This window comes from Arthrobacter liuii (assembly GCF_014639275.1).
GTDB lineage: Bacteria > Actinomycetota > Actinomycetes > Actinomycetales > Micrococcaceae > Arthrobacter > Arthrobacter liuii.
This window is the reverse complement of the sequence record NZ_BMFW01000014.1, coordinates 57,672-103,641: the sequence shown is the minus strand read 5'-3', so window position 1 is coordinate 103,641 and position 45,970 is coordinate 57,672. Positions and strand designations below refer to the sequence as shown.

Sequence of the window (45,970 nt, the reverse complement as noted above, 5' to 3'; positions counted from 1 at the left end):
CCGCGAAACTCAACCGCCGTCCCCGGCCCACCCTGAACCTCGAGACCCCAGCCAACCGGCTGAACCAGCTGCTGCTGCAAACAGCGGCCTAAACCCCTGCGTTGCACTGACTAGTTGACTTTGCCTGCGTGGGACTGCTGTTAAGTGCCAACTCGCGGAAGAAAAAAGGAATCCCGGCCTGCAGGGTGCAGGCCGGGATTCCTTTTGTGCTTCGGGCGCTAGAGGACGTCCGAGAGGAAGCCCTTGAGCCGGTCAGTCCTCGGCTCAGTGAAGAGCTGCTCGGGCGGCCCCGACTCCACCACCACCCCGGCGTCCATGAAGGTCACGGCGTCGGACACGTTGCGGGAGAAGCCCATCTCGTGGGTCACCACCACCATGGTCATGCCTCCCTTGGCCAGGTCCGTCATCAGGGCCAGCACGCCCTTGACCAGCTCGGGGTCCAGTGCGGAGGTGGCCTCGTCGAAGAACATGACCTCGGGCTTCATGGCCAGCGCGCGGGCAATGGCCACGCGCTGCTGCTGGCCGCCGGAGAGGTTGGCCGGACGTGAATCGGCCTTGTGCCTCAGGCCCACCAGGTCCAGTTGTTCCAGTGCTTCGCTGCGCGCTTCCTCTTTGGAGAGCTTCCGCAGCTTCCGCAAGGCGAGCGAGACGTTCTCCTCGACCGTCTTGTGCGGGAACAGGTTGAACTGCTGGAACACCATGCCGATCCGGCGCCGGAGTTCGTCCGGGCTGTCCTTGAGGACCGAACGGCCGTCCAGCAGGATGTCTCCCTGGTCGGGTTCGATCAGCCGGTTCATGACCCGCAGCAGGGTGGACTTGCCCGAACCCGAGGGGCCGATCACGGACGCCGTGGTGCCCTGGGGAACGTGCAGGTCAATGCCCCGGAGGACGTGGTTGCTGCCGAAGGAAAGGTGGATGTTCTTGGCGCTCAGCGTTCCGGATGCGAATTCGCTCATGCCTGGGCTCCCTTTCCTACGACCGCTGCGGCCTCGTCCGGTTCTCTCTTTTCGGGCCGGCCGGTGCGCAGCCGGGTGTCGATGTAGTTGACCAAGTGCGTGAGCGGAATGGTCATGGCCAGGTAGAAAATGGCTGCTGCCACGTAGGGGGACAGGTTCCCGCTGCGGGCAGCCGCGTCCTGGCCGATCTGGAACAGCTCACGTTCCGTGGCCAGCAAGCCCAAGGTGAAGACCAACGAGGAATCCTTGATCAGGGCGATGAACTGGTTCATGAGGGCTGGGAGTACCCTGCGGATACCTTGGGGCACCACCACGAGACGCATTGAGGGACCGTAGCCGAATCCCAGGGCGCGCGATGCCTCAAGCTGCCCCTTGTCCACGCTCTGAATGCCGGAGCGGAAGATCTCGCCCGTGTAGGCGGCGGCCATGAGTGACAGCGCCGCAATGCCCATGGGGTAGGGGCTGTTGCTGCCCGTCACTTCGCGGAAGATTGGTCCGAATCCAAGGCCGATGACCAGGATGGTGAGGACCGCCGGGAGTCCACGAAACACGTCGGTGTACACCCGGGCGGCCCACCGTGCCACAGGATTTCGTGAGATTCCCATGAGAGCCAGGATCAGGCCGACAAAGGCCCCGATCAGTCCCGAGGTGATCGCCAGGACCAGCGTATTGGGCAGGCCCACCGCGAACATGCTTGGCAGAACCTCGGCAATCTGCTTCCAGTCAAGGAAGGTCTCTCCGAGTCGTGAAAGGGAATCCATATGGCGTCGCTATCTTTTCTGGGGGCCGGTTCTAGTTCGCGGGGACCTTGACGGCCTTGCTGCCCGGCTTCCAACCCTCGGGGGTCTGCTCGGCAGCGGTGGGGCGGTCCGTGTACCACTGGGCAGTCAGCTTGGTCCAGGTGCCATCTGCAACGATGGCATCAAGGGCAGAGTTCAGCGCTTCGAGCAGGGCAGGGTTGTCCTTGGCAACGGCGTAGGCGGTGAAGTTCTGGGTGTTGAGCTTCTTCTCGGCGATTTTCGTGCCGTCACCGGGCTTGACCTGGCCGGTGGCCTGCTGGGACGGGGCCACCCACGCGTCCACCTGCCCACTCTTCAGGCTGGCGAAAACGGTGTTGTAGTCAGGGAAGGAAACAGGCTCCAGGTTCAGGGTGTTCTTAACGTAGTCTTCCTGGACGCTGCCGCTGACGACGCCGATGCGCAGGCCGCTCTTCAGCTCAGCGAACGTCTGGACCTTGGCGTCTTCTTTGGTCACCAGGGCCATGTAACCGAAGTCGTATCCGTTGGTGAATGCCACAGTTTCACGGCGGGCGTCCGTGGTGGAGATCGAGGAGGATCCGACGTCGAACTGCTTGTTCTTGACCTGGCTGAGCAGCGCCTGGAACTTGGTGGAGGCAAATTCCACCTTGAGCCCCAGCTTGTCGGCCATCGCCCGCAGAAGCTCATTGTCGTAGCCGGTGAACTTGCCGGACGAATCAACGAAGATGTTGGGCGGGGCGTCTGACAACGTCCCCACGCGCAGCGTGCCGTCGGTGACGAGGCCGAGCTTGCTCTTGTCGATCTTGTCGATGGGCGTGACGTTGGCGGTGGTGTACTTGTCCAGCGTCTGCTGGTCGCTGCCCTTCAGAGCGTCCGTGGGGGTGCCGCTGGGCTGGGAGGATCCGCCGCCGCAGGCCGCGAGGGAAACCGCAAGGGCGAGGGCAACGGGAGCGGTGGTGAGCCACTTCAACGCTTTGATTTTCATCAGGTTGTCACTTTCATTGAGTCATAAGTCGACCGGGCCGCGAGGCTGCGCTGTGGCGCCTGGCACCTGTCCCGGCGCTGGTCCAGCTGGGCGGGGCACGGGTGACCGCAAAACTTTATTGTCTCACTACGGCGCTTGGCCGCGGTTAGGTGACGAATGCGCGGGCGGCGCGGTATCTATCCGAATTATCTTCGGAGGTCTTACTTTTCACCGGAGATCTGGCAGGAATCCGCTGCCGTGGCGAACGATAACGATGCGGCGGATCTTCCTTTTATGTACCCGCGTGACTGTGACATGCCTCGCAGGCCTCCCAAGCTGTACTGAACGCTAGAAGCCCCCAGCTGTGGCGTCCTGCGGCGGCAGGACCGGCCAGTCTCCCTCGATTACCGCGGCCGGCTTTGTCTTTCTCAGGTACCCCTGGAAGTCGGCCGCCTGGCTGACTGCCCAGTCCACCTGCAACTGGTGCAGCTGGCTGGCCGGCATCATCAGCTTGGGAAATTTTCCCGCCATCGCATCCAGGACCCTGAGCGTCGCCAGGGCATCAGCTGCAGATGTGTGGGCGTTGTCCAGGACCACGCCGTATTCTTCGCAGAGCGCCGTGAGTGTGCGCTTGCCTTTCCGGTAGCGGTCCACCTGTTTGTTCATGATGTAGGGGTCCAGGACGGGGAAGCGGGTGAGCTGGGGAATCCCGTAGCGGGCCGACTCGGCGGCGAGGACCGTAAAATCGTAGCTCGCGTTGAAGGCGATCACGGGGGTGCCGGAGTCAAAGAGCTCCTGGAGGACGGCTGCGACCTCGCGCGTGACCTCTTGTGCGGGCCTGCCGTCACGCCTGGCATGTTCGGTAGTGATGCCATGGACGTCACTTGCCTCCGTGGGAATCTCCACGCCCGGATCAGCCAGCCACTCGTGCTCCTTGATGACCTCGCCCTCGTGGTCCACCACGGTGATTGACGCCGTGACGATTCGCGCCGCCCGCGAATTGCGTCCGGTGGTTTCGAGGTCAAAGGCTGCGCGGGGGAGGGTGTTCCAGAAACTCATGCTTCAACGCTAAGCGGACCCACCGACAATTCCCGGGAACGCCACTGCGGCTAGATTGGATCAATGCGGAATGAGTACGTCCAAGCGGTCCTGGCCATCGTGAGGCAGGTGCCGGCAGGGTCCGCAGTCTCGTACGGGGACGTGGCGGAGCTCCTGGGTGCAGGCGGACCGCGCCAGGTCGGTTCCGTCATGAGCCACCATGGGGGCGGCGTGCCCTGGTGGCGCATCCTTAAAGCCAGCGGCCATGCCCCCGAAGGCCACGAAGCCGAGGCACTGCACCATTACCTTGACGAAGGCACCCCGCTCGTAGGTGCCTATGGTTCGTACCTCCGCACGGGGGAGGGCCGTTGGCGGGTCGATTTGACTGCCGCGCGCTGGGCCCCAACGGATAATGATTTTGACAGCATTGACGCGGTTGCCGATGAACTGGAGCGCCGGCTCCACAGATTGTCGGTGCCTGATGATGGAATGATTTTGTGACCGTAACAATTCCTTTGACCGGCCCCTGGGGCCCACACCGGCAAGAGCTGGGGACAAGCCAGGCGCCGGATTTCCCCGGCGCGGGGAACGCGGACAGCGGCAGTGCCCTTCCACGTGTGCCGGCCCTCCGGTTGCTGCCGCCGCGGCGGGTGCACGCGGAGGTGCCCCGGCTCACACCGGACCAGCAGGCAGCGGTTGACGTCGCCCAGGGCTCGGGACCTGTCCTGGTACCGGGCGCGCCGGGCACGGGAAAGACCACCGCCCTCGTTGAGGCCGCTGTCCAGAGGGTCTTCCGTGACGGCGTCGACCCCGAACACATGCTGATCCTGGCACCCACCCGCCTTGCAGCGGATTTCCTGCGGGACCGGTTCACCGCCCGGCTGGACAGAAGCCTCAGCACCACTCCGGCCAGGACATGGGCCTCGTACGCATTCGACCTGATCCGGCGGGCAAAGGCCGAAGGCGTCATCCCGCTCTCCCGGCCTCCGCGCCTGCTCTCAGGCCCGGAGCAGGACCTCATCATCAAGGAACTCCTCGACGGCCACAGGATCCCGGGGCTTGAACTGCCGTGGCCTGCTGACCTTGACGGTGCCCTGGAAACCCGCGGCTTCCGCCAGGAGGTGCGGCAGCTCTTTGACCGCATTATCGAATCCGGCCGGACAGCCGACGACCTTGCGCAGCTGGCGGACGACTGCCACCGCCCGGACTGGAAAGCTGCGGCAGCGCTGTATGCGGAATACCGGGACGTGCTTGACCTGCGGATGCCTGAGGCCTTTGACCCTGCCGGGATCATCACGGCCGCCCGCCAGATCTTCCAGGACGCCCCGGATTTCCTCGCCGGGGAACGCGCGCGGCTGCAGGTTGTCCTGGTGGATGATATCCAGGAAGCCAACCCCGCCATCTTCGAGCTGCTCGCAGATATCGCCGCCGGCAAGGACTGCTATGTCACGTCGTCCGCGGATACGGTCGTCCAGGGATTCCGGGGAGCCCGGCCCGATCTCGTGGCTGAGCTGCCACGGCTGTTGTCCGCCCAGGAGCCTGTCCTTGAGCGGCCGCTGTGGCACTCCCATGGACTGGCGCCCGCCGTGGCAGGGGCCTGGCTGAACGTCGCCGGCCGCATTTCCCAGCGTGCCGGCGGGCAACTGGCACGGCGCCTCGAGCAGCCTGCGTGGCCCGGGCAGCCAGTACGTGAAAGTGCGCCGGGCGCCGTCGAGGCCCACCTGGTCCCCACTCCGGTCCATGAGCTTCGCTATGTTGCCCATCGAATCCTGGACCAGCACATCAACCACGGCCGGGATCTGGCGGACATCGCGGTTATCGTTCGCAATGGCGGCCAAGTCAGCGAGCTGCAGCGCTACCTGTCCGGGCAGGGCATCCCCGTACGGGTGCCCGTGGCCGAATCCGCGGTCCGGGACGAAGTAGCTGTGCGTCCGCTCCTGGACGCTTTTGCCATCGTCTTGGATCCGGCGCTTCTAACTCCCGAAGCTGCGGTGTCGCTCCTCACATCGCGCATCGGGGGTGCCACCTCCATCGAGCTGCGCAGGCTCCGCCAATCGCTCAGGCGCGAGGAACTCCTGGGCGGCGGCGGCCGCGCCAGCGACGCACTGCTGGTCGAGGCGCTGCTTGACCCCGGTGCCCTGGGCGCTTTAGGCATCGAAGGCCGCTCCGCCCGACGCACGGCGCGGATGATTCACGCGGGGCGGGAGGCTGCCGCACTGCCCGGCGCCAATGCCGAGTCGGTGTTGTGGGCGCTCTGGAACTCAACGGGGCTATCTTCGGCCTGGACAGCGACGGCATTGTCAGGCGGACCCCACGGAGCCCGGGCCGACCGGGACCTTGATGCCATGATGGCGCTCTTCCATACGGCGGAACGCTACGTGGACCAGATGCCAGGCGCCGGCCCCGAACAGTTCCTGGAATACCTCCTGAACCAGGAACTCCCCATGGACACGCTCGCCGCCCGTGCCCAACTCGATGATGCCGTGGAGCTGATGACACCGGCCAGTGCGGCAGGCCGGGAATGGCCCATCGTGATCATTGCCGGGCTGCAGGAGGGAGTGTGGCCCAACACGCGGCTCCGCGGTGAACTGCTCGGCAGCACGCTGTATGCGGACGCTGTGGAGCATGGCCCGGAGTATGCCCTCCAGCGTGACCCCCTGAGCCGGTTGCGGGACATCCGCTATGACGAACTGCGCAGCTTCTCTACGGCGGTATCAAGGGCTCGGGAACTGCTGGTGTGCACTGCAGTCTCGTCGGAGGACGACCAGCCGTCGTCCTTCCTGGACTTCGTTTCACCTTTGGGACCGGGGGAGGAGGGCAGGGCCTTCACCCAGGTGGAACGGCCCATGACGCTGCGCGCCCTGGTCGCCGAGCTCCGGCAGCATGTCCAGCTCGAGGGGACAGCCCCTGCAGGGGAAGCCGCCAGGGTCCTGGCGCATCTCGCCGCGGCGGAACCCGCGGTGGCCGGAGCGCACCCGGACAGCTGGTGGGGACTCGCCCCGCTGACGTCCGTCGAGGCGGTGGTCCCGCCGGGGGGAACGGTTTCCGTTTCCCCGTCAAAGGTGGAGACAGTGCAAAAGTCGCCGCTGGACTGGTTCGTCCAGGCAGCAGGCGGGGAACCGGCCACCGACTTCGCGCGGAGCCTGGGCACCCTGGTGCACGCGATCGCCCAGGATATGCCGGACGCATCCGGATCCGAGTATGTCGCTGAACTCGTGCGGCGATGGCCGGCGCTGGGAATGAAGGACAACTGGGAGGGAAGGCTGGACTTCCAGCGCGCCGAGGCCATGGTGCGGAAGCTCGCGCAATATGTGCTTTCCATGCGGAGCGAAGGCCGCAGCCTGCTGGGCGTGGAGCAGGACTTCGAAGTGGCCCTCGGAACTGTGGCGGTGGATGAAGCTCCGCCGCGGGAAGCGGTACTCCGCGGCCAGGTGGACCGGCTGGAGATCGACGGCGACGGCCGCCTGGTGGTTGTCGACCTCAAGACCGGAAAGCGGCAGCCAGGCAAGGATGAGCTGTCCCGCCATCCACAGCTCGGCGCGTACCAGGCGGCAGTGCTCGCCGGCGGCTTCGGCGCTGGAACGGGCGGTGGCAGCGGCCTGCCTGGCGGGGCTGTGCTGGCGCAGCTCGGGACTGTGGCGAAAAATCCCGCCATTCAACAGCAGGAACCGATCGACCCGCAGGAGAATTGGGCATTGGACATGGTGCAGGACGCGGCCGCCGTGATGGGCGGCAGCGAATTCATCGCACGGCACGATCCTGCCAAGGGCAGCCACGGCGGTCACGGGTGCAGGCTCCCCGAAGTGTGCCCGCTCTGCGTGCGTGGACGGCAGGTGACCGAATGAGCGGGCCACTGACTGTGCTGCCCGCCGCGGATGCCGTCCCGGCCGCGCGCTTCAGCCCCGAAGAACTGTCTCGGCTGCTTGGCGAAGGAAATACCCCCACTCCCGAGCAATCGGCCATCATCTCTTCTCCGCTGGCGCCGCGGCTGGTCATCGCGGGAGCAGGATCCGGGAAAACCGCCACCATGGCGGACCGGGTGGTGTGGCTTGTGGCCAACGGATGGGTCACCCCTGAGGAAGTTTTGGGCGTGACCTTTACCCGCAAGGCTGCCGGTGAACTTGCCAGCCGGATCCGGTCCAAGCTACTGGCCCTGCAGCGTCTTGCCGTGAAGGACAACGGGCAGGGGCTATTTCCTGAAGGCCTGTTCAGCAGCGACGCCCTGGAGCCCAAGGTGTCCACCTACCATTCGTTCGCCAGCGGCATTGTCTCCGATTACGGGCTGCGGCTTGGCGTGGAGCGGGACGTCGTCCTGCTCGGCGGTGCGCAGGCCTGGCAGCTGGCCAGCGAGGTGGTTGAGGCCTATGACGGTGAGTACGCACACTTCCGGGCCGCCAAATCCACCTTGGTGAAAGCCGTCATCCAGTTGGCGGGCGAGTGCGCCGAGCACCTTCAGGAACCCGAGGATGTCGAAGCCTGGCTCATGGCGCGCCTTGCCGGGTTCGAGTCCCTGCCTTACCTGGCCGACAAGCCCAGGAACCCGCCCAAGGCGGCTGCGGACCTCGCAGGCATGCTGCGGACCCGGGCCAGTGTCGCTGACATGGTGGGCCGTTATGCCGAAGCAAAACGTGCCCGCGGTGCCCTGGATTTCGGCGACTTGGTGGCGCTTGCTGCCAAGGTGGCCCAGGATGTTCCGCTGGCGGGCCAAATGGAACGCCAGCGGTACAAGGTGGTTCTGCTCGACGAGTTCCAGGACACGTCCTATGCGCAGCTGGTCCTTTTTTCCCGCCTTTTCGGTGGCGGCCATGCGGTGACGGCCGTTGGTGACCCCAACCAGTCAATCTATGGCTTCCGCGGCGCTTCGGCAGGTCAGTTGTTCCACTTCGTTCGCGAGTTTCCAGTCCAGACTGGTGGTCCGGAAGGAGGAGGCTGGGCGCCCGCTCCAACTTCCTACCTGACTACAGCCTGGCGAAATGGGCGGTCGATCCTGGCAGCAGCCAATGTCATGTCGCAGTCCCTTGGCCGGGCGGCGGGGCACAGCGCCCCCGCAGGGGACAGGAAAGTCGCTTCCGAAGTGCCCCCGTTGCAGCCCAGCCCCCATGCCGTGGACGGGAGCGTGGTGCTGGGGCGCTTCGCCAGCGACGTGGAGGAAGCTGCCGCACTGGCCGACGACGTCCTGCGATACCAGGTGACCGACTTTGAGTTGAGGCCTGACGGCACAGCCGAGCCACCGGCCCTCGCCGTCCTGTGCCGCAGGCGCGCGCAAATGGAGGCTGTCCGGCGGCAGTTCGAGGCCCGCGGGATTCCCTACGAAATCGTGGGCCTTGGGGGGCTCCTGGACACACCGGAGATCGTCGACCTGGTGGCCACCCTGCGCGTCCTGGCAGACCCCGGCCGGTCCGATGCCCTCATGCGGCTGCTCGCAGGCGCCCGGTGGCGGATAGGTCCCGCTGATCTCATGGCATTGCGGGACTGGTCTGCCCAGCTGGCCAGGAGCCGGGGGAAGGCTGCAGAAGGGATTGATGTCCACGGTGATGACAGCGACAGCGACGAAGCAGATGCACCCATTCTCGAGGGTGACCTGACCGACAGTGCGAGCCTGGTCGAGGCACTGGATTTCCTGCCCCGCGAAGGGTGGACGTCGTCGAATGGCCGCGTCCTTAGTGCGGGGGCGCGCGGCCGGCTGGCCCGGTTGTCGGTCGAACTGCGGCAACTGCGCGGCTACCTGGGCGACGACCTCACCACGCTCCTGGGGGAGGTGGAGAGGGCCATGCTGCTCGACATCGAAGTGGCAGCCCGCCCGGGGATCAGCATCCACCAAGCGCGCCGCAACCTTGATGCCTTCCAGGATGCGGCCGCCGGGTTCCTCCGCACCTCCCAGCGAGTAGACATTCTCGCTTTCCTGTCCTGGTTGGAGGCTGCGTCGGCGGAGGAAAACGGGTTGGAAGCGCCTGCAAGCGACGTGAACCGGGAGGCAGTACAGCTGTTGACGGTCCATGCGTCCAAGGGATTGGAATGGGACGCCGTGTTTGTCCCGGGAATGAACGCCGGAGCTTTCCCCAGCGACAGGGACTCCCGCTGGAGCAGCGGTGCTGCCGCCCTGCCGTGGCCCCTGCGCGGGGACCGGGCCGACCTTCCGCAGTGGGACCTGGACCAGCCGGACCAGAAGGGGTGGCTGGATGCCGAGAAGGACTACAAAGCCGGCGTGCAGGTCCACGGCGAGTCGGAGGAACGGCGCCTGGCGTACGTGGCCTACACGAGGGCCAAGCATGTCCTGTGGGTGTCCAGTGCCGCCTGGGTGGGGTCACGGGCCGGGCGCGCGGAGATGTCTCCGTTCCTTGCGGAACTGGAAGCACTGACGCAACCGGCTGAGGGCGCGCAGCGGGCGGATGCTACGGTCCACCCGCTGTCGTCGGAGGAGGCTGCGCTTCCGCACCAGAGCCCGTTGACACTGGAAACGGAAGAGGCACGCTGGCCGTACGATCCGCTCGAAGGGCCGGTGGACCCGCGCACCGGCGAGCGTCTTCGACTGGCACGCGGGCGCAGGGCAGCCATGGAGGCGGCGGCCAGCCGTGTACTCGGCATCCTGGAGGCCGGCGGGTGCCAGCCGGTTCCGGCCGACGGGCCAGGGCTCGGAGGCAGTTCAGGGCAGGGGAGCAGCCTGACGGACACGCGGCAAGGCCTTACGGGGCCCGCGGCAGGCTGGGCACGCGAAGCCGCCCTGCTGCTGGAGCGCAGGACACGAAGGTCCAGCGGCCAGGACGTGCACCTGCCCACCCATATCTCCGCCTCCACGCTCGTCGACCTCGGAGAAGACCCTGAGGCGGTGGTGGGCCGGCTACGCCGGCCTGTGCCGCGCGAACCTGGAATGTCGGCGCGGAAGGGCACAGCCTTCCACGCCTGGGTGGAGGAATATTTCGGCACAGCCGGCATGCTGGACCTCGGCGAAGCCCCCGGTTCGGACGACCATATCGATGCTGCCTACGACCTGGATGCGATGGTGGCCACTTTCAAGGCCTCACCCTGGGCCGACAGGTCCCCGGCTTTCGTCGAAGTCCCGGTGGAAACCAGGGTGGGCGAGGTGGTGGTGCGCGGCCGGGTGGACGCCGTCTTCCAGGACGTCGACGGACGTTGGGACCTGGTGGACTGGAAGACGGGCCGCCGGCCGAACGCCGCGCAACTGAAGACCCGTTCGATCCAGCTGGCGGTGTATCGCCTAGCGTGGGCGCGGCTTATGGATGTCCCGCTGGAGGACGTGCGGGCAGCGTTCTTCTACGTTGCCGACAATGCCGTGGTGCGGCCACACGACCTGGGTTCTTCAGCAGAACTCGAAGACATCGTTGCCGCCGCGCTTAGCCGGTCTTGAGCTTGGTCCAACAGATGGACCGGAACAGGGCAGTGCTGTCCGGGCTCAGCCCTGTTTGGCGTTGATGACCGAAATCGCGGCTGTGGATGTGTCGTCCGGCCCCTTGGCTTCGGCCTTCGGGACCTCCGCGGGGTCTGCCCCCGCGGCAGATGGCTCCACCGGGATGGGGGCTACGTGCACGGCGGGTTGTACAGGTACTGCAGGCTGCGCAGCAACTGACGGTTGTGCCTGTATGCCGGGCTGCACGGGGACCGGGATGACCGTGACGGCGGGCGTCACAGCAGAACTGCCGCCACCGGTGGCCGAGCCCGCCCCGGAACGCCCAGCGGTGGCGGGTTCGGCCGTTCCGTGTCCGTCAGGGCTGCCCTTGGCCGGAAGGGGCTCAACGCTGATCGGCTGGCCGCCGTATTCGGCGATGTCGCTGGCCAGGCTCTCCAGCATTCCCTCCGCCTCGCTGACCATGTCACGGTCACCAGCCGCAAGGCCCTTGACCAGGTACTGCGCCAGTGCGAATTCTGCGGACAGGGCGGCCCGGCGCAGCAGGTGCTGGTCGGGAGCGTCCCGGCGGCTGGACGTGTAGGCCTTCAGTACGGCATCAATGAAATCCTGTTCATTGGAGGCCACCAGCCAGGCAAAGTCATCCGCGGGGTCGCCGATCCGCAGGTCCGTCCAGCCGGTCACTGCCGTCACCCGCCCCGACTCCACCAACAGGTTGTCCTCGTGCAGGTCGCCGTGGACCACGCAGGGGTTGAACCGCCAGAGGGACACGTCCTCCATGGCATGTTCCCAGCGGCGCAGCAGTGCGGCCGGAATCTTGCCTGTAGTCGCTGCCTGGTCCAGTTCGTTCAGCCTCCGTTGGCGGAACTCATTGGGTGTGTAGCTTGGCAGGTCGGCGTTGCTGACCAGGGCCCGCGGCAGGTCGTGGACTGCGGCCAATGCGGAACCGATTTCGCGGGCCACGCCGGCCGGTCCGGAAGTCAGCTCCTCGACGCTGCGCGTGCTGCCGGACAGGTGCGAGTAAACGAACGTGGTCAGGGTTCCCAGCCGGACGCTGCCTGCCACTGTCGGCATCAGGAACGGCAGTTCCGCCCGCACAGCGGGAGCAAACGCGCGCAGCACCAGGAACTCCGTTTCCAGCCGGGCGCTGGCCTCGGCGTGCCGCGGCGACCGGACCCGCCAGCGCTTGCCTTCGGAATCGAGGAGCAGGGCCGAGTCGAAGTCCGCGGGGTCGTCCGGAGCAGAGCTAACGGCCGTCGGGGTCAGTCCGGGGACTGCCGCGGTTGCAATTGCCGCCAGTTCAATCGGTTTTCTTCTCACCGTTCCACGGTAGATTGCCCGGCCTCCCACAAAGCGGTCCGGCCGCGGCGAGTCTTCAGATAGCTGCAAATCGTGGGGCACCCCCGCGGCGGCCGGACCCTTTCGGAAATGTGAAATGTCGGCGGCAGTCAGTACGGTGGAGGCATGAGCCAAGCGGAGTCCGTACTACCCATCCACCAGGCTGCGCAGGCAGGGTTGCCGGCGGACCATCTCGTGGATACCCTGCTCCCGGTGAAGCCGGCACTGGTGGACCGAGGATCTGTTGCCCGCGTGAGGGCCGGGATGATCGATGAGCTGCTCGCCGGGCCGGATGCCTTGGCCGCAGTCCTGTCAAAGCGCCAGGGGCTGGTCCAGGGCAACAACCTGGTCCTGGTCGGAGCCAGGAAACTCCTGGCAGAGCTGAAAGCAGCAGGATCCACGCCGGAACTCGTGGTGTACCTGGGATCCGCCCTGCCCGCCGCGGACCTTCCTGCCGGCACGGAACTGCTGCTTTTCGTCCTGCCTGCACCTCCGGAACCCGGTACGGCCGGCCTTCCCGCGGACGCCTCCTGGGCTGGATTCCGGGAGATCGCGGCGGACCTGACTGCCACCTCCACAGCCTTGTTCGTGGAAGCCAGTGCAATCGCCAACTGGCACGCCGCCCACACGCATTGCCCCCGCTGCGGCACCCCAACGGACGTCGAAGCCGGCGGCTGGGTGCGCCGGTGCCCGGCGGACAACTCTGAACACTACCCCCGTACAGACCCCGCAATCATCGTCACGGTCGTGGGCCCGGACGGCCGGCTCCTCCTGGGTGGCGGCGGCCCCGTGGACGCCCGCAACTACTCCACCCTGGCGGGATTTGTCGAACCGGGGGAGTCGCTGGAAGAGGCCGTCGTGCGCGAGATCCAGGAAGAGGTTGGAGTGCGTGTCACCGCCTGCCAGTATCTCGGCTCGCAGTCGTGGCCGTTCCCCGCCTCCCTTATGCTTGGATTTACCGCTGTCACCGAGGACGCCCGGGCAACGCCCGACGGCGTGGAGGTCACCAGGGCCCGCTGGTTCAGCCGCGGGGAACTCCAGGAAGCGGTGCTCAGCGGGGAGATCACCATTTCCAGCAGGCTGTCCATTGCCCGCTCGCTGATTGAGCACTGGTACGGCGGCCGGATCCAGGACCGGCCCGGCGCCTAAGTTATTCCATCCACCAGACTCCAGCACGCGGGAGTCGAGAAACAAAGCAGCAGAAGTGCCTACAGAGATTTTTGACGGAGCAGGCTCCCTTGAGGACCGGATCCTCGGGGGGCTCGACGCCGAACAGCGTGAGGTGGCCAGCACCCTGGGCGGGCCGTTGTGCGTACTGGCCGGTGCGGGAACCGGGAAGACCCGCGCCATCACCCACCGCATCGCGTACGGCGTGCACTCGGGGGTCTACACCCCGCAGCGCCTGCTCGCCGTCACGTTTACTGCCCGGGCGGCGGCAGAGATGCGCAGCCGCCTGCGCGACCTCGGCGCCGGAAATGTGCAGGCCCGCACCTTCCATGCCGCTGCCCTGCGCCAGCTGCAGTTCTTCTGGCCGCAGGCTGTGGGCGGCACGCTGCCCAACCTGCTGGACCACAAGGCCCAGCTGCTTGCGGAGGCCGCGCGGCGGCTCAGGCTCAGCACGGACCGGGCCTCCATCCGCGATCTTGCCTCAGAAATCGAATGGGCCAAGGTCTCCATGCTGACGCCGGCCAACTATCTGGAAAACGCCCAGGGGAGGGGCGCGCCCGGAGGGTTTGACCTCACTGCCGTGGCCCGCGTCTTCCAGTCCTACGAGGACGTCAAGACCGACCGCAACCTGATCGACTTTGAGGACGTCCTCCTGATCACGGTGGGCATCCTGCAGGAGGACGAGAAGGTAGCTGCCACGGTTCGGGAGCAGTACCGGCACTTCGTGGTGGACGAATACCAGGACGTATCCCCGCTGCAGCAGCGGCTCCTGGAGCTCTGGCTCGGCGGGCGTGACGAACTCTGCGTCGTGGGGGACGCCAGCCAGACCATCTACTCCTTTACGGGCGCCTCGCCCAGGCACCTGCTTGACTTCAAGACCCGTTACCCGCAGGCCAACGTCGTCAAGCTCATCAGGGACTACCGGTCCACACCCCAAGTGGTGAAACTGGCCAATGACCTGCTGGCGGGGCGCCGGAGCGGAGGCGCCACCGCCGACGCCGCCTGGGCGGCGCCCCTGCAGCTCGTGGCCCAGCGCCCCGCCGGGCCCACTCCACAGTTCACCGAATGCACGGACGACGAAGCCGAAGCAGCCACTGTGGCGCAGAAGATCAAGGCCCTGCTCGACGCCGGCACTCCTGCCAGCGAGATTGCCATCCTTTTCCGCACCAACGGCCAGTCGGAGGCCTACGAGCAGGCGCTGGCAGCGGCGGGCATCGGCTACCAGTTGAGGGGCGGCGAACGCTTCTTCGCCCGCAAGGAGGTCCGCGATGCCATCCTCCAGTTGCGCGCAGCCACCAGGGCCGTTTCTGAAACGGATACGCCGGAACCGCTCGGGCAGTTGGTCCGGGACATCGTCTCTTCCCTCGGCTACACCGACTCCGCGCCACACAGCGGCGGGGCCCTGCGCGAACGCTGGGAGTCCCTTGCGGCACTTGTGGCGCTCGCCGACGAACTCGTTCAGACCCGCGGCCCCCAGTTCGGCCTGGCGGATTTCGTCAACGAACTCCAGGAGCGTTCACTGGCCCAGCACGCGCCAACCGTGCAGGGCGTTACGCTCGCCTCCCTCCACGCAGCCAAGGGCCTGGAATGGGACGCAGTCTTCCTGGTGGGCCTGAGTGAAGGCCTGATGCCCATTTCCTTCGCTGATTCCCCCGAATCGGTGGATGAGGAGCGCCGCTTGTTGTACGTCGGCATCACCCGGGCACGGGAGCATCTTTCCCTCTCGTGGAGCACCGCGAGGACTCCCGGCGGCCGCGCCAACCGGAAGCCATCCCGGTTCCTCGACGGGCTGCGGCCGGACTCGGTGGCAAGCTCCAGTACCAGGGGGAAGGGAGCCGCCCCCCGCCGCAAGGCCGCCGCGCCTGCCGTGTGCCGGGTCTGTGGCACAATGCTGGCCACCGGTGCCGAACGAAAGGTGGGCCGCTGCAACGCATGTCCACCCACCTACGAGGAACAGACGTTCGACGCCCTCCGCAACTGGCGCCGCGAGGTGGCCCAGTCCGCTGACGTTCCCGCATTCGTCGTCTTCACCGATGCCACCCTCACTGCAATTGCCGAGGCCAGGCCGGCATCGCTGGAGGAACTTGCGGGCCTCGCCGGCGTCGGCCCATCCAAGCTGGAAAAGTACGGGGAAGACGTCCTCCGGGTCCTTGTCGAAAGCTCCGTCTTGTGAGGCGCGCACCCAACGGCGGTTCCCGCCAGGCCGCCGCCCTCACCACCTCAAACGGTTCTCCCGTGGAAGTGCGGCGCTCTGCCCGGCGGACGCGCACGGTGGCGGCGTTCTGGGAAGACGGAACAGCCGTGGTGGCCATCCCTGCGCGCTTCACTGCCGCGCAGGAGCGGGAATGGGTTCACCGCATGCTGGCCAAACTGCACAAGCAGGGGGAGCGGCAACAGGCAACCGGCCGTCGCCGTCCTGCCTCCGATGAGGCCCTTGCAGCTCACGCCGCCCAGCTGTCCGCGCAATATCTCGGCGGCCGGTCAGTGCCCTCGTCCGTTCGTTGGGTCAGCAACCAGAACTCCCGGTGGGGGTCCGCTACTCCGGCCGAGGGAACCATCCGCATATCGGACAAGCTGCGGCCCATGCCCCAGTGGGTCACCGACTACGTCCTGCTGCACGAACTGGCCCACCTCCTGGTGGCTTCGCACAACGCCGCATTCTGGAAGCTGCTGGAGGCGTATCCCGAAACCCAGCGGGCCAAGGCATTCCTCGAGGGTGTTTCCTTTGCCACGTCCCGGGGACTGGATAAAGGCGACCAGGATGGCGCTGGGGATTTCCCAGGGGACGCCGACTAGGTCCTGCCCGGCACCTGTCCTGCCCTGCACACCGGGGCGGCCGTCAAAGCACCCTGGCGGGCCAGGAAAATCCCGGCCCGCCGGAAAAGTGTCAGCCCTTCGGCTGGTCCGTTCCGCCGTCGTCGTCCTTGCCGTCCGAATCGCCATCGGCCCCGCCCTCATCGGTGGAGGTGTCGTCAAAACCGCCGCTCAGCAGTTTCTGCAGGGCGTCATCCACTTCGCTGTCGCTGGCTTCGGCGAGCTTCCGGCGGTTGCTGAAGCCCTTCGGATCATCGAGGTCTTCGGCGGTGGGCAGCAGGTCGGGGTGGTGCCAGATGGCGTCACGGCCCTCGATCCCGCGTTCCTCCTTCAGCGTGGCCCACAGGGTGGCGGCGTCGCGCAGCCTGCGCGGGCGCAGCTCCAGCCCCACCAGGGAAGCGAAGGCGTGCTCGGCGGGCCCGCCTGTTGCCCGGCGGCGGCGCACTGTTTCCCGCAGCGCGCCGGCGGACGGCAGGACCTTCTCCGTCGCGGCGGCGGTAAGTTCGTCCACCCAGCCCTCCACCAGGGCCAGTGCCGTCTCCAGCTTCTCCAGCGCCTGATCCTGGGCCGGGGTCCGCTGGGGCATGAAGACGCCCTGGGACAGGGCCTCCTGGATGCCTTCGGGGTTGCTCGGGTCAAGGTCCCGGGCGAGCTCCTCGATGCGTGAGGTGTCGATGTGGATGCCGCGGGCGTATGCCTCGATGGCGCCCAGCAGGTGTCCGCGCAGCCAGGGAACCTGCACGAAGAGCCGTGCGTGCGCGGCTTCCCTTACGGCAAGGAACAGCCGGATGTCGTTCTCGGGGAGGGACAGGCCCTCGCCGAAGGCGGCAACGTTTGCCGGCAGGAGCGCCATTTCCAGGTCGGCGAGCGGGACACCGATGTCGGTGGAGCTGACCACGTCCCTGGAAAGGGCGCCGATGGCCTGCCCGAGCTGCATGCCGAAGATGGCGCCGCCCATGTTTTGCAGCATGGAGGAGGCGCCGCCCATCATGGACTTCATTTCCTCGGGCATCTGCTCCGTCATGGCGGAGGAGAGCGCATTGGCGATGCTGTTGGCCACGGGCTCGGTCAGCCGCTTCCAGGTGCCAAGGGTGGCCTCCACCCATTCCGCGCGCGACCAGGCCTTGCCGATCAGGCCGGTGGCGGGCAGGTCGGTGACCGGGTCCAGCCACAGTTCGGCCAGGCGCAGGGCTTCATCGACATCCCTGGACTGTTGTGCCGTTACTGAGGGGTCTGAAGTGCCGGCGGCCACCCTCCGGGCGTTGTCGTGGGCAAGCGTCCAGTTGACGGGACCCTCCGACGGCGCGCTCATCATCGCCTGCACCTGCGAGAACATCTGGGCCAGCAGGTTGGGGTCATCCGGGAGGCCGGCAGCCTTGGCGAGCTCTGCGGGATCGAAGTTTTCCATCCCCCTGCCGCCCATCAGGTTCTGCAGCATTTCGGTCAACGGATCCTTGGGGTTGTCGTCGCCGTTGGACGGATTGAGTGGGTTGGAGGTCATGGTCCCGCCGATCGATGGTGTGACTGTTGATCAACCTTCACGGTACCCCGGTGGGGGTCGGCTGTCTGCCGCCCGCCGCCGTCGTTCGCTCTAGGCAAAGCGCTTCGGCGTGCAGCCACCGCGTACTGTTGGTGGGGTGACTACAACCCGTGGCGGCCATTCCTCCGAGGACCACGCTCCCGAACTTTCCCGCGTCTCCAGTTCCGCCCGTTTTCGGGCCGGGGGGCCGCCGGAAAGCGCCGGGGACAGCGGCGGCACGGCGGGTGCTGCCGGACGCGCCAGCGCGGACGACGCCGGACGCAAGGGCAGGCGGCTTTCCACCATGATGGTAGCCGGGCTGGCGGCGCTGGGGCTGGGAATTGCAGTGGGCACGCTTCCGGTGCCGTACGTCGTCGAGTCGCCGGGGCCCACGTACAACACGCTGGGGGAGAGCCAGGGGCACCCGGTCATCAATGTCAGCGGCCATGAGACGTATCCCGCTGCGGGGAGCCTGGACCTGACAACGGTGTACGTCGACGGCGGCCCCACCGACTCCATCAGCATCCTCAACGCATTCTCGGCATGGTTGGACAAGTCCAAGGCCGTGTACCCGGTGGAACTGATCTATCCCACGGGCACTACAAAGGAGGAGGCGCAGGAACAGAGCGCGGTGGCCATGGCCACGTCCCAGGAGAACGCGGTTGCCTCCGCCCTGAACGAACTCAAGATTCCCTTCGGCCAGCAGCTCCAGGCTGCGGACCTGTCCAAGGATTCGGCGTCGGCGGGCAAGATCGAGCAAGGGGACATCCTCAAGTCCATCAATGGCAGGGACATCACCTCACTTAGCGTCATCCAGGATGAACTGGCAGCGGGCAAGGGAGCTCCGGCGACCGTGACGGTGGAGCGCGCCGGCCAACCCGTTACGGTTGAGGTCACCCCCAAGGACAACGGACAAGGCCGCTTCATTCTCGGCGTCATGCTGAAGTACCTGTTCAGTTTCCCGTTCCAGGTGCAGATCTCCCTGGACAAGGTGGGCGGCCCCAGCGCCGGGCTCATGTTCTCGCTGGGCATCATCGATACGGTCACGCCGGGCGACCTTACCGGCGGCAAGCATATTGCGGGCACCGGCACCATCTCGCCGGACGGTGCGGTGGGACCCATCGGCGGCATCGGGCAGAAGATGCGGGGTGCGCGCTCGTCCGGGGCCTCCCTCTTCCTGGCTCCCGCCGGCAACTGTGACGAGGTGGCGGGCCACGTTCCCGAAGGCCTCCAGGTTGTCCGCGTGGAGAACCTGGCGCAGGCCCGGCACGCGGTCGAACTGGCCGGCAGCGGGCAGGACACATCCGGGCTCCCTGCCTGCACCGGCAAATAGAGTGGGCCCAACTAGACTCGACAGGAACTAAGCTCTACCGCCACTCGTGGCAAATGATGACGGACGAAACCAGCCGTTGGACCGGTACCGTACGTCGCTTGCACGCCTCGAATATTTCGACGACCAGCTATGAGGTACCCAGTTTGTCCCGTCCCGCCAGCACCAAGTCCACAGGCAAACCCCCTTCACGACGCGGAGCCCTGACGCCCACCCTGATCGTTGTCGCCCTGGTGGTAGTCGGCTTCATTTTCTTCGCCAACGTCTGGACCGATGTCCTCTGGTACCGGCAGCTGGGCTTCATCGAGGTCTTCGTCACTGAAAACCTCGCCAAAATCGCCACATTCGTGGCCGGCTTCGCCCTCATGTTCGCGGCGGTCTTCTTTTCGATCCGCATTGCCTACAACGCCAGGCCGGTCTACGCACCGGACTCTGAGGTCCGGGACAACCTGAACCGGTACCAGGCGCAGCTGGAGCCTGTCCGCCGGGTGGTCATGGTGGGCCTGCCGGTTCTCTTTGGCCTCTTTGCGGGCAGCGCGGCCGCAAGCCAGTGGCAGAAAGTCCTGCTGTTCTTCAACCAGGTTGGTTTCGGCGAAACCGACCCGCAGTTTGGCATGGACATCAGCTTCTACCTGATGACCCTGCCGTTCCTCGGGTTTGTGACCGGCTTCCTGATCAGCGTGGTGGTCATTGCGGGCATCGCCGGCATCCTCACGCACTACCTGTATGGCAGCATCCGGCTGATGGAACGCGGCGTGTTCACCAGCCGCGCTGCGCAGATCCACATCGCCGTCACCGGAGCGGCCTTCCTGGTGCTCCTCGGCGTCAACTTCTGGCTGGACCGCTACTCTTCCGTGCAAAGCAACGGAGGCCGCTGGGCCGGTGCGCTCTACACGGATGTCAATGCCGTCATCCCCACCAAAGCCATCCTCGCTGTGTCTGCCGTCCTGGTGGCCATCCTCTTCATCGTTGCTGCAGTCATCGGCCGCTGGCGCCTGCCCGTGATCGGCACCGCGATGCTGATCATCACGTCCATCCTGGCCGGGGGCGTCTATCCGTGGGTAATCCAGCAGTTCCAGGTGCGTCCGTCGGAGCAGACTCTGGAAAGCAAATACATCCAGCGGAACATCGCGAACACACGCAAGGCCTACGGCCTGGACGGCATCCAGGAAACCCGGTACGACGCCACCAATACGGCCAGCACCGGCGCACTCGCTCCCGATGCAAAGACCACGGCCAACATCAGGCTTCTGGACCCCAACCTGATTTCGGATGCCTTCGCGCAGCTGGAACAGTACCGTCCGTACTACCAGTTCCCCAAGGCCCTCAACGTGGACCGTTATGAGGTGGACGGCAAGATCCAGGACACCGTGATCGCCGTGCGGGAGCTGAACCCCACGAACGTCTCAACCAACCAGCAGGGCTGGCTCAACCAGCACGTGGTGTACACCCACGGCTACGGAGTAGTGGCTGCCAAGGGCAACAAGTTCACGGTGGACGGCAAGCCTGAATTCCTGCAGTCCGGCATCCCTTCGACCGGTGTGCTGGGCAACGATACAACCTACCAGCCACGGATTTACTTCGGTGAGTCCTCACCGGAATACTCGATCGTGGGTGCCCCGGCCGGTGCCACGCCACGTGAGCAGGACCGCCCCTCCGGCAAGGAGGGGGAGGGCGAAACCCAGTACACGTTCGACGGAAACGGCGGGCCCAACGTTGGCTCCTTCTTCAATAAGATGCTCTACGCCATCAAGTTCCAGTCCTCGGACCTGCTGCTCTCGGACGGCGTGAACCCGGAGTCGCAGATCCTGTACGACCGCAGCCCCCGGGAGCGGGTCCAGAAGGTAGCCCCCTACCTGACCGTGGACGGCGGGGCCTACCCGGCTGTGGTGGACGGCAGGGTCAAATGGATCGTGGACGGTTACACCACCAGCCAGTACTACCCCTACTCACAGCAAAAACAGCTGTCGGACGCCACCGCTGATTCGCAGACGAGTTCCGGCCGCGCCGTCGCACTGCCCAACAGCACGGTTAACTACATCCGCAACTCGGTCAAGGCCACCGTGGACGCCTACGACGGCTCGGTCACCCTCTACGCGTGGGACGACACCGACCCCGTGCTGAAGGCCTGGCAGAAGGTGTTCCCGTCCTCCCTGAAGCCGTACTCGGAAATGTCCGGAGCGGTGATGAGCCACGTCCGCTACCCCGAGGACCTGTTCAAGGTCCAGCGCGAGCTGCTGGGGCAGTACCACGTGACAGATCCCACCAGCTTCTACAAGAACAACGATGCGTGGAGCACGCCGGCCGATCCCACGGTAAGCACGGATGTGAAGCAGCCGCCGTTCTATATGTCCCTGCAGATGCCGGACCAGGCGAAACCCGCCTTCCAGCTGACGTCTTCCTTCATTCCGCAGATCGTGAACGGAAACGCCCGCAACGTCCTCTACGGCTTCCTCGCAGCGGACTCGGATGCGGGTACCCAGGCAGGCGTGAAGGATGAAGGCTACGGAAAACTGCGGCTGCTGCAGATCCCGCCGGAAACACAGGTGCCCGGTCCGGGACAGGCGCAAAACAAGTTCAACTCCGACCCCACCGTGTCACAGGCACTGAACCTGCTGCGGCAGGGTGCGTCGGACGTGCTGAACGGCAACCTGCTCACCCTGCCCGTGGGCGGCGGCATCCTCTACGTCCAGCCGGTCTACCTCAAATCGACGGGTGAGACGTCGTACCCCACCCTGCAGCGCGTCCTGGTGGCCTTCGGTGACAAGGTGGGCTTCGCGCCAACGCTTGATGCAGCCCTCAAGCAGCTTTTCGGCGGCGATTCCGGTGCAGCCGCGGGTGACTCGGCCAACAACGGCCAGACGCCCGCAAGTCCGGCAGCTCCTGCCACACCTGCGGAAGCTGACGCGAAGGCACAGCTGAAGGCGGCCCTGGACGAGGCCAACTCGGCCATCCAGGCAGGCCAGACGGCGCTCGCGGCCGGGGACTTCGCTGCCTATGGCGACGCGCAGAAGAAGGTTGCGGCCGCGCTGAAGAAGGCAATGGACGCCGAGGCCAAGATTCCCGTTACTGCTCCGGCGGCCAGCCCGGCCCCTGCTGCTTCCACCTCACCGTCGCCAACACCTTCGGCGGGGCGGTAGCACGACGGCGGCGGCCCGGCATCCGAACCCAGGGGGCCGGGTGCCGGGCCGGCGTAACGGACGTCACGCCGCTTCAATTTGGCCTGGGGTTCACCTCCCGGTAAAGTAGTTCTTGCGACGCGGGGTGGAGCAGTTCGGTAGCTCGCTGGGCTCATAACCCAGAGGTCACAGGTTCAAATCCTGTCCCCGCAACTGAGGAAAGGCCCGGACATTGGAAACAATGTCCGGGCCTTTTGTTTTGCCCGCCGCCAGCGGGTGGGGTGGAAGCAACCCGCGGGGGCCCGAGCCGTGTGGTCAGGTCGGCTGCCAAAGTAGGGTAGTGTTGATCGAGCGACGCGGGGTGGAGCAGTTCGGTAGCTCGCTGGGCTCATAACCCAGAGGTCACAGGTTCAAATCCTGTCCCCGCAACTTATGAAGGCCCCGACCGGCAGTTATGCCGGACGGGGCCTTCCTTTTTCCTTGGATGCGCCCAATTCCTTGTATTCTCTTTCGGAGGGTCCCGCGATCTGCGGGCAGCCCAGTCATTCTTGAGAGGTATGTAATTCGATGGCCACACCCACGAAAAAGCCCGGCGCCGCGACGGCTAAGCGGTCCAGGATTTACTGGGTGGTGCCTGCCGTCCTGGTGGCAATGGTCCTGTTGGTGCTGATCGCCAGGGTGCTCATGGGAATGCCCGCCGTCACCGCGTTCGTCTCCGAATACCCGGGCTCGTCCGAGCTGCCGGCCGATGCCCCGGTCGGATTCCCTGCGTGGCTGGCCTGGCAGCACTTCCTTAACGCATTCTTCCTGGTCCTGATCATCCGTACGGGCTGGCAGGTACGTACCACCGCCCGGCCCAGCGGACACTGGACCAGGAACAACAAGGGCCTGATCCGCACCCGGAACGCACCCACCAAGATCAGCCTGGAGCTCTGGTTCCACCTGACGCTTGATGCCCTCTGGATCCTGAACGGGCTCGTCTTCGCCGTCCTGCTGTTCGCTTCCGGACAATGGATGCGGATTGTCCCCACCAGCTGGGACGTCTTCCCGAATGCCGTTTCGGCCGCGCTGCAGTACGCCTCGCTGGACTGGCCCACGGAAGACGGCTGGATCAACTACAACGCGCTGCAGCTCCTCGCGTACTTCGTGACCGTCTTCATTGCTGCGCCGTTGGCGTTCGTCACGGGGCTGCGGATGTCCTCCGCGTGGCCAAAGAAGGCTGCAGGCCTTAACAAGGCCTACCCGATTGAATGGGCACGCGCCGTCCACTTCCCGGTAATGATCTACTTTGCAGCTTTCGTGGTGGTCCACGTCTTCCTGGTGCTGGCCACCGGTGCACTGCGGAACCTGAACCACATGTACGGAGTCCGGGACGACGACGGCTGGTTTGGTTTCTGGGTGTTCCTCGCCTCCGTGGCGGTCATGGTGGCCGCCTGGTTCCTGGCCCGCCCGATCTTCCTGCGGCCCATCGCGTCCCTGATGGGCAAGGTCAGCCGCTAAAGCGGGCACCCTGCCGCCGCGGAGCCCAAGGGCACCTCAGCCGTCCTTGAGCTGCTGGTAGGCAGCCAGCGCCCGTTCCCTGGATTCTGGCAGCTCAATGAGGGGTTCCGGATAGTCCGTGGCGCCCGCCTTCCAGGGTTCGTGAATGGCTTTGTTATCCAGGCCTGCGAGCTCCGGGACGAATTCGCGCAGGTACCGGCCACCGGCGTCGAATTTCCGGCTTTGGGTCACGGGATTGAAGATCCGGTAATACGGGGACGCGTCAGCGCCCGAACCTGCCACCCACTGCCAGTTGGCCGGGTTGCTGGCGGCATCAGCGTCCACCAGGGTGTCCCAAAACCATTGTTCTCCGATCCGCCAGTCGGCCAGGAGGTTCTTGACCAGGAATGAAGCGGCGGCCATCCGCACCCGGTTGTGCATCCAGCCCGTCTGCCACAACTGCCGCATCCCGGCGTCCACCAGTGGATAGCCGGTGCGGCCCTGCTGCCACGCTGCCAGCTCGCCCCTGCCCAGCCGCTGCCAGGCGAACCGGTCGAATTCGGGGCGGTAGTTGCGGGTGGCCAGTTCCGGGTTGTTGTACAGCAGTTGCCAGCAGAATTCACGCCAGCCCAGTTCGGAACGGAAGATTCCGACGTCGGCAGGCACCGTCCGCGGAAAGCTGCGGCGGATCTCGCGCCACACCCGGAACGGGCTGACCTCGCCGAAGCGCAGGTGGGGCGAGAGGCGGCTGGTGCCCTCAATGGCGGGCAGGTTCCGTCCGGTCCCGTACTCGCCGGCAGGACCGTCCAGGAAGTCGTCCAGCCGGTGCCGGGCGCCCTGCTCGCCAGGGGTCCAGGTGGCCGCGAGGCCCCCACTCCAGTCGGGGGAGGAGGGGAGCAGGTGCCAGCTGTCGAGCTCGTCGCTGGCCCGGGTCCGGCCGCTTGGCGGAGGCCCTGGAATCTGGGCGGGAGGCTCCAAGGGATCCCTGACGTCATGGCTGGCCAGGCATGCACGCCAAAAAGGCGTGAACACCTTGTACGGCCCGCCGGAGCCGGTCTTTACTGTCCACGGTTCGAACAGGAGGTTCGCCTGGAAGCTCGACGCCTCCAGGCCGTTGTCCCTGGCCCACGCCTTAACCGCTGTGTCAATGGCCCGCTCAGGCTCCCCGTAGCGCCGGTTCCAGAAGAGGTGCACAGCTCCGGTCTCCACCGCCACCTCCCTGATGACCTGTTCCGCCGGTCCGCGGCGGAGGAGCAGGCGCGAATCACTTGCTTCAAGGGAGGCAGCCAACGCTGCAAGTGAATGGTGCAGCCACCAGCGGGCAGCGCCGCCCAGCGGCCTGACCCCGGCGGATTCCTCATCAAGGACGTACACCACAGTCAGCGGCATGCCGAGGTCCGCTGCAGCGTGGAGGGCAGGGTTGTCGTCCAGGCGCAGGTCGTCGCGGAGCCAGACCAGGGCGGTCTGTTCGGGGGAGGTCATGGCACCACGCTACACACTCTGGACGTGGTGGTGGCCGGGACCATCGTCCCGGCCACCGCCACGTCCTGCCTGGTGAGGTGTTACCCGCCCCTAGAGCTTGTCGAAGTCGGCTTCTTCAACGGTTGACTCAGAAGCTGCGGGGTTTGCAGCGCCAAGGGCAGGCTTCGCGCCGCCGGCCTTCAGGGCGGCGAGGCGGGCGTCGATCTCCGTCTGCTCGCCCAGGTCCTCAAGCTGGTTGAACTGTGCATCCAGGCTGGACGCGGCAAGTTCCTGCTGCCCGCGGACCTTGGCCTCTTCGCGGCGGATCTTCTCCTCGAACCGTCCCACTTCGCTGGTGGGGTCCATGATGTCGATGCTCTTGATCGCATCGTGGACCTGGGACTGCGCCGCCGCCGTCTTGGACCTGGCAACCAGCTCGTTGCGCTTGCTGGTGAGCTGGTTGAGCTTGTTCTTCATCTGGTCCAGGCCTGTTTTCAGCTTGTCGACCACCTCGCGCTGGGAGGCGATGCTCGGCTCTGCACCCTTGGCTTCGTTCTCGGCCGCCATCTGGCGCTGCAGGGCCACTTTTGCCAGGTTGTCGAACTTCTCAGCGTCGGCCACGTCGCCGGCCCCACGGAACTCGTCTGCCTTGCGGGATGCGGCAAGTGCCTTGTTGCCCCAGTCGCGCGCGTTCTTGACGTCTTCGTTGTAGTCGTCTTCCAGCATGCGGAGGTTGCCGATGGTCTGCGCCACGGCAGACTCGGCTTCGGCGATGTTGTTGGTGTAGTCGCGGACCATCTGGTCCAGCATCTTCTGGGGATCCTCGGCGTTGTCCAGCAAAGAGTTGATGTTCGCCTTTGCCAGCTGCGCGATCCGGCCGAAAATGGACTGCTTAACCATGGTGTTTGCCTTTCGTCCTGCTCTGTGTTGACCACTGGAACCGGTGCACAGTGGTGTACTGCGTCTTTCCGCCCCGCCGGGATCTTCCAGCGTGTAGCGGCGGAAGTGTTTAGAAACTGCCGGAGTCTCCGCCGCCGAAATCGCCGCCGCCAAAGTCCCCGCCGCCGAAGCCGCCGGAGTCTCCGCCCCAGCCGCCACCGCCACCGCCACCGCCGCCGTCACCCCAGCCGCCACCGCCGCCGCCCCAGCCTCCGTGGCCCCCGTTGAGGATCGAGTTGATCAGGATGCCGCCCAGGATGGCACCTCCCAGTCCGCCGCCGCCACCGCCACCGAACATGCCGCCCCGGCCGAAGCCCTGGTTGGCGTACCCGTCGAAGTGGTCCACGTCGGCCTGGGCCAGCTGCGCGGCCTGAGCCGCCAAGGCGTGTGCCTGCTGCGCGTAGGTGAGGGCGGTGACCGGATCAGTGCGGGAGATGGACAGCGCGTAGTCGAGGTTTCGCTGGGACTCCGCAAGCCGGGTACGTGCTTCGGTGCCCACACCGCCGCGGCGGGCCGTGATGTAGTCGGAGGTGGCGCTGATTTGGGCCTGGGCCGACATCACGGTCTGCTGTAGAGCGGCTTGCGCACGCCGTGTCTGGTCCTGCTGGTCCCGGATGCCGGACAGCGCCTGGTCCAGGGACTGATGGGCCCCTTCCACCCGCTGCAGGGTGGCGATGGGATCGATCTTTCCACCTTGGATATCGGTTTTGACCTGCGCCAACGCCGCTTCCACCCCTGCCACCGGACCCGCGAGTTCAGCATTGCTCCCGGACTGGATCATGGCCTTTGCCTGGGCCAGGTCCTGGGACGTGTCCACTACTGCTGCCTCTATGCTGTTGTGGGCCTCATCAAGATTGCCGGCAACCTTGGCAATGGCGCCCAGCAGGACGTTCGTCTGGTGCAGGCTCTCCTCGGCAGCGCGTACTGCCACGGCGGCCAGGCTTGCTTCGCCTTCACCCAGCTTCTGCTGGGCGGTTTCGGACGCGTTCTGCACAAAGGCAAGCCGCTCCTTGGCCTGCACGATGTTGTCAGATACCTGGGTCAGCGCACTGTCGGCGTATTTGGACCGCATGCTGGCCAGCGACTGCTCGGCACTGGCGATCTTTGCGTCCGCTTCGCGGGCCCCGGCGTTGACCGCGGCCAGGGCCTGTGGAGCGTTTTTCTCCAGTTCACGGAGGGAATCGAAGTCTGCCTTCTGCTCCTGAAGGGAAGCCAGGGCTGCTTCGGACCGGCGGATGATTTCGCCAAGCCAGGTCCGCTGCTGCTCCTCGGTGTCGGGGATGTGGTCATCGAGTTGCTGCTGCAGTTTGAAGGACTCGGCCATGTGGGCTTTCGCCTCTTCGAGGGCCTTGGTGAAGTTCCCGACGGCGGCGTCACCGTATTGTGCCTGGGCGAAGCCAAGTTCCTGCTCGCTGGATTTGATGGCGTCGTCAGCCTCGATCAGCAGGGATCCGCTCTTGCGTCGGAGTTCCTCGACGCTGAGCGATGCAAGCGGGTCCAGTTCGGCGCCTTGGGGCCCGTAACTTCCAGAGGACGCCTGGCCGGAACCGCCGGCAGCCTTCTTCCGGCGGTTCCGGTAATACAGGTAGGCTCCGCCGCCGGCAACCACCACGCCCGCGCCTACCAGGACAGCCGCGCCCCCTCCGTTACCGGAGGACACCTTGCCGCTGCCGCCGGCCGCTGCGTCACCAACAGCCGATGCGGTGTCAATGGCCGCCTGGGCGAAGTCGCGCTTGCCGCCTGCCAGGTTTGCCACCACCGCATTTTGGCTGATTTCGTTGGTTTTTGAAGCGATAGGACTGGCCGAATTCGGTGCGAAGTAGTACTTGCCGTCATTGGACATGGCAAGGATGACGTCGTAGCGCCCCATCCCCTTGTTGGTAGCAACCGTCTGCGACCAGGTTTTGGGGTCGGTAGGGTTGGTGAACGTGTTGACCGTGATCACGTACAGGTTGTACTTGTGGTCCTTCAACAGCTTCTGGACGGCGTCCTGGACCTCACCTTTTCGGCTGCCCAGGAGATTGGCATCGTCAACGACGTTGGTCCCTGAGGGGATGGTGACCGGGTCTTCGGCCCACGCGGCGCCGGCGGGTACCGCCAGCAGCCCGGCAAGGCCAATCACGGCGAGGATACGTTTGAACTTTGACCGCATGTGCAACCCTTCAGCACGCATGACACCGATTCGGGACGAATCAGTCGTCGAATCCAGCAGCGCCCCCACGCTTGGTGTGAAGCCGCAGGTCGCTGTGGCAATTCATCTTGATTCTATGGTGCACCCCACACCCAGTCCATGCGGCCGAATATGCCGCCAGCGAAACGCCTTACGGGGATGCCAGCCATCGGCGAAGCATTCAGGAAGCTCTCAGCAAACATCCGAGCTTGTTCCAGCGCGACGGTTCATAGTTAATGGCAGACGAGGATGAAAGGAAGTCCCATGACTGAGAATCAAACCCCTGGACCGGTCCCGGAGGACAACCACGCGGGCAGCCGGAACCCCTGGCAGCAGCAGGGCCCGCAGCAGGACTCCCAACAGCCCGGAGACCGCCAGGCGGGCACTCAGCACGAGGGTGGGGCCGCAGGACAGGAACGCGGCTACAGCGCCGGGGAGCAGCACAACAACACAGAACGGCTGGACCAGCCGCAGATGCGTGACAACCACACCCAGGAGCTGCCGGGCGCCCCACGCCCCGTTTATCCCCAGCGCCAGCCGTTTTACGGCCAGTCCGGATACTACGGCCAGCAGCAGCACGAGAACGGCCAGCCCATGCACGGTGCAGCCAACGGCACGTCGCACGGGAGCGTGGGCCTGGCCCCCAACTCCAAGGATGCGCCGCGTCGGAAGGCCACCTTCGGCGTCGGCACCCTGGTTGCAAGCATCCTCGCGGCAGGCCTGGTCGGCGGCGGAGTGGCTACGGTTGGTGCCGGCGAACTGTTTGGAAACACCGGGTCCAGCACGTCAAGGGTAGGCAGCAACAGCCAGCCCGGCACGGTCATCGTCAACAACAAGGACGACGTCAACGCCATCACCGCGGCTGCCGTGAAGGCCTCGCCCAGCGTGGTCACCATCAGTGCCACTAGCGGCAGCTCCGGGGGCACCGGATCCGGCATTGTCCTTGACGACCAGGGGCACATCCTGACCAACACGCACGTAGTGACCCTCGACGGCCAGACTGCCAACGCCACCCTTGAAATCCGCACCAGCGACGGAAAGGTCCTGCCCGCAAAGCTGGTTGGCACCGACCCCCTGTCCGACCTCGCCGTCATCAAGGTGGACGACACCTCGAGCCTGACCCCCGCCACGCTCGGTGACTCCTCCAAGCTCAACGTGGGGGACACCGCCATCGCCATCGGTTCCCCGCTGGGCCTGACCGGGACCGTCACGGACGGCATCGTGTCCACCCTCAACCGCACCATCAGCGTGGCATCGTCAGCGGCGCCAAAGGGCGGCGACAACAGCCAGGGCGGCGACCAGGGATTCCAGTTCGCCCCTCCCGGCGGCGGGCAGAGCCAGCAGAACTCGAGTGAGGGTTCCATCGCCATCAACGTGATCCAGACCGACGCCGCCATCAACCCCGGCAACTCCGGCGGCGCCCTGGTGAACAGCAAGGGTGAGATCATTGGTGTGAACGTGGCCATCGCGTCCGCCGGATCCGGCACCTCAACGTCCCAAAGCGGCAACATCGGCGTCGGGTTCAGCATCCCGATCAACAACGCCAAGCGCGTGGCCCAGGAAATCATCGACGGCGGCAAGGCCTCCCACGGCCAGCTCGGCGTCAGCGTCAAGGCAAAGACCACTTCGGGCGCAGCCTCCGAATTCTCGGTGGGAGCCGACGTGGCCACCGTTGATGCCAATTCGGCAGCAGGAAAGGCCGGCATCAAGGTCGGTGACGTCATCACTAAGTTCAACGACCTCACCATCGGCGAACCGAACCAGTTGACGGCGGCGGTGCGCGAACAGCCCGCAGGATCCAACGTAAAGATCACCGTCCAGCGCGGCGGCAAGGAGCAGACGTTCGATGTCGCGCTGGGCGCCGCTGCGAGCTGACGCGGTCCAGCCCGGCTGACGAACGGCAGCAATGACGACGGCGGCGTCCCCAACCGAGGGGGCGGCGCCGTCGTCATGTGGTTCCCGGGGGAAGCGCTGACACAGGGGTTAACGGAAGAGGACGCTGGGACGCGCCGATATGGTTAGCTAGGAGCTACCCGCCAGCCGGGCATTCCGCGGCCATGACCCACCCGGCTGGCTGTCCACAAGCATGGAAGGCTGCTGTAAAACAGTGGAAGAGACATTGAAGATCGTAGTCCTGGTCAAACATGTACCGGACGCCCAATTCGACCGTCACCTGAACGGGGAGGGCAACACCGCGGACCGCGACGAAAGCATTCTGTCCGAGCTTGACGAATACGCCCTGGAGGCAGCGCTGCAGCTGGCCGAGGCGCGGGGTGGAAGCAAGGCCGGCAACCAGGTCATCGCCCTCAGCATGGGCCCAGCCGGAGCCGTCAACGCCGTCAAGAAGTCCCTGCAGATGGGTGCCACCGAAGGCGTGCACCTGACGGACGACGCCTTGGCGGGCTCGGATGCCGCAGCCACCTCGCTTGCGCTCGCGGCCGCGGTGCGGCACCTGGGCGACGTGGACCTGGTCATCACCGGCATGGCCTCCACCGACGGCGAAACCTCGCTTGTTCCGGCTCAGCTGGCCGAGCGGCTTGGGCTGCCGCAGGTGACCTTTGCTTCCACGCTGGAGGTCGACGGCGGCCGGCTGACGGCCCGCCGCGACGCCGACACTTCCTCGGAAACGGTAGAGGCGCCGCTGCCTGCCGTCGTGTCCGTCACGGACCAGATCAACGAGCCCCGGTACCCCAACTTCAAGGGAATCATTGCGGCCAAGCGCAAGAGCATCACTACGCTGTCCCTTGCCGATATCGGCGTGGACCCCGCGCAGGTGGGCTTCGCGGGTTCCTGGACCACCGTGACCACCGCCGAACAGCGGCCGCCCAGGACTGCAGGCACCATCATCACCGACGAGGGCGACGCCGGCATCAAGCTGGTTGACTTCCTGGCCGCCCAGAAGCTGCTCTAAGAGGGACATCGACATGGCAAAAGTACTCGTATTCATCGACAACCCGGGCGCGTCGCTCAAGAAGAGCAGCCTTGAGCTGCTGACCCTGGCCCGTTCCCTGGGCGAAAGCACCGTGGCGCTCAACGGAGACCTTTCCGACGGCGCCGCGGCAACCTTCGCCGAATACGGCGTGGGCAGCATCGTGCGGCCCTCGGCCCAGGACCTGGATGACTTCCTGGTGGCACCCAAAGCCGCCTACCTGGCCGCCGCCGCCGAAGCCACCGGTGCCAACATCGTCCTGCTGGACAACTCGCCGGAAGGCAAGGAGATCGCCGCGCGGCTGGGCATCCGGCTGAGCGCCGGCGTCATTACCGACGTCGTCGCCGTGGATCCGGACGGAACCGCGCACAAATCGGTCCTGGCCGGCTCCTACAACACTGCGTGCAAGGCAACCACCCCGGTTTCCGTGTTGACCCTCAAGGCAAACAACGTCACCCCGGTACCGGCACCTGCCGCGACCACGCCCCAGGCCACAACCGTGGAGGTTCCTGCCGTCGGCGCAACCGCGCGCATCACCGCCCGGGAGCAGAAGGTCGCCAGCGGCAGGCCCGACCTCACGGACGCCCGCATCGTGGTGGCCGGCGGACGCGGCATGGACGGCGACTTTGGTCCCGTCGAAGAGCTGGCGGATGCCCTCGGCGCTGCCGTGGGTGCCTCCCGTGCCGCCACGGACGCCGGATGGATCAGCCACGACGCCCAGGTGGGGCAGACCGGCAAGACGGTCTCCCCGCAGCTGTACATTTCCGCGGGGATCTCCGGTGCCATCCAGCAGAAGGCCGGCATGCAGACGTCCAAGGTGATCGTGGCGGTCAACAAGGATGCCGAATCCCCGGTTTTCGAGATTGCGGATTTCGGCATCATCGGCGACGTCTTCGATGTCCTGCCGCAGGCCGCGGCCGAGATCAAGAAGCGAAAAGGCTGATTCTTTGACTGCCTCGCACGGGCAGGCACGGAGCCCGTTCAACCCGGACATGCACCGGGTTGGGCGGGTGCTCTGTTTTGCGGCCCACCCTGACGACATAGACTTCGGCGCTGCCGGCACCATCGCCGGCTGGACGGCGGCAGGCGTGCAGGTGAGCTACTGCATCATGACCGACGGCGACGCGGGCGGTTTCGACCCGGCCCACCGCGCGGACATCATCGCCATGCGCGACGCCGAGCAGCGCCGCGCCGCCGGTCTGGTAGGCGTCACCGACATCCACTATTTGCACCAGCGGGACGGGTACCTCGAGCCGTCGCACGAGGTGATGAAGGAAGTGGTGCGGCTGATCCGCCACATCCGCCCCGACGTCGTCCTTGCCATGCATCCGGAACGGAACTGGCAGCGGATCCAAAAAAGCCACCCCGACCACCTGGCCGTGGGGGAGGCGGTGACCCGCGCCGTCTATCCGGCGCTCGAAAACCCGTTTGCCTATCCCGACTTGGCAGAGTCCGGACTGGAAGCCTACAAACTCCCGTGGCTGTGGCTGTACGCGGGACCGGAGGAACGCGAAAACCACTTTGTGGACGTCACCGCGCAGGTGGACGCCAAGCTGGCCGCCATCCATGTCCATGTCAGCCAGCACCCTGACGTGGCCGCCATGGAAGCCACCGTCCGCCAGGGGATGCGGCTCAACGCCGCCAGGGCAGCACTGCCGGACGGGCGCAGTGCGGAAGCCTTCCACGTGGTGGCAGTGAACGGTCCCGGGACGATCGCGGGGTTCTAGCGCGGACGCCGGTTTTATGCGCGGAAAAGCGCCCGCGGGATCCTTCGCCAGGAAGGAACCGGGGGCGCTTTTGCCGTTTGCTTGCCGGTGGTGGGCGGCGTGCCGGATCAGGCTCCGAGCGTGGCCGCGGCCACGGTGGGCAGCGTTGGCGCCTTGGAGCCGCCCGTCGGCTCAACAGTGATTCCGAGTGAGGCGGCGGAGTGGATGCCCTGGACCACGGCAGGCTTGGAGAGGGCCTGCTCGTCCATCAACCCCTGCGATACGGGCGCGGAGCCGTCCTTGGGGATCAGCCACATCTGGTAGACCTTGCCCGCGGGGGGAGCGGGCACGTCGCTCATCTTCACCACGGCCGCGTCCTCGGACGCGGAAATCAGGAGGGTGGCCTTGCCGCCGCCCACCACGTTCACGGAGGCCTCGCGCAGGTCGCTGGCCCTTGCCACCTGGTTAACGGGATCGTTCTGGTCGGCCATGTAGGCACCCACGCCCACACCGCCCAGGGCGATCGCTGCTGCTGCTGCCACTCCGATCAGCCACCGCCGGGTCCCGGAGGGACCGCGCCGTTGCTCGCGGCGCTTGCGGGCCTGCGCCAGCTCATCAGGGGTTTCCAGCCCAGGAGTGCCCTGCTGGGAAGGCGGTGCCGTGCTCCCGGCCGGCGCCGGCGCGTCTCCACCCGGGGTTCCCTCCTGCCGGGGTAGCGGGTCGGGAAGCTGGGCGACGATCCGCTCGAACAGGTCCGACGGCGGTTCCTCCTCCACCCGGAAAGTGCGGGCCAGCACGTCCCGCGACTGCCGGACGCGCGCCAGGAATGCCAGGCGTTCTGCCTCGGGGGCTGTGGTGATATAGCGGTCGATGGCCTCGCGTTCCTGTTCCGTGACCGCATCCAGGGCGTAGAGCTCGGCGAGGTCGACGGCACGGCCTGCCGCAAGATCCATGGCGACAGTGTCACCAAAGGGACCGGATTGGCCGTTGCGGCCTTCATCCATTTCGCTCATCTCAACTCACCCCCAAACAGGTCTTCAATCGGATCAGTCCATCGCGGATGCGGGACTTGATGGTGGGCACTGCTGCATTCAGCCGTTCTGCGACTTCCCGGTAGGTGAGGCCGCCGTAGTAGGCCAGGCGCACGGATTCCTGCTGTGTTTCGGTCAGCGTCCCCAGGCAGCGGACCACCGCCTCAGCCTCCAACCGGCTGCCCACCTCGTCAGAAACGCTGTCATGGTCGATGTCCTGCGTGCTGGCCCCATATTTCGCTTCCCGGTCCGTGGAGGACTGCGACGACCGGACCTTGTCCACTGCCCGGCGGTGCGAGATGGTCATCAGCCAGGAGAGCGGGCTCCCTGCCTGCGGATCGAACTTCGCCGCGTTTTGCCAGACCTGCAGGAAGACTTCCTGCGTGGTGTCTTCGCTGAGTTCGGGATCGATCAGGACGCGGCGGGCCATACCGAAGACCCTGCGGGACGTGAGCTGGTAGAACTCGGCGAACGCCGCCTGGTCCCCGCGGGCAATGCCCGCCAGCAGGACCGAGAGACGTTGGCTGAGGTCAGCAGGTGGGTCGGTCACCGCGGCGGACCCCTCGGAATTCGGCGCGTTGGGAGTTTCCATTACGTCCAAGCATAAGTCTCCGGGCAGCGAATCCTCAGCACTGACGTCCGGGCTGCGGCTGTGATGCCTGGAACCCGCTTCCAGTAGTGTCACCTGCCGCTCCTTGCTCCGCTTGAATGCCTTCAGAAGCCATTCGGCGCCGGGGACGGGGTGGATGGGTCGCCGGACAGGGAATTTGCCCGGGCAGCAGTTGCGGCCCTACGTTGGCGTCCTAAAGCGTGGCCCCGGCAAAACCCTGCTGGCGCCACGCCTCGTACACGGCGATTGAGGCGGCATTTGCCAGGTTCAGGGAACGCAGGGCCGGCAGCATGGGCAGCCGTACCGTGGCGGTCACGTGCGGATCGGTCTTCAGTTCCGGGGGCAGGCCAACTGATTCGCGGCCGAACATCAGGACATCGCCCGGGCGGTAGGCAATGTCCGTATAGCTGGTGGTCCCGTCCGAGGTGTACGCGTAGACGCGTTCGGGCAGGAGGTGCTCCCACGCGTCCCCAATGCTCTTGTGCACGGTGACGACGGCGAGGTCATGGTAGTCGAGCCCCGCCCGGCGCAGCTTCGCGTCGGAGAAATCGAAGCCCAGGGGTTCCACGAGGTGCAGTTCCGCACCGGTGATGGCGGCCAGGCGGATGGCGTTGCCGGTATTGCCGGGGATTTCTGGGGCATGGAAAAGGATGCGGAACACCTTCCTATCCTAGCTACCGCGTCAGTGCATGCCGCGGAGCAGCCTGGCCAGGACCGGGACGTTGACGGTATTGGGTGCCGGGCCCGACGCCAGGAATTCCTTGAGGCCGCGCACCAGGCCCGCCGCGTTGACAATCTGGACGGTCTCCAGGGCGCCTGCGGAGCGGTAGTGATGGTCGATCACTGGCTCGTGGAGGTTGCCCTCCGGGCTGTGCACGACAGTCCAGCCCGTGACGTTGAGCTCCGGGAAGATCTCCTGCATGGCCCACACCACCCGGGTGAGCTGCGGAGGTGCCACCGCGCGGCCGCCGTGGTTGAGTGTCCTCCCGTCCCAGGCGTAGGCGCCCTTGGGCAGGAGCATCGAGTTGACCAGGGCCAGGCGATAGCCGGAAAGAACCGCGTGGTCGATGTGGCTGTTGTCCGCCGGCGACTGGAGTCCGTTGATGAGCCGTGCTGCCGGGATGCCCGGCAATACTTGCCGGGTCAGCAGCTGGACGGTGCGCATTTCGCGCTGGATGCGTGCCTCGGCGCCGAAGATTCCCCGTTTCCGGGGCAGCCCGTGCACCTGCTGGCGTGCCTGCGCAAGGGGAATGAGCGGGACTCCGGTGCCGGCTCCCTCGTACGGTGGCACGTAGACGGGCGGGTCGCCCGCGGTGTTCCTGGCGCTGCCTGGCCTGCGGACGGTGGCGGAGGCCCGGCTTCCCGCGGCCGGGGCGTCAAAGTGGGCGCCGTCGTCGGACGAAGCGTCCCGGACTGTACCCGCGCCATAGGAGCGGTCGTAGGCTTTCCGGCGCTGCGGATCGATCAGGGTCTCATAGGCAGCTGTGACGCGGCGGAAGGTTGCGGCGTCGCCCCCGTGGTCCGGGTGGGCCGTCCTGGCCGCGCGCCGGTAGGCCATCTTGATTTCCTTTTCGGTGGCGGTGACTGCCACTCGAAGGACCTGGTAGTGGGAGCTGCTGCTCTCAGTCAAGCAATCTTCCTTTTCTTAGTGCGCGTTCTTAGTGCGCGGCCTCCTGTTCCCGGCGGGAAAGCAAAGTGCCCGCCCAGTCTAGCCAGCATGGATGGTGCGCCTGCGGTGACAACGAACATCACGGGCTTGAGGGTTCCCCGGGTGGCCCGCGTCTAGACTCGTGCGTGCACGGCTTGACGCCGTTCGAAGGGGATGTGGCGAAAGTGGAGACGGATATGCCGACGACGGCGGGACGGTCCGGCAGGGCAGGGCGCGGGAGAGTGCCGCTTGCGGTTGGCTGCCTGGGGGTCTTGCTTTTATGCGGATGCAGCGTGGACGTCCGGGATCCTTCCGTCACCGCCGCCCCGGCGAGTACGCCGGTGCTTTCCACCCCAACCATCACCCCTGGCCATGACGCCGACGCCGTGGCGGCGCGGGACCTGCCCTTTGCTGCCGGCGGCACCCTGGCTCCGGGAGCGCCCGTGGGCATTTCGGATGAGCTGAAAGTCGCGCCGGGCTGGAAGATGGTAAGGGAGAACGTGGCGGGTGCCAGCCAATACGCCAAGGCGGATGGCTGCGTGGTGGCTGCCAGGGTCAGTACCGGGCAGGCCCCGCTGGTCCGCGGAGGGGACAGGGAGTCCACTGTTGCCCTTTTCCAGTACCTGGACGCAACCATCCAGTCCTCATACCTGACGACGGCAACCCTGCAGTGGGGCGGTACGCCGGATACTCCAGGCAAGAACGTGGAGGTCCTGGCCTTGGAGCAGACCGCTCCCGGTGGCAGGTCCACTGCCGTGCTGGCAAGGGTTTTTGGCACCGCAGGTTCGTCGGCTTATGTTTCCGTGTCCTGCCCGGATGCGGCAACACTCGGTTCGGCGCGCCATGACGTGGTCCGGTACCTGCCGTTGGTGCCTCCGTCTGCTTGAGTCGGCGCCCGGGGTCACGGCGCCAAGAAACCGCCGGCGGTTGGCGGGCTCAACTGCCGGTGGGTCCCTTTGGCTGGGCGTTCCGGCCCCGGCGGATGACCGCGGTTATACCGTGGTTCGGCTGGGTCCCACTGACAGCCGGTTGAGGGCCAGGGCGCCGATCAGCAGGCCGAAGTCGCGCAGGGCCACATCGTAGAAGCTTCCGAGCAGGACCAGGTTGACGATGATCCCTGCCAGCCAGGCGGCCACCAGCAACGAGCCGTACTTGGGGCGGACGGCCACGGCAATGCCGGCGATGATCTCCACGACACCCACGATGTACATGAAGGTCTGCGGCTGCAGCGGCACGACGGCGGTGGCCTGGGGTGCGAGATAGACGGTCCAGTGAGTCAGGACGTTGGTGAACTTGTCCAGGCCGAAAAGGATCGGGGCGACAGTGAAGACGGTGCGTAGCAACAAGAACGCCTGCCGCGCCGGCGGCATGGTGGCTGGTGCATGCTGGGCCCGCATTGCTGATGCTGATTCCATGGTGGTTCTCCTTCTAAAAGTAGGTATGCCAATTTTAGAAATCTCGCGTTCTATAATCAAGAGATCTTGACTTTGGAATTGGAGTGCCATGTACCGACTTCCCTGGGCGGACAGGATTGCTGCCGTCGCATCACTGACGGACGCCAAGAGGCTGCAGCTTTTCGAACTGGTCGCCGCCTCGCCCCGGCCGGTAGGGCGCGACGAGGTGGCTGAGGCGGCGGGCATGGCGCGCAGCACCGTCTCCTTCCATCTGGACAAGCTGGTCCAGGACGGCTTGCTGGCCGTGGAGTTCCACAAGCCGGCGGGCAGGACGGGGCCGGGATCCGGACGTCCGGCCAAGATGTACCGGCCGGTGGGAAATGAAGTGGGAGCGTCCGTGCCGGACCGGAACTATGACCTCGCCGGAGAGCTGTTGGCCGCTGCCATCGAGGTTACGCAGGCCGAAGGCGGCCCGGTGGGGGAAACGTTGCGCGCCGTCGCGTTCCGCAAAGGCCGGGAACTGGCGGAAGCCTCCGCGGGTTTGGAGGAGTTCCTTGCCGAAGCCGGCTATCAGCCTGAGCCCGACGGCGAGGGCGGCTACGTGCTTCCCAACTGCCCTTTCCACCGGCTTTCGCGCGCCCACGCGGCAGTGGTGTGCGACATGAACGGCGCCTTCCTGCGCGGCGCGGCAGTGGGGTGCGGCAGTCCGGAAGACCGCGTTGCCGCGGCTGCCGGACCCGGCCATTGCTGCGCAAGGATCACGGGCGGGGGCTGATGGCTCCACGCCGCGGATGGGGCAGCCGGCCGCGATAGAATTGGGGGATGCCCGCCTACCTCGACCACGCCGCCACCACGCCGCTTTCCGGTGCTGCGCTCGCCGCCCTGACGCGTGAGCTGGCACGGACCGGCAACCCCTCGTCCCTGCACGGATCCGGGCGCCGGGCCCGCCGCGCCGTTGAGGATGCCCGGGAGGCCATTGCTGCAGCGGCGGGCGCCCATCCCTCAGAGGTCATTTTCACCTCCGGAGGAACAGAGGCTGACAACCTCGCCGTGAAGGGCATGTACTGGTCCCGCGTGGCACAGGACCCAAAGCGGCGCCGCATCCTGTGCTCCGCCGTCGAACATCACGCAGTGCTGGACACTGTGGAATGGCTCGAACGCCATGAAGGCGCCGAGGTAGCCTGGCTGCCGGTGGACAGCGAGGGCGTGCTGGACCTTGGGGTCCTCGAAGCGGAGCTCTCCCGCGACCCCGGCACAGTGGCGCTGGTGACCGTCATGTGGGCCAACAACGAGGTGGGCACCATCCAGCCGATCAAGCGGGTGGTTGAACTGGCGCATGCGGCCGGCGTGCCGGTGCACTCCGACGCCGTCCAGGCGTTCGGTTCGGTGCCGGTGCACTTCGAGGATTCGGGCCTGGACGCGATGTCCATTTCCGGACACAAAATCGGCGGCCCGGTAGGAGTGGGCGCCCTCCTGCTGGGGCGGGCAGTCAAGCTGACCCCGGTGCAGCACGGCGGGGGACAGGAACGAGACGTCCGCTCCGGCACCCTGGACACCGCCTCCATCGCCGCCTTCGCTGCCGCCGCGGAATCCGTTGCCGCTGAGCTGCCCGCCGAGGCAGCAAGGATCGCTGCCTTGCGGGACCGGCTGATCGATGGCGTCCGCGAACGCGTTCCCGAGGCCGTCCTCCGCGGCGCGCCCGGCGAACAGCGGCTTCCGGGAAACGCACATTTCACATTCCCGGGCTGCGAAGGGGACTCGCTGCTGTTCCTCCTTGACCTGGCCGGCGTCGAATCATCCACTGGTTCAGCCTGCACCGCAGGCGTTCCCCGGCCCTCGCACGTGCTGCTGGCCATGGGCCTGGACGAGGAAACGGCCCGCGGAGCCCAGCGGTTCAGCCTGGGGCACGCATCCACTGAGGCCGACGTCGACACCCTCCTTGCGGCACTGCCCGAAGCTTATTCACGGGCGCGCCAGGCAGGCATGGCCGGGCACGAGTCCTCGATCCAGACCGCGGGCACCGTGGCGCGGCGCGCCGTCCGCGGCGTTTAATCCGCGGCGTTTAAGCGGGCACTGGACGTACTCCGCGCTGCGGCCCACTGTGCAGCCGCCGGCTGATTTGCCTCCCACCGTAGAATGGATAGGCAAAGATCGTTTCCACCGCCGGTGCATCCAGCACGGCCCCGGAAAGCAAGTATCCCCCAACAGAAAGCCAGCATGCGAGTACTAGCAGCCATGAGCGGCGGAGTCGACTCCGCCGTTGCCGCCGCCCGCGCAGTCGAGGCCGGGCACGACGTCGTCGGCGTCCACCTGGCCCTTTCGCGCATGCCGGGCACCCTGCGCACTGGTAGCCGCGGCTGCTGCACCATCGAAGACTCGCGGGACGCCTGGCGGGCCTGCGACATCCTGGGCATTCCCTACTACGTGTGGGATTTCTCCGAGCGCTTCAAGGAAGACGTCGTCCAGGACTTCATCGACGAATACGCTGCGGGCAGGACGCCCAACCCCTGCATGCGCTGCAACGAACGCATCAAGTTCGCCGCCCTGCTCGAAAAGGCGATTGCCCTGGGCTTCGACGCCGTCTGCACCGGGCACTACGCCAAGGTGATCGAAGACGCTGACGGCAACCGGGAACTGCACCGGGCAGCCGACTGGGCCAAGGACCAAAGCTACGTCCTGGGCGTCCTCACCCATGAACAGCTCAAGCACTCCATGTTTCCGCTGGCAGATACCCCGTCCAAGGCCGAGGTGCGCGCCGAAGCGGAGCGGCGGGGCCTGTCCGTCGCCAACAAGCCGGACAGCCATGACATCTGCTTCATTCCCGACGGCGACACGGCGGGCTGGCTTGCCGAAAAAATCGACATGACCAGCGGCGACATCGTGGACGAGACCGGCGCTAAAGTGGGGGAACACCCGGGCGCCAACGCCTTCACCGTCGGCCAGCGGCGCGGACTCAAGCTCGGCACACCTGCTGCTGACGGCAAGCCCCGCTTTGTCCTTGAGATCCGGCCCAAGGAAAACAAGGTGGTGGTGGGTCCAGAGGCGCTGCTGGCTATCGACGAGATCCGCGGCATCAAGGTGTCCTGGGCAGGCCTTCCCATCGCCGAAGTTGAAACCGGTGCGGAGTTCGACTGCTATGCGCAGGTCCGGGCGCACGGGGACCCGGTCCCGGCCACCGCCCTACTGGAGCCCGCCACCGGAGGCGCAGCCGGACCCCAACTGGTGGTCCGTTTGGTGACTCCACTGCGCGGTGTGGCTCCGGGGCAGACGGTGGTGCTCTACCAGGGCAGCCGGGTGCTCGGCCAGGCCACCATAGACGCCGCCCGCTCACTCCAGCGGGCCGCGCTGTAGCCCACTGAATCCAGGACAGCCGTCCCGGCCGCTGCCGGGACGGTGACTTGCTGTGCCCGGAAGCCTGCCCCCGCCGGCCTGGTCTTCCGGCCGTTGATATCGACGAGATAAATTTTGTGTTTCAACTCACAGGATTGGCCGTCCTGAGTGCCCGCTCTCTGATTGAATCTAGGGATCAGCACTGCGCGCCGTGGCAGGGGCACACCCATGTCCTCGGCGCGCGCGTACTCATCGGACAGAAAGTTCACAGATGATCAAGAGCACACAGGCCCTGCACCGCGCCATCGCGCTGGCAGGCATCTCCGCCCTGGCCCTGACAGCCTGCACCGGGCCCTCGGGCGGCGGAGGCGGAACGTCCAGCGGCGGCAGCGCCGGTGGCGGTGCCATCACTTTCGGAACCACGGACAAGGTCGTCACCCTCGACCCCGCCGGCTCCTACGACGCAGGCTCCTTCCTGGTCATGAACCAGGTCTATCCCTTCCTGATGAACTCCAAGCCGGGTTCTGCCGAGGTCAGCCCGGACATTGCGGAGTCCGCTTCCTTCACTGCACCCACCGAGTTCACGGTGAAGCTGAAGCCCAACCTGAAGTTTGCCAACGGCCATGCGCTGACCGCCTCGGACGTGAAATTCTCCTACGACCGCGTGGTGAAGATCGATGACCCCAACGGCCCCGCGTCCCTGCTGTCCAACCTCAAGTCGGTTGAGGCCAAGGACGACACTACGGTGGTGTTCACCCTCAAGGCCGCCAATGACCAGGTGTTCCCCAGCGTCCTGGGCACCAACACCGGTCCCATCGTTGACGAGGAAGTCTTCCCGGCCGACAAAGTGATGAGCGATGAAGATATCGTCGCCGCCAAGCCCTTCGCAGGCCCGTACACCATCGATTCCTACAAGAAGAACGAACTAGTCAGCCTCAAGAGCAACCCGGACTACAAAGGACTGCTGGGCAAGCCTGCCAATGACAGCGCCGTCATCAAGTACTACGCGGACTCCAACAACCTGAAGCTGGACGTCCAGGGCGGCAACATCGACGTTGCCGGCCGCAGCCTGACCGCCACGGACGCCGCCGACCTGGGCAAGGACTCCAAGGTCAAGGTCTACAAGGGCCCGGGCGGCGAGCTCCGGTACATCGTCTTCAACTTCGACACCATGCCCTTCGGCGCCAAGACGCCGGAAGCCAACCCCGCCAAGGCCCTGGCGGTGCGCCAGGCCATGGCTGACATCGTGGACCGCCAGGCCATCTCCGACCAGGTATACAAGGGCACCTACGTCCCCGCGTACTCCGTGGTCGCGGACGGCCTGCCGGGTGCAACCCAGCCCATGAAGGAGATGTACGGCGACGGCAGCGGCAAGCCAAGCCTGGACAAGGCCAAGAAGGTCCTGGCAGACGCCGGAGTCACCGGCCCGGTCAAGGTGAAGCTGCAGTACAACCCCGACCACTACGGCAAGTCCTCCGGTGACGAATACGCCATGGTCAAGGAACAGCTGGAGAAGTCGGGCCTGTTTACCGTGGACCTGCAGTCCACCGAATGGGTAACCTACTCCAAGGCCCGGACTGCCGACGCCTACCCCGTGTACCAGCTGGGCTGGTTCCCGGACTACTCGGACGCAGACAACTACCTCACGCCGTTCTTCATCCCCGGCAACTTCTTGAAGAACCACTACGAGAACCCGACCGTCACGGACCTGGTCCAGAAGCAGCTCACCACCCCGGACAAGACCGAACGCCAGAAGCTGATCGGCGACGTCCAGACTGCTGTTGCGAAGGACCTCTCCACGTTGCCGCTCCTCCAGGGCTCACAGCTGCTGGTGGCAGGGAAGGACGTCAAGGGTGTCGAAAAGACCCTTGACCCGTCCTTCAAGACACGCCTTGGCGTCCTGTCCAAGTAAGCACTCCACCCCCATCGGGCTCTGACAGGCCAAAGGCGGGACGCCGCAACGGTGTCCCGCCTTTTGCCGGTCATCAGCCAGCACCGAGGGGACTGCTGGCTCCCGGTCACCACGAATCCAGGTACCGATGACAACTTTGATTGACGCGCCACCCAGTGACGCGGACGCACTCCTTCCACCCACGAAAAAGCAGGCAGGCGGAGGGCTGGGCCAGTACATCCTGGTCCGCTTCCTGCTGATCTTCCCCACCATCCTCATCCTCGTCACCATGGTGTTCTTCCTCATGCGGGTCACGGGCGACCCCATTACAGCCGCCATGGGCGGCAGGCTTCCCCCGGATCAGCTGCAGGAACGGATCCACGCCGCCGGCTACGACCGGCCGCTGCTCGTGCAGTACTTCGAATACCTGGGCCAACTGGCCACAGGCAACTTCGGCACCACCCTCTCGGACAACCGCAAGGTCATCGAGATGCTCACCACATATGGGGCCGCCACACTGGAGCTGGCCATCAATGCCCTCATCGTCGCACTGCTGGTGGGGATACCGCTGGGGATGATCGCCGCCCACCGGCGCGACCACCTGCCGGATGCCGTGCTCCGGATCCTGGCCATACTGTTCTATGCCACCCCGGTGTTCTTCGCGGGCATGCTAATGAAACTGGTGTTCTCGGTGTGGCTGGGCTGGCTTCCAGTAGCCGGCCGCGCCGGAACCAGGACCGAACTGTCCCTCACCGCGCTTGAGGCACCCACCGGCATCTACTGGCTGGACGCCCTGCGCAGCGGCAACACCGCAGCGTTCAGCGATGTCATGTCCCACGCTGTCCTTCCCGCAGTGACCCTGGGCCTGCTGACGGCGGGAGTCTTCCTCCGGCTGGTCCGGACCAACGTCATCGGCACCCTGGGCAAGGATTACGTCGAGGCCGGGCGCTCGCGGGGCGTCAGCGAATTCCGGCTGGTCACCAAGCACGCCTACAAGCCTGCACTGATCCCCATCATCACGGTCATGGGTTTGCAGATCGCGGTGCTCCTCGGCGGTGCCGTGCTCACTGAAACAACCTTCGAATGGAAAGGCCTGGGGTTCCAGTTGGCCAATTACCTCACGGCGCGCGACTTCGTGGCCGTCCAGGGCATTGTGGTGCTCCTGGCCGTCATCGTCGCCGTCACCAACTTCATCGTGGACATCATCGCCGCGCTGATCGACCCCCGCGTGAGGTACTGACATGACCGCCGAAACCACCCTGGAACCCGTCACCAATCCGCGGGCCTCCTTCGTCCGGCGGCTGCCGGTTGTCTCCCACTTCAACAAAAGCGTCGGCCTCCAGCGCTTCATGCTGGTGGTGGGCCTGGTCCTGACCGGCATCTTCCTGCTGACGGCGCTGGCCGCACCGCTGCTGGCCCCCTACGGCTTCGCGCAACTGTCGGACGCCGACGGCAGTTTCCCCACCCAGCAGGCCCCCGGCGGCAAGCACCTCCTGGGCACCACCGTGGGCGGCTACGACGTCCTGTCACGCGTGATCTGGGGAACCCAGACGGCACTGATGGTCATCATCGTGGCAGTAGTCCTCTCCATCTTCGCAGGCGTTATCCTCGGCCTGGTCAGTGGGTACATCGGCGGGTGGCTGGACCGCGTCCTGGTAGTGGTGGCAGATGCGATCTACGCGTTCCCCTCGCTGTTGCTGGCCATTGTCATTGCCATCGTCATCAGCGGTGGCCAGTCCAGCCTGCTGGGCGGGATCCTGGCCGCCGCCGCCTCCATCACTGTGGTGTTCATCCCGCAGTACTTCCGCGTGATCAGGGCCGAGACCATAAGGCTCAAGGCAGAACCCTTCGTTGAGTCGGCCAAGGTAGTGGGCGCATCCAATGTCCGGATCATGAGCCGTCACATCTTCCGCAACGCCACCCGCACCCTCCCGCTGATTTTCACCCTTAACGCGTCGGAGGCCATCCTGACGCTGGCGGGGTTGGGCTTCCTGGGCTTCGGCATCGAGCCGAGTTCAGCCGCGGAATGGGGTTTCGACCTGAACAAGGCGCTCGCAGACGTCACCTCTGGGATCTGGTGGACCGGGCTGTTCCCGGGCCTCGCCATCGTGTGGACAGTCCTCGGGCTGACGCTGGTAGGCGAAAGCATCAACGACCTGAATGATCCGCGCCTCCGCGGGCGCAGGCGGACCAGCCGCAAGGCGGTCCCTGCCGGACCCGCTGCCACTGAACCCGCCGCTGATGGACCCGGCACTGAAACAGAATTGAGCAACCCGTGACAGAAAACCCAGGTTCAGTTTCGGACCACCAGGACAAGGACCGTAAAACCGTCCTCGACATCGACCACCTGCAGGTCACCTTCGCCACAGACGGCGGCGACGTCCGCGCCGTCAAGGACGTAAGCCTTGACGTCAAGACCGGCGAGGTGCTGGCCATCGTGGGGGAGTCCGGCTCGGGCAAGACGGTCACCGCCAAGACGATCCTGGGCCTGCTCCCGGAAACTGCCACGAGTTCAGGCGCGGTGCTGATCAACGGGGCCAATGTCATCAGCCTCAATCCGGGCCAGCTGCGCCAGATCCGCGGCCGGGATGTCGCCATGGTGTTCCAGGAGCCGTCCACCGCCTTGAACCCCGTGTTCACTGTCGGGTGGCAGATCGCCGAGGGCATCCGCGCCCACGCCGGAGCGAACGGCAGAGGCCGCGTAACCGCAAAGGAAGCCAAGGCCCGGGCCATCGAGGCGCTTGGGAAAGTGGGCATTCCGGACCCCGAACACCGCGTCAACTACTACCCGCACCAATTTTCGGGCGGCCAGAAGCAACGCGTGGTGATCGCAGCCGCCCTCGCCCTGAATCCCGGCCTCATCGTGGCGGATGAACCCACCACGGCCCTGGACGTCACCGTACAGGCGGAAATCCTGGAGCTCCTCCGGGACCTCCGGGACAAGTACGGCACGTCAATCGTGCTCATCACGCACAATATGGGCGTGGTGGCGGACCTGGCAGACCGCGTGGTGGTC

The 45,970-nt window shown here is 66.0% G+C and carries 35 protein-coding genes and 2 tRNA genes (1 of these 37 running past the window's edge); 23 read left to right on the top strand and 14 right to left on the bottom strand.

Annotation, left to right across the window (positions count from 1 at the left end; translation table 11 throughout):
* Positions 1–218: 218 nt before the first annotated feature.
* The 4 genes from IEW19_RS14415 to IEW19_RS14400 all read right to left on the bottom strand — a co-directional run bounded on the left by IEW19_RS14415 (position 219) and on the right by IEW19_RS14400 (position 3,737).
* Positions 219–956 carry an amino acid ABC transporter ATP-binding protein gene (locus tag IEW19_RS14415; RefSeq protein ID WP_188572300.1) on the bottom strand — a complete coding sequence of 246 codons (738 nt, stop codon included), beginning with the start codon at positions 954–956 and terminating at the stop codon, positions 219–221.
* Positions 953–1,717, bottom strand: coding sequence for an amino acid ABC transporter permease (locus IEW19_RS14410; protein WP_188572299.1), 765 nt, complete (start codon positions 1,715–1,717; stop codon positions 953–955). Before IEW19_RS14410 ends, IEW19_RS14415 begins: the two co-directional genes overlap by 4 nt.
* Before the next feature lie 31 nt (positions 1,718–1,748).
* A complete protein-coding gene (locus IEW19_RS14405; RefSeq protein WP_188572298.1) occupies positions 1,749–2,699 on the bottom strand; it encodes a substrate-binding periplasmic protein in 951 nt (316 codons plus the stop codon).
* 327 nt (positions 2,700–3,026) lie between these two features.
* Positions 3,027–3,737: a 3'-5' exonuclease gene (locus IEW19_RS14400; RefSeq protein ID WP_188572297.1), complete on the bottom strand. Its 711-nt coding sequence runs from the start codon at positions 3,735–3,737 to the stop codon at positions 3,027–3,029.
* Positions 3,738–3,800: 63 nt separating this feature from the next.
* Here IEW19_RS14400 and IEW19_RS14395 point away from each other — a divergent pair, with 63 nt between their 5' ends.
* The 3 genes from IEW19_RS14395 to IEW19_RS14385 are packed head-to-tail and all read left to right on the top strand — an operon-like array spanning position 3,801 to position 11,082.
* Positions 3,801–4,217: an MGMT family protein gene (locus tag IEW19_RS14395; RefSeq protein ID WP_188572296.1), complete on the top strand. Its 417-nt coding sequence runs from the start codon at positions 3,801–3,803 to the stop codon at positions 4,215–4,217.
* Positions 4,214–7,561, top strand: a complete 3,348-nt coding sequence (locus tag IEW19_RS14390; protein ID WP_373283613.1) for an ATP-dependent helicase — start codon at positions 4,214–4,216, stop codon at positions 7,559–7,561. Before IEW19_RS14395 ends, IEW19_RS14390 begins: the two co-directional genes overlap by 4 nt.
* Positions 7,558–11,082: an ATP-dependent helicase gene (locus tag IEW19_RS14385; protein ID WP_188572295.1), complete on the top strand. Its 3,525-nt coding sequence runs from the start codon at positions 7,558–7,560 to the stop codon at positions 11,080–11,082. Before IEW19_RS14390 ends, IEW19_RS14385 begins: the two co-directional genes overlap by 4 nt.
* Positions 11,083–11,127: 45 nt before the next feature.
* Here the strand turns inward: IEW19_RS14385 and IEW19_RS14380 are convergent, their stop codons facing one another.
* The gene (locus IEW19_RS14380) at positions 11,128–12,399 is read right to left on the bottom strand and encodes a macrolide 2'-phosphotransferase (protein ID WP_188572294.1); all 1,272 of its coding nucleotides are present in this window, start codon (positions 12,397–12,399) and stop codon (positions 11,128–11,130) included.
* Between the two features lie 144 nt (positions 12,400–12,543).
* Between IEW19_RS14380 and nudC the strand changes: the two genes are divergently transcribed.
* From nudC to IEW19_RS14365, 3 genes are read left to right on the top strand one after another with little or no spacing between them, the layout of a single operon-like run.
* Positions 12,544–13,566 (top strand): NAD(+) diphosphatase, encoded by a 1,023-nt coding sequence (gene nudC, locus IEW19_RS14375; protein WP_188572293.1) that lies wholly within the window; start codon positions 12,544–12,546, stop codon positions 13,564–13,566.
* Positions 13,567–13,621: 55 nt separating this feature from the next.
* On the top strand, positions 13,622–15,757 hold the full coding sequence (locus IEW19_RS14370; RefSeq protein ID WP_188572292.1) for an ATP-dependent DNA helicase UvrD2: 2,136 nt from the start codon (positions 13,622–13,624) through the stop codon (positions 15,755–15,757).
* Entirely contained in the window at positions 15,754–16,380 is a 627-nt protein-coding gene (locus tag IEW19_RS14365) for a M48 family metallopeptidase (RefSeq protein ID WP_188572291.1), read from the top strand. The genes IEW19_RS14370 and IEW19_RS14365 overlap by 4 nt, the downstream gene beginning before the upstream one ends.
* Before the next feature lie 91 nt (positions 16,381–16,471).
* Here IEW19_RS14365 and IEW19_RS14360 read toward each other — a convergent pair whose 3' ends face one another.
* Complete coding sequence (locus IEW19_RS14360; protein ID WP_188572290.1) at positions 16,472–17,899, bottom strand: zinc-dependent metalloprotease; 1,428 nt, start codon at positions 17,897–17,899, stop codon at positions 16,472–16,474.
* A 136-nt stretch (positions 17,900–18,035) separates the two neighbouring features.
* Here IEW19_RS14360 and IEW19_RS14355 point away from each other — a divergent pair, with 136 nt between their 5' ends.
* The 5 genes from IEW19_RS14355 to IEW19_RS14335 all read left to right on the top strand — a co-directional run bounded on the left by IEW19_RS14355 (position 18,036) and on the right by IEW19_RS14335 (position 23,866).
* Complete coding sequence (locus tag IEW19_RS14355; protein WP_373283612.1) at positions 18,036–19,250, top strand: YlbL family protein; 1,215 nt, start codon at positions 18,036–18,038, stop codon at positions 19,248–19,250.
* A gap of 143 nt (positions 19,251–19,393) precedes the next feature.
* The gene (locus IEW19_RS14350; protein ID WP_188572289.1) at positions 19,394–22,387 is read left to right on the top strand and encodes a UPF0182 family membrane protein; all 2,994 of its coding nucleotides are present in this window, start codon (positions 19,394–19,396) and stop codon (positions 22,385–22,387) included.
* A gap of 118 nt (positions 22,388–22,505) precedes the next feature.
* A tRNA-Met gene (locus tag IEW19_RS14345) sits at positions 22,506–22,579 on the top strand.
* A 142-nt stretch (positions 22,580–22,721) separates the two neighbouring features.
* Positions 22,722–22,795, top strand: a tRNA-Met gene (locus IEW19_RS14340).
* 138 nt (positions 22,796–22,933) lie between these two features.
* Positions 22,934–23,866, top strand: a complete 933-nt coding sequence (locus IEW19_RS14335; RefSeq protein ID WP_188572288.1) for a cytochrome b/b6 domain-containing protein — start codon at positions 22,934–22,936, stop codon at positions 23,864–23,866.
* Positions 23,867–23,902: 36 nt separating this feature from the next.
* On the opposite strand, the gene IEW19_RS14330 is transcribed toward IEW19_RS14335, so the two are convergent.
* The 3 genes from IEW19_RS14330 to IEW19_RS14320 all read right to left on the bottom strand — a co-directional run bounded on the left by IEW19_RS14330 (position 23,903) and on the right by IEW19_RS14320 (position 28,397).
* Positions 23,903–25,327: a cryptochrome/photolyase family protein gene (locus IEW19_RS14330; RefSeq protein ID WP_188572287.1), complete on the bottom strand. Its 1,425-nt coding sequence runs from the start codon at positions 25,325–25,327 to the stop codon at positions 23,903–23,905.
* 90 nt (positions 25,328–25,417) lie between these two features.
* Complete coding sequence (locus tag IEW19_RS14325; RefSeq protein WP_188572286.1) at positions 25,418–26,206, bottom strand: PspA/IM30 family protein; 789 nt, start codon at positions 26,204–26,206, stop codon at positions 25,418–25,420.
* 109 nt (positions 26,207–26,315) lie between these two features.
* Positions 26,316–28,397 carry a TPM domain-containing protein gene (locus IEW19_RS14320; RefSeq protein WP_188572285.1) on the bottom strand — a complete coding sequence of 694 codons (2,082 nt, stop codon included), beginning with the start codon at positions 28,395–28,397 and terminating at the stop codon, positions 26,316–26,318.
* A 282-nt stretch (positions 28,398–28,679) separates the two neighbouring features.
* Here IEW19_RS14320 and IEW19_RS14315 point away from each other — a divergent pair, with 282 nt between their 5' ends.
* From IEW19_RS14315 to IEW19_RS14300, 4 genes are all read left to right on the top strand, one after another.
* Positions 28,680–30,290 carry a S1C family serine protease gene (locus IEW19_RS14315; RefSeq protein WP_188572284.1) on the top strand — a complete coding sequence of 537 codons (1,611 nt, stop codon included), beginning with the start codon at positions 28,680–28,682 and terminating at the stop codon, positions 30,288–30,290.
* A gap of 244 nt (positions 30,291–30,534) precedes the next feature.
* Entirely contained in the window at positions 30,535–31,326 is a 792-nt protein-coding gene (locus tag IEW19_RS14310; protein ID WP_188572283.1) for an electron transfer flavoprotein subunit beta/FixA family protein, read from the top strand.
* A 13-nt stretch (positions 31,327–31,339) separates the two neighbouring features.
* Entirely contained in the window at positions 31,340–32,287 is a 948-nt protein-coding gene (locus IEW19_RS14305) for an electron transfer flavoprotein subunit alpha/FixB family protein (protein WP_188572282.1), read from the top strand.
* A gap of 4 nt (positions 32,288–32,291) precedes the next feature.
* Entirely contained in the window at positions 32,292–33,071 is a 780-nt protein-coding gene (locus IEW19_RS14300) for a PIG-L deacetylase family protein (RefSeq protein ID WP_373283611.1), read from the top strand.
* Positions 33,072–33,178: 107 nt separating this feature from the next.
* On the opposite strand, the gene IEW19_RS14295 is transcribed toward IEW19_RS14300, so the two are convergent.
* From IEW19_RS14295 to IEW19_RS14280, 4 genes are all read right to left on the bottom strand, one after another.
* The gene (locus IEW19_RS14295) at positions 33,179–34,054 is read right to left on the bottom strand and encodes an anti-sigma factor (RefSeq protein ID WP_188572309.1); all 876 of its coding nucleotides are present in this window, start codon (positions 34,052–34,054) and stop codon (positions 33,179–33,181) included.
* 10 nt (positions 34,055–34,064) lie between these two features.
* Positions 34,065–34,673, bottom strand: a complete 609-nt coding sequence (locus tag IEW19_RS14290) for a sigma-70 family RNA polymerase sigma factor (protein WP_142031745.1) — start codon at positions 34,671–34,673, stop codon at positions 34,065–34,067.
* A gap of 211 nt (positions 34,674–34,884) precedes the next feature.
* Positions 34,885–35,352, bottom strand: coding sequence for a tRNA (cytidine(34)-2'-O)-methyltransferase (locus IEW19_RS14285; RefSeq protein WP_188572281.1), 468 nt, complete (start codon positions 35,350–35,352; stop codon positions 34,885–34,887).
* A gap of 21 nt (positions 35,353–35,373) precedes the next feature.
* Positions 35,374–36,321 carry a J domain-containing protein gene (locus IEW19_RS14280; protein ID WP_188572280.1) on the bottom strand — a complete coding sequence of 316 codons (948 nt, stop codon included), beginning with the start codon at positions 36,319–36,321 and terminating at the stop codon, positions 35,374–35,376.
* A gap of 311 nt (positions 36,322–36,632) precedes the next feature.
* Between IEW19_RS14280 and IEW19_RS14275 the strand changes: the two genes are divergently transcribed.
* A complete protein-coding gene (locus IEW19_RS14275; RefSeq protein ID WP_308419997.1) occupies positions 36,633–37,226 on the top strand; it encodes a hypothetical protein in 594 nt (197 codons plus the stop codon).
* Positions 37,227–37,331: 105 nt separating this feature from the next.
* Here IEW19_RS14275 and IEW19_RS14270 read toward each other — a convergent pair whose 3' ends face one another.
* A complete protein-coding gene (locus IEW19_RS14270) occupies positions 37,332–37,754 on the bottom strand; it encodes a hypothetical protein (RefSeq protein ID WP_188572279.1) in 423 nt (140 codons plus the stop codon).
* Positions 37,755–37,842: 88 nt separating this feature from the next.
* Here IEW19_RS14270 and IEW19_RS14265 point away from each other — a divergent pair, with 88 nt between their 5' ends.
* The 7 genes from IEW19_RS14265 to IEW19_RS14235 all read left to right on the top strand — a co-directional run.
* Entirely contained in the window at positions 37,843–38,508 is a 666-nt protein-coding gene (locus IEW19_RS14265; protein WP_188572278.1) for a helix-turn-helix transcriptional regulator, read from the top strand.
* Between the two features lie 47 nt (positions 38,509–38,555).
* Positions 38,556–39,785: a cysteine desulfurase family protein gene (locus IEW19_RS14260; protein WP_188572277.1), complete on the top strand. Its 1,230-nt coding sequence runs from the start codon at positions 38,556–38,558 to the stop codon at positions 39,783–39,785.
* 165 nt (positions 39,786–39,950) lie between these two features.
* Entirely contained in the window at positions 39,951–41,084 is a 1,134-nt protein-coding gene (gene mnmA, locus IEW19_RS14255; RefSeq protein WP_188572276.1) for a tRNA 2-thiouridine(34) synthase MnmA, read from the top strand.
* 250 nt (positions 41,085–41,334) lie between these two features.
* Positions 41,335–42,975, top strand: a complete 1,641-nt coding sequence (locus IEW19_RS14250) for an ABC transporter substrate-binding protein (RefSeq protein ID WP_188572275.1) — start codon at positions 41,335–41,337, stop codon at positions 42,973–42,975.
* 127 nt (positions 42,976–43,102) lie between these two features.
* Complete coding sequence (locus IEW19_RS14245; protein WP_188572274.1) at positions 43,103–44,194, top strand: ABC transporter permease; 1,092 nt, start codon at positions 43,103–43,105, stop codon at positions 44,192–44,194.
* A 1-nt stretch (position 44,195) separates the two neighbouring features.
* Positions 44,196–45,233, top strand: a complete 1,038-nt coding sequence (locus tag IEW19_RS14240; protein ID WP_188572273.1) for an ABC transporter permease — start codon at positions 44,196–44,198, stop codon at positions 45,231–45,233.
* Positions 45,230–45,970, top strand: the 5' portion of a protein-coding gene (locus tag IEW19_RS14235; protein ID WP_188572272.1) for an ABC transporter ATP-binding protein. Its footprint extends 975 nt past the window's final position; only the first 741 of its 1,716 coding nucleotides appear in the window; its start codon is at positions 45,230–45,232; its stop codon lies off the right edge, out of view. The genes IEW19_RS14240 and IEW19_RS14235 overlap by 4 nt, the downstream gene beginning before the upstream one ends.

Coding starts and splice junctions, on each gene's coding strand:
- IEW19_RS14415 (WP_188572300.1), bottom strand. CDS start 956: ATGAGCGAATTCGCATCCGGAACGCTGAGCGCCAAGAACATCCACCTT.
- IEW19_RS14410 (WP_188572299.1), bottom strand. CDS start 1,717: ATGGATTCCCTTTCACGACTCGGAGAGACCTTCCTTGACTGGAAGCAG.
- IEW19_RS14405 (WP_188572298.1), bottom strand. CDS start 2,699: ATGAAAATCAAAGCGTTGAAGTGGCTCACCACCGCTCCCGTTGCCCTC.
- IEW19_RS14400 (WP_188572297.1), bottom strand. CDS start 3,737: ATGAGTTTCTGGAACACCCTCCCCCGCGCAGCCTTTGACCTCGAAACC.
- IEW19_RS14395 (WP_188572296.1), top strand. CDS start 3,801: ATGCGGAATGAGTACGTCCAAGCGGTCCTGGCCATCGTGAGGCAGGTG.
- IEW19_RS14385 (WP_188572295.1), top strand. CDS start 7,558: ATGAGCGGGCCACTGACTGTGCTGCCCGCCGCGGATGCCGTCCCGGCC.
- nudC (WP_188572293.1), top strand. CDS start 12,544: ATGAGCCAAGCGGAGTCCGTACTACCCATCCACCAGGCTGCGCAGGCA.
- IEW19_RS14360 (WP_188572290.1), bottom strand. CDS start 17,899: ATGACCTCCAACCCACTCAATCCGTCCAACGGCGACGACAACCCCAAG.
- IEW19_RS14335 (WP_188572288.1), top strand. CDS start 22,934: ATGGCCACACCCACGAAAAAGCCCGGCGCCGCGACGGCTAAGCGGTCC.
- IEW19_RS14330 (WP_188572287.1), bottom strand. CDS start 25,327: ATGACCTCCCCCGAACAGACCGCCCTGGTCTGGCTCCGCGACGACCTG.
- IEW19_RS14325 (WP_188572286.1), bottom strand. CDS start 26,206: ATGGTTAAGCAGTCCATTTTCGGCCGGATCGCGCAGCTGGCAAAGGCG.
- IEW19_RS14320 (WP_188572285.1), bottom strand. CDS start 28,397: ATGCGGTCAAAGTTCAAACGTATCCTCGCCGTGATTGGCCTTGCCGGG.
- IEW19_RS14315 (WP_188572284.1), top strand. CDS start 28,680: ATGACTGAGAATCAAACCCCTGGACCGGTCCCGGAGGACAACCACGCG.
- IEW19_RS14305 (WP_188572282.1), top strand. CDS start 31,340: ATGGCAAAAGTACTCGTATTCATCGACAACCCGGGCGCGTCGCTCAAG.
- IEW19_RS14295 (WP_188572309.1), bottom strand. CDS start 34,054: ATGGATGAAGGCCGCAACGGCCAATCCGGTCCCTTTGGTGACACTGTC.
- IEW19_RS14290 (WP_142031745.1), bottom strand. CDS start 34,673: ATGGAAACTCCCAACGCGCCGAATTCCGAGGGGTCCGCCGCGGTGACC.
- IEW19_RS14270 (WP_188572279.1), bottom strand. CDS start 37,754: ATGGAATCAGCATCAGCAATGCGGGCCCAGCATGCACCAGCCACCATG.
- IEW19_RS14265 (WP_188572278.1), top strand. CDS start 37,843: ATGTACCGACTTCCCTGGGCGGACAGGATTGCTGCCGTCGCATCACTG.
- IEW19_RS14260 (WP_188572277.1), top strand. CDS start 38,556: ATGCCCGCCTACCTCGACCACGCCGCCACCACGCCGCTTTCCGGTGCT.
- mnmA (WP_188572276.1), top strand. CDS start 39,951: ATGCGAGTACTAGCAGCCATGAGCGGCGGAGTCGACTCCGCCGTTGCC.
- IEW19_RS14250 (WP_188572275.1), top strand. CDS start 41,335: ATGATCAAGAGCACACAGGCCCTGCACCGCGCCATCGCGCTGGCAGGC.
- IEW19_RS14245 (WP_188572274.1), top strand. CDS start 43,103: ATGACAACTTTGATTGACGCGCCACCCAGTGACGCGGACGCACTCCTT.
- IEW19_RS14240 (WP_188572273.1), top strand. CDS start 44,196: ATGACCGCCGAAACCACCCTGGAACCCGTCACCAATCCGCGGGCCTCC.